We start from the raw sequence: 57671 nt of genomic DNA on the forward strand, positions 1-57671 counted from the left end.
CGCATGGTGTGTTCCTTCGTCCGGGTCGTTCGGCTTGTTCGGCCTCTTCGACGCGTTGTTTCCGATGAAGGAAAAGCTACGTTGCGTTCGCGGGTCTGGCAACGTGTTCGTTGCGCAGAAATGCCGTAACTGCAGGTGGGTGCGGGAAAGTTGTTGCAATGGGGCTGACGGGTAACGCAACGTCAGGGATGCGATCGTTGCAATGGGTTGAGCGTGAACGCTATGCTGGAGGCGTCGGGCCCGGTCGCGCGGCGGTCGCCTCAGGTCACTCAGGTCACCTCAGGTCACGCCTGGCGCGCCACGCGGTAGCGGAGGTACACGGTCCCGGAGCCGAAGGTGCGCGTCTCGACGAGTTCCAGATCCACCCGGCGTTCCTCACGGGCGAAGTACGGGACACCGCCGCCGACCAGGACCGGGTAGACCATGACCTGGTACTCGTCGATGAGCCCCAGCGCGGCCGCCTCGGCGGCGAGCGTCGCGCCCCCGATCGCGATGTCGCCCTCGCCGGGCTCGGCGCGCAACCGCTCGATCTCCTCCGCCAGGCCGCCGGAGGCCAGGCGGGCACGGCCCCGCACCTCCGACAGCGTGGACGAGAACACCACCTTGGGGAGCGGCTTCCACAGCGCGGTCCACTCCTGCGTGGCCTCGTCGAGCGAGGGATCCTGGTCGGCGGTCTCCCAGTACAGCATCGTCTCGTACAGCCGCCGCCCCAGCAGGTGGACGCCGACCCGGCGGATCTCGTCGATCCAGAAGCGGAAGACTTCCCCGTCGGGCGCCGCCCAGTCGAACGCGCCGTCCGGCCCGATGATGTAGCCGTCGAGTGAGACGCTCATCGAATAGGTCACGCCGCGCATCGGAAGTCCTCCTCGGTGACGGACTCGACCGTACGGCTGCCGGGCGCCGGGGACCGTCACGACCCGCCAGGCCGGGGTGGGTCCGTCAGGCGGCGAAGGGGCCGCAGAGCCAGTTGCCCGGCTCGGTCGGGTCGTCGCTGATCCAGAACTGGCGCCACAGCGTCGCGAACTCCTCGCGGCTGAGGTGCCCGTCCCCGTTGAGGTCAAGCAACTCGAAGATCCCGTCGAGCGGGACCGGCCGGCCTGTCCAGGTCTCGACGAGCCGCCGGTGTTCGGAGGGGGAGATCACCCCGTCACCGTTCTCGTCCACCGCCTCGAAGACGGTCTCGGCGGTGGCCGTGACGGTCGCGACCATGGCGGGCAGCTCGTCCACGAGCGCGAGCAGCTCGCCCATGTCCACCGCCCCGTCGCCGTTCGTGTCGCCCCGCTCCAGCAAGGCCGCCCACCACCCCATGAGCAGCGACTCCACCCGCGCCCGCAGCTCCGTTCCGGCCGCCACCCTCGGCAGCCGGTTCCAGCGCACGACGAGCGCGCGGAAGTCCGCCTCGCGCAGGAATCCGTCCCCGTCCGCGTCGAACGCGGCGAACATCCCCTTGAGCTTCTGCTCCTGGAACCGACTGGCCACAGCAGCCTCCCTCACACCCCGGAACGAGCCCTGACGGCCTGTCACTCTAGGCCGCACCGCCCTCCGGCCCCCACCGGCACATGCGCCCGAACCCTCACCCGTACGGTCCAGTCCCGCTGCCGCGACCCGGCGCGGGGCGGGGGCGCGCGGGTACGAGGGTTACGAGGGTTACGAGGGTTACGAGGGTCGCGCGGGTTACGAGGGTCGCGCGGGTACGGGGGTTACGAGGGTCCCGACGTGTTCGTGCCGGTGAGGACGGTGAGGAGCAGCCGGAGTTCGGTCTCGCCGATGTCGCCGATGTCGCCGGTGTCGGCGGGCGGGGCCTTGTCGGCCGTCAGGGCTTTGTCGGTGTCCGGTGCGAGGAAGACCGATCGGGCCAGGGCGGTTCCGATCAGGACCAGCGTCAGGACGTCGGTCTGCGCGGGGTCGACGGCCGTGGCCAGTTCCCCGCGGCGGACGGCCCGGGCGGTGAGGGTGTCGAGCTGTTGACGGACCGCCAGGTAGACGTCGTCGTGGAGGATCCTCCGCAGCTCCGGGTCGTGCGCGGCCTGGCCCATCAGCGACAGGAGCGCGGGGCCGGTGGCCGTCTCCAGGATCCGCCGCTTGCGTGCGAGGAGCTCCCGTACGTCGCCTTCGAGGGAGCCGGTGTCGATGCCGCCCAGTTCGTCCAGGGTGATGTGCCGGGCCACGGCTCCGGCGAGGGCCTGCTTGGAGGGCCAGCGGCGGTAGAGGGACGCGGTGGACGCGCCGGCCCGCCGGGCGACGGCCGTGGTGGTGAACGCGGCCCATCCCGATTCGTTGAGGACCTCGATCGCCGCTCCGATCAGGGCCTCGTCCACACGCGGGTCCTTCGGTCGTCCCTGCGTCGCGGTGTCGGCCTTCTTCGTCATACCCGGGTTCTCTCGCGTCTTCTTCTCGCGTCGCGGACGTGGACGCGGCCAGTCTACCCATGGGGAAACGAAAAGGATTCGTTTCGTATTGAGGTACGGTGGTTCCATGCCCACGACGACGCCCGAGACCATGCACCGGATCCCTGCGGCCGTGTCCGACGCGCGCAGGCTCTACGACTCCGGTGCGACCCGCCCCCTGGCCGCCCGCGTGGCCCGCCTCAAGGCGCTGCGCGCGATGCTCACCGAGAACCAGAGCGCCTTCGAGGCCGCCTTGTGGAGCGACCTGCACAAGGGCGCTGCCGAGGCGCAGCTGACCGAGATCGACGTGGTCCTGGCGGAGATCAACCACACGCTGCGCCACCTGCGCCGCTGGGCGCGGCCCAGGCGCGGTCCGGTACCGGCCGCGCTGTGGCCGGCGCGCGCCCGGCTGGTGTCGGAGCCGCTCGGCGTGGTGCTGGTGATCGCCCCGTGGAACTATCCGGTGCAGCTCCTGCTCGACCCGCTGGCCGGTGTGCTGGCCACGGGAAACACCGCCGTCCTCAAGCCCAGCGAGCTCGCGCCGGCGACCTCGGAGCTGATCGCGCGGCTCGTGCCCGCGTACTTTCCCGACGGCGCCGTGCGCACCGTTCAGGGCGGTGTCCCGGAGACCACCGAGCTGCTGGCCCAGCGGTTCGACCACATCGTCTTCACCGGCAGCGGAGCGGTCGGCCGCGTCGTGATGCGGGCCGCGGCCGAGCACCTGACCCCGGTCACGCTGGAGCTGGGGGGCAAGTCGCCCGTCTGGTTCGACGACGACGCCCGTCTGCACCGGGCGGCGCGGCGCCTGGCCTGGGCGAAGTTCACCAACGCCGGTCAGACGTGTGTCGCCCCCGACTACGTGATGACCACCCCCGACCGCGTCCCGGCGCTCGTGGACGCGCTCAGGACGGCGATCGCGGACCTGTGGGGCTCCGATCCCCGGGCAGGCCAGGACTACGGGCGCATCGTCAACGAGCGTCAGTTCGACCGTCTCGTCCCCTTGCTGGAGGGCACGGACGTCGTCGTCGGCGGCGACCACGACCGTGCGGAACGCTACTTCGCGCCCACGGTCGTGACCGTCCCGGGAGTCGGAGCCGGAGCCGGAGTCGCTCTCGGAGCCGGAGCCGGAGCCGGAGCCGGTGGTCGTGCGGTCGTCGGGCCGGACGCGGTGCACCCCGTACTCAGGGAGGAGATCTTCGGCCCGATCCTGCCCATCGTCCCGGTCGAGTCGGCCGAGCAGGCCGTCGAGGTCGTCAACGGCTGGGACAAGCCCCTCGCCCTGTACGTCTTCACCTCATCGGCCCGTACCCGCCGCCTGTTCGAGCGGAGTACGTCGTCCGGGGCGGTGGTCCACGACGCGGGTCTGGTCCACGTCGCCGCGACCGGGCTGCCGTTCGGCGGCGTCGGGGCCAGCGGGATCGGCTCGTACCACGGCTCCCATTCCTGGCGCGCCTTCTCCCACCTCAAGCCCGTCCTGCACAAGCCGCTCGCCCCGGACACGCTGCGCCTGGCGCAGCCGCCGTTCACCGGCCCCGGGCTGAGCCTCGTCAGGCGTCTGATGCGGCACGGGTAGCCCCGGGTAGCCACGTGCCCGACGCGGTCGGCAGCGGACGTACCCGTCACGTGACGGACCCGTCACCCGACGCGCCGGTCGGGGACGGCCCGCACGGCCGCCCCCGTACCGCGCGAGGTGGTCAGGCCGTGGTGACCGGGGCCGTCGCCTCGAAGGCGTCCGCGTGTGCCGTGGCCCAGTGGGCGAACCTGCGGGCGGGCCGGCCGGTGACCCTCTCGACCGTGTCGACGACCGTACGACCCACCTCCGGCGTGTTCCCGTACGCCTCCACCAGGAAGCCGATCACGTCCTCCGGGTGGCCCTCCGCCCGCCAGCGCGCGACGGCCTGCTCCTCGGTCAGCTCGACCAGGGCGATCTCCCGGCCCCGGGCGGCGGCGATGGCCGCCACCTTGTCCCCGACGGACAGCAGCTCGGGGCCGGTCAGCACGTACTCCTGGCGCCCGTGGCCCTCCTCGGTGAGCGCGACCGCCGCCACGGCGCCGATGTCGCCCTCGTGGACCATCGCGCTCAGCCGCGAGACGAACGGTTCGTGGACCTCGCCCGAGGCCGCGATCCCGTCGGCCCACTCCAGGGCGTTGCCCATGAACTCGACCGGCATGAGGACGGTCCACTCCACGCCGTCGTCGGCACGCACGGCGTCCTCCAGCAGGGACGGCCCGCCGCCGTGCAGCACCGTCACCCGGCGCACACCGGCAGCGCGCGCCAGCTCCAGGATCCTCGGACCGGTCTCCAACGGGGCGAAGAAGGCCCCGCCGAAGGTGATCAGGTGGAGGCCGGTCACGCCGTCCAGGGCCGGGATCAGGCTGTCGGGCTCGGTCAGATCGCCCTGGAACACCTCGACACCGGCCGGAAACGCGGCGCCGGCCGCATCCCTCGTGAGGGCGCGGACCGCGTGGCCGCGGGCGAGGAGCTCGGCGACGACCTGGCGGCCGACGGTTCCGGTGGCACCGGTGACGAGAACCCTCTGTGCCTGAGCCTGCTGTGCCTGTGCCTGCGATGCGGGTGTCTGCGCTTGCTGCGCCTGTGTCTGCGTCATGCCATCAACGTAGGAGCCCTTGCGGTCAGCTTCCGTCCTCAAGGTGCGGGGAGAAGCCGGCCGAGGGGACGAACGCCCCTCCTTCACCGTGAAGGGTGATAGGCACCGTGCGGGCGCTACCTCGCGCACCGGTGGGGCGTTGGGGCCCGTGACGCCTTTGCAGTGACGGTTCTGCAACCAGGACCTGCGGGATTCGGGACGGGGGCCGTGCCGGATCGGGCCTTGGCGTCACGCCGTTAAGGTGATCCAGCCGAGGGGAGTGGCGAACGTGAGGGCTGCAGGCCAGGAGGACGACGTCCGGCTCACGGACCATCCCCGCAGGTGTCCCGGACTGATCGGCCGGGACACCGAACTCGCGGCGCTGAGGGCGGCGCTCGCCGAACACCGGCTCGTCACCGTGACGGGCGCGGCCGGGGTCGGCAAGAGCGGCCTGGCCCTGGCGGCCGTGGCCCGTCCGCAGGACGGTCCCTGGCAGGCCGTGGTCCGCGTCCGCTGGCACGACGGCGTTCCCGCCGGCCCCTGGGCCCTGGCCGCGCGCATCGCCCGGGCCCTGGATCCGGCGACGGGCGGGTACGGCCGGTCCGGGACCCCGGATCTCGCCGCCGCGATGCGGTCCCTGACCGGCGGCGAGCTGCTCCTGCTCCTGGACGACGTCGATCCGGTGCACGGCGACTGCACCAGGCTGGCGCAGTCGCTGCTGACGAGTCTGCCGACCCTGCGGATCCTGGTCACGGCGCGCCGCGCCCTGGGGCTCGGCAGCGAGCACGTACTGCGGCTCGCCCCCCTGGCGACCGACACTCCGCCGGAAGGCCTCTCACCGGCGGCCGAACTGCTCCAGGCCCTCGCGGTCGGGCGCGGGCGCGCCGTGACGGCGGACCGGAGGGCGGTCGACCGGGTGTGCGCGCTGGTGGAGGGCGTGCCCCTGGCGCTCGAACTGGCCGCGGCCCAGCTGGAGGACTCCACGCCGAGCCGGCTCGTCGCCCGGCTGGAGGGCGGACAGTGCTGGCTCACCGACCCGGGTCCCCGCACCATCCGACGCCACCGGTCGGTCCGCGCGTCGCTCGGCTCCGTACACGCCCTGTGCGAACCCGCCGTACGCAAGGTCTGGCGACGTCTCGGCGTGTTCGCGGGGACCTTCACCGAGCGGGCGGCGGCCTTCGTGTGCGAGAGCGCCGATCTCGCACCCGACGACGTTCCTCCCGCGCTCGCCGAGCTGACGTCGATCGGCGTGCTCGAACGGCAGGGGGAGGCCGGTGCCGTACGCGAGCCCCGCTACCGGTTGTCCCGGGCCGCCCGCGACTTCGGCACCGAACGCCTCGAAGCGGCGGGCGAGTCCGTCGCGGCGCGGGACCGGCACGCCCGCCACTGCCGGAGTGTGGCGGCGGTGGCCGAGACGTTGTGGAACACCGGACTGCAGCAGCAGGCCGTACAGCTCGTCCACGACGAACACGCCGACCTGACCGGCCTCGTCGACCGCGCCGCCCGGCACCGGGACCACCCGGAGACCGCCCTGGAGACGGTTCTCCACCTGTGGTTCTGGTGGGCCGCCCACAACCGTGGTGAGGAGGGCGCCGGCCGGCTCCTCGCGCTGCTGCCCCTCCTGCCCGCGGACAGTCCCCTGGCCGCCCGGGGGCAGTGGCTCGCCGGGTGGCTCGCCGCGGGCCGGGACCCCGCCACGGCCCGCCGCCTCCTCGACCTCGCCTGGCCCGCGGCCGTCCTCGCCGGCGACGACGCCCTCGTCGGCCGCATCGCCCACGCCCACGGCACGCTCGCCTGGCGGCGGCGGGACCTCACCGCGGCCGCCGAGTACTTCCGGCAGGCCGCGGACACCATCCCCGCCCACGCCCCCGGCGGCCCCGGCCCCATGGTCAGCCTCGCCGCCCTGGCCGTCGTCCAGACCCGGACCGCCCCCGCCCTGGCCGCCCGCACCGCACGCCGTGCCCTCGGCCAGCAGACCGGCGGCCACGACACCTGGGGCACGGCCCTCGCCCACTACGCGCGCGCCCTCGTCGACCACCGCGCCGGACACACGGCCCGCGCCCGCCAACGGGCCCGCCGCGCCCTCACGTTCCTCGACGCGCGGCTCGACGCCCCCCAGGCGAACGCCGCCCTGCGCGGCCTGCTCGTCCACCTCGACCAGAACGCGCCGGGGCGCCCGGGGCGGCCCGTGTGCCTGCCGTCCCCCCGCGTGCAGGTACGCGGGGAGGAGGATGGTGCCCCACGCGGGGAGGAGCGGGGGGAGGGACAGGGGGCGCCACGGGGCGGCGCGCGGTGAACGTGACGCGCGCTGGGACCGGTGACAGCGATTCCCGGCCACGGCTACGCTTCTCGGCTACGCGACCAAGCCAGCCTTCCCTGTCCCACCTGCGGCGGAGCCGTTGACGCCCTTCTCGTCGCGAACCTGGTGCGGGAGTCGTAGTCCGCACAGGGTCCACTGGCTGCTGCCTGCTCGCTCCCAGGACGATCTGCTGATCCGTAGGATCGGGCGCCGCACCTGAAAGGCCCCAGGAGCTTCCAGCCTTGGCTGCTCACGCTAGTAGCCACGCGCGACCTTGCGCCGTCGCTGCCGTCAGCAACGGCACCCGGACTCACTAGCCATCAAGCAGCAACGCGGCGCTCCTCAGGGCGCCATCCTTCAGATCAAGGATGTCCTGCCGGCGTGAGACCAAGACGCGAATTGCACTGATCGCCACGTCCAGAGCTTCTTGACACTTAACCATGTCGGTGGCCTTCAGTTCCCCACTTCCATGAACGACCCTGCTCCGGAGAGCATAGATCTTCCCCAGCTCGGTGCGGAATTTAACCCTCTCCTCCAACCCCTCCTTCAACAACTTGGTAAGGCACATCGTAATTCTGAACGTGGGCTCGCCATCCTTGGTGCCAAACAAGTTTTCCCACGCGATGACGGAATCCACCAATACGTCGGACGGATCCCTACGCTCAGCCAGAGCTCGCAGGATCCTACTTAGGGCCAGTTCAATCTTATCGACCCTAGAGTCGTTCAAAATATCAAACCACTCGCACCATCGATCTACATCCTCAGATGTCAAACGAACTGGAGTGAATCCAGCTCCGTGCCTGGGGTCCGACCAAGAGATCGAGGATCCAGGTCTCGGTGGTTCGTCAAAAGCAACCCAGGTCTGAATCAACTGTGCCCGAGGGGTGCTATCCATAGAGAGCATCAACGCAAACCTGAGCCTCAGTGCAAGTCGGTTAATATCCGCTGGTGGCCGCATCTCGTCACTATCGACCCAAGACTCCGAAAGATCCCCACTCAGTCGCAGGCGATACGGGAATCGGTACTCCAGCAGCACATCGCCATCGTAGTTTATTGTGACGACTTCACCATCCCCTGAGTACCCCGAAATCTTGCCCTTCAGGCCCTCCGGGACTCGATCCCTCTCTGCCTGCGTGACAGTCCTGACTACGCCATCACCGAACGCCACCGCCCGCCCGTCCGGGAGGAGGACACCCGTAAAGGCAATTTTAGCGACGGCGTCTACAGAATTTCCCAGCAAGGCACTACGGAGCATGTCCCACCGGAACATGACTCGTTCAATGAATTTGCCTACTGGGCCCATCGTTTCGCGTACATCCCGCCAGGCCGAAAGCAGCAATTCGCTGGGAAGTGTCGCGAGCTGCAGCGCCCCACCGTGGCCGGTATTTGCTTGATAGTTGAACTGGGAGTGGATCGGATCTGAATCTTGAGTAAAGACAGACGACAATCCCGAATCTCGCGCGATGGCCCTTGTGAACACTCCGCCATTCTGATATGCAGCCGCATGGAAGGCTGTATCCACTTCAGGCTGGATGAGCGCCGGAAAGGGGAGCGGCTCTGCCGGAATAAGCAGTGCGGGATAGACGTTCTGTGCGACTTCAATCAACGCCGCAGTGACCGCATCATCACCACTTTCCACATCGTCAACACAAGTCCTTTCATGCACTATTCGTGCGACCGTCTTATCACCTTCCCCCTTCTGTAGCAGCCAGCTCCTAAAAGCTTGCTTCTGCGTCTGTTCATCCCAGTCCTCAGGAAGCTTCCGACGCAGCTCTGCTACCGCCGAGAAAAATTCGCCTTCAATAGGTCCTGCGGTCCCGCCTTCTTCGCTGGTTGCACCCTCAGGAAGCAAGTAATTCAGGAGCGGCTCGCCGATCGCCCCCAGAATCCAGGCGCGAGCCTCGCCCAACGCTTCGTGCTCCATCTGTCAACTCCAGTCGACGCAGTACTGATCGAGCGAGAGGCGTGAACACGGCACCGGCACCCGGCTTGCGTCCTGAGCCCCTGCTGCATGCACATCTCGTATGCGTCAGTATGACGCGAACTTGTCTGAATCGAGGTGGCTTTCTCAGTAACTCTGCGATGCTGGAGGTCGATCGAGAGGGGCCGCAGCGATGCAGTGGAAGATCCACGGTGAACGTCCGATCTACGAGAACAGCTGGGTGAACCTGTGGCTCACCGACGTCGAGACGCCGGACGGGAACCGCTGGGAGCACCACGTCGTCAAGCTCCGGCACCTGGCCGTGGCCGCGGTGGTCAATGACCGGCGCGAGGTTCTGATGATGTGGCGCCACCGCTTCATCACGGATGCCTGGGCGTGGGAGCTGCCCATGGGCCTGGTCGAGGAGGGCGAGACGCCGGCCGACGCGGCTGCCCGTGAGGTGCTGGAGGAGACCGGCTGGCGGCCCGGCCCGGTCAAGTCGCTGATCTACGCCGAGCCGGCCAACGGCATCACCGACTCCCAGCATCACGTCTTCCGGGCCGACGGGGCGATGTACGAAGGTCCGCCGATCGAGAAGAACGAGTCGGACCGGATCGAGTGGATCCCACTGGCCGACGTGCGGGGCATGATCGACCGCCGCGAGATCGTCAGCAGCGGCTCCCTGGTCGGGCTGCTCTACGTGCTCATGGACGAGGCGATCCGCTGACCTGGCGGGGCAGTACCTCCCGGAGCCGAGCCTCGAACGCCACCGCGGCGGGTTCCCGGCGGTAGGGCTCCAACTGTTCGTAGAACTCCCTGAGGTGGCCGGCGACTCGTTGTGAGCTGACGGCCACCGCTGGGGCCAATGCGTCCATGGCCGTATGGCACGCCTCGTCGACTTTGCCGCGTTGGAGCTGGGTGCGGGCGAGCCAGAAGGCGTGGAAGGCGCGGCCCCGGTGGTTCGTCTCATGTTCTCGGCGTAGGGCGTCTGCGATCAGGGGTTCGGCGAGGGCGGCTTCGCCCAGGCGGCCGTGCGCGATGCCGGTGTCCACGATCAGCTTCGGCTCGTCGAAGTAGGCGACCCAGGCCGGGTCCGGATCACTGGTGCTGATCCTTCCGAAGTGGGTGTGGGCTTCCGAGATCGCGGTGTGGGTCGTGCCGTGGTTGCCGAGGGTGGCGTGGGCGAAGGCTTCGCGCATCGCGAGCATGGCCAGCACGCGCGGTGTCGTCCCCGCGGCCGTTCGGGCCTGGTCCTGGGCGGCTGTGACGAGTGCGAGGGCGTCGCCGGGCTTGTCCTGGTAGGTGGCCTGGAGGCTCATGCAGGCGAGGACGTTGGCCATGAACTGGCGGTCGTCGATGGCCTTGGCCAGGCCGAGGGATTCGGTGAAGTAGGCGCGTGCCTGGTTGTACTGGCGGGCATCGAAATAGGTCCATCCGGTGAGCCGGGCCAGTTCGGCCGCGATGCTGTGCAGGCCGTACCGCAGCGGAGCTGGACGCTGCTCCTTGAGGAGATCGACGACGTAGCGGAGCTGTCCGACGACCGCCGGCCGTAAGGTCTCGCCGCCGTGCTCATCGTCCCGGCGCCAGTAGTCCGCGATCGACGAGTGCAAAGCGTCCAGCGTCGACGCGCTGAGATCCCGCTCGGCCGCCAGGGCGAGGATGCTGTCGACGTCCGCCCCTGGCAGTCCGGCGGCAAGCGGTTCGACGACTGAGGCCGGTACCTCGGCCGCTTCGCGGGGTGTGACCGTCAGGCTGGGCGGCGTCTCCCAGGAACGGCGGGCAAGGCCGAGCATGTGTCCGGGGATGCGTAATCCGTCCGAGATCCGCTCGATCACGTCCATGTGCAGCAACTGCCTCCGCCCGGCGATCACCTCCCCCACCCGGCTCGGGGTCAGGTCGCAGCGGCGCGCGATCATTGACGGGTAGATGCCTGCTCGCGCCTTCACCAGCTGGAAGACGCGGCCGAAGTCTCTGGCCTGGCATGCCTCGATCATCACTGGGTCCGTGAGCAGGCTGACCGGGAGTTCCTTCGAGCGGGATAGCTCGGGCATCGGGCACGCTCCGGCATAAGGACTACGGATCGCCGCACATGGTTAACCGAGGGTGATGTTACCCAAGTTGGCTAATCCGCTTGGCCTTTCTGGCCGGGCCGGCGGAGGGCGATGCTCCTGACCATGACGAACGGACAGGACGACGTACGGATGACGTTGCGGGTTTCCCGCGACTCCGGCCAGACGTGGGGGCCTCTTGCCGAGGTGCGCGTGGGCAAGGACCCGGTGGTCCCGGAGAACCCGGGCCGCTACCCGCCGTGCTTCTGCCCCCGGTGCCCGCAGGAGGAGCAGAACGCCGTCGCGTCCTTCCGGATGGTGTCGTGATGCGGTGCGCGCACTGGCGCCGGGTGCCCCTCGACCTGGCGCGGGAAGCGCGGGAGAAGTCGGCCGCCACGTACATCGACAGGGCCGTGCAGTGTCAACTGTCCGCGCACGGCGAGGGTGAGCACTTCGGTCTCCTCACCGACGCCGGCGCGTACGGGACCGCGCTATGGCTCCGCTGGCACGGGGCGGACCAGGCGCAACTGTTCCTACTCCACGACTGCCCGGTGGCCGCCCCGGGACCCGAGGGTGAGGGCTGCTGTCTGTTCGCCGACCATGCCGAGCAACACACCTGGGAGGGTGACCTGGAGGAGGTCTCGTGTACCGGCTGATCGCGAGCGCGCACAAGACCCGGCGCCCTCGCCCGCCTCGCAGCGAACAGTGCAGGGATTGCGGTGGCAGCGGCACGCCTCGGGCAAGACCTGGCACCTGCAACGGGCGGGGCGATCCGGAAGGCTGGCCACTGATGGCCCAGCACGTTGTCTGACCTACTGCGGTGGGTGTGGGATTTGAAACCACGGTGACATCGCTGCCACGATGGTTCCATGGACCGTCACTTCGATCTCGTCGTCATCGGATCCGGTTCCGGAAACTCGATCGTCGACGAGCGGTTCGCCGACCGGAGCGTCGCCATCGTCGAGAAGGGCGTCAGCCCGCTCGACAGCTTCGGCGGCACCTGCCTCAACGTCGGCTGCATTCCGACCAAGATGTTCGTGCACACCGCCGACACCGCCCGCGCGCCGGAACACGGCGCGGAGCTGGGCGTCGACCTGGCGCTGCGCGGCGTCGACTGGCCCGCCGTGCGCGACCGGGTCTTCGGGCGCATCGACCCCATCGCGGCCGACGGCGAGCGCTACCGCGCGAGCGGACGGGACAACGTCACCCTCTACCGCGGCACGGCCCGCTTCACCGGCGAGCGCCGGCTGACCGTGGAGACCGCGGACGGGCCCGTCACGATCACCGCCGACCAGGTCGTCGTGGCCGTCGGCAGCCGCCCGGTCGTCCCCGACGTCCCCGGCCTGGACGAGGAGCTCGGTCACCACACGAGCGACACCGTCATGCGCATGGAACGGCTTCCCCGCCGCATGGCCGTCCTGGGCTCGGGCTTCGTCGCCGCCGAGCTGGCCCACGTCTTCTCCTCCCTGGGCGTCGAGACCACCGTCGTCGCACGCGGCGGAGTCCTCCTGCGGCACGAGGACGCGGATGTCGCGGACCGCTTCACCGAGCTCGCGCGGCGGCAGTGGGACGTCCGGCTGAACCGCAAACTGGCGCGCGCCCGCAGGGAGGGGGACACTCTGGTCCTCGATCTCGAGGGCCCGGACGGCGCGGAGACGCTGGAGGTCGACGAGCTGCTGGTGGCCACCGGTCGCCGCCCCAACTCCGATCTCGTGGACGCGGCCGCGGGAGGGCTCGCGCTGCACCCGGACGGCCGGATCGTCGTGGACGCCCGGCAGGCGACCTCGGTGCCCGGCGTGTGGGCGCTCGGAGACGTCTCCTCGCCGTGGCAGCTCAAGCACGTCGCCAACCACGAGGCCCGCACCGTCCGGCACAACCTGCTGCACCCGGACGCTCCCCGCGCCTCGGACCACCGTTACGTCCCGCACGCGGTGTTCTCCTCTCCCAAGATCGCCTCGGTGGGCCTGACGGAGCGGGAGGCGCGGGCCGCCGGCCGTCCCTACGTGACCTCGACGCGGGAGTACAGCGGCATGGCGTACGGCTGGGCCATGGAGGACACCACCAGCTTCGCGAAGCTCCTGGCGGACCCCGCCACCGGCGAACTGATCGGCGCGCACATCATCGGGCCGGAGGCGCCGACGCTGATCCAGCCCCTGGTGCAGGCCATGTCCTTCGGCCTGCCCGCGCGCGCGATGGCGACGGGCCAGTACTGGATCCACCCGGCGATGCCCGAGGTGATCGAGAACGCCCTGCTCGACCTCGCCCTCGACGACCAGGAGATCCCCGGATGACGGCCGGGCCCGAGGGGGCGCGCCACGCCGCCGTCGAGCTCCCGGACGGCTCGTGGTGGGACTGGGACGTCGTCTCCTGGAACGGCGGCGAACTCCGTCTCGGGGCCGGGCCCGACATCACCTACCACCACGGCCTCGAACTGGTCTTCAGCGACCCTCTCTTCGTCGTCTGCCCGACGGCGTTCATGGACCCCGTCTTCCGTGCGCCGACACCCGACGAAACGCTGATGATCACCCGTCAGATTGGTGGTACGCCACCGGTGCTGGTCGCGTTCGAGGCCGATGCCCACGGTCCTGAGCCGGCCTCCTGCCTGATCGCCGCGGAGGGCCTGGACATCGCCGAGGGCGTCGTCGGACGGCACTGGCGCGCGGATCTGGAACCCGGCGCGCGCCTCGCGCCGTGGGTGCGGCCGCCCGGGTAGCCGGTCCGGTTCCGGCGGTCGTGCGTACGCGGTGGGGGTGGCCCCGCCGGATGGCATCGGACGTCGACCGGCCGGACGGGCCCTGGCCACGGCCTCGCAGGACGTAGCGGTTCTCCTCGGCCCCGGAGTGCGGGCCGGGACTCCGGGGCCGAGGAGAACCGCCGGCGGCCGTCTCGGCTTCGTGACCCCGCTCCCGGGCATCACTCCCTCCTCCATTGTCGACTTATCGACACCTTCCTCGATGGCGTGCGTGCGGCCGGGTCGGGCTGCGGGCGGGAGGACTTCGCGCCGCGCCCTGCCACACAGTCGACGTAGAGAGCTATAGTGCTAGGCAACTAGATAAATGGAGGAACCGGTGATTGAGTTCCACCTGGACAGCCGGTCCGGCCTGTCCCCGTACCAGCAGCTGGTCCAACAGGTGAAGCACGCACTGCGCCTGGGCCTGCTGAACGAGGGGGACCGGCTGCCGACGGTCAAGGACGTGGCCAGGCAGATGGCGGTCAACCCGAACACGGTGCTCAAGGCGTACCGGGAGCTGGAGCACGAAGGCCTGGTGGCGGCCCGCCCCGGCGTCGGGACGTTCGTGACCCGGACGCTGGCCGGCGGCACGCTCGCCGCGCACGGCCCGCTGCGCAAGGACCTGCAGCGCTGGCTGACCAAGGCCCGCCTGGCCGGGCTCGACGACGAGAGCATCGAGGCGCTGTTCCTGAACACGTTCCGCAACGCCGCCGGGGAGGACGTGGCGTGAGCGCCGTCCTGCGAGCCCAGGGTCTGGGCAAGAGGTACAGGAAGCGCTGGGCGCTGCAGAACTGCGACCTGGACATCCCCGCCGGCCGGGTGGTCGGACTGGTCGGCCCCAACGGCGCCGGCAAGTCGACCCTGCTGAAACTGGCCTCCGGCATGCTGACCCCGACGGCCGGCACCATCGAGGTGTGCGGCGGACGTCCCGCCGCGGACGTGAACCGGCTGGCCAAGGTCGGCTTCGTCGCCCAGGACACCCCGACCTACTCCGCGCTGAGCATCGCCGACCACCTCGAACTCGGCCGACGCCTCAACCCGGACTGGGACGACGCCCTGGCGCGCGACCGGATCCGTCGCCTCGGTCTGGACCCCAAGCAGCGGGCCGGCAAGCTGTCCGGCGGCCAGCGCGCGCAGCTCGCCCTCACCCTGGGCATCGCCAAGCGCCCGGAACTGCTCATCCTGGACGAGCCGGTCGCGGCCCTGGACCCGCTCGCCCGGAGGGAGTTCATGCAGGACCTGATGGAGGCCGTCGCCGAGCACGAGCTGAGCGTGGTGCTCTCCTCCCACCTGGTCTCCGACGTGGAGCGGACCTGCGACTACGTCGTCGTCCTCGTCGACTCCCGGGTGCGGGTGGCCGGTGACATCGACGACCTGGTCGCCCGTCACCACCGGCTCACCGGACCGCGCCGGGACCCGGACACGCTCCCGGCCGGTCAGCGCGTCATCACCGCCAGCCACACCGACCGGCAGACCACCCTCCTGGTGCGCACCGACACGGCGGTCCACGACCCCTCCTGGACCGTCGGCCCCCTCGGTCTGGAAGACATCGTCCTCGCCTACATGACCAGCCCCGCCGATGCGGTACGCGACACCCGACCCGCACTGGAGGTACTCCGATGATCTGGCTGACCTGGCGCCAGTTCCGCACCCAGGCGGCCGTGGTGTTCGCCGCGGTCGCCGCCCTCGCCGCCGTCCTCGCGGTCACCGGCCCGCGGCTGGCCGACCTCTACCGGACGGCCGGCAGCAGCCTGGTGGACCAGGTCTCCAGCGCGGACCAGACCCTCTACTACACCGGGCTGCTGGTCGTGCTCGCCGTGCCGGCGGTCATCGGGATGTTCTGGGGCGCGCCGCTGATCTCCCGCGAACTGGAGACCGGCACCCACTACCTCGCGTGGAACCAGGGCGTCACCCGCACCCGCTGGCTGGCGACCAAGCTGGGCATCGGCGCGGCGGCCTCCATGGCCGCCGCCGGACTGGCCGTACTCGCGGTGAGCTGGTGGAGCGGCCCCATCGACCGGGCCGTCAACGCCGGCGGCGCGACGGACACGTACTTCCCGCGGCTCGACCCCGTGGCCTTCGCCGCACGGGGTGTCGTCCCCATGGCCCACGCCGCCTTCGCCTTCGTCCTGGGTGTCGCCCTCGGCCTCGTCATCCGCCGCACCCTGCCCGCGATGGCCACCACGTTCGCCCTCTACGCCGCCGTCCAGATCGTCGTACCGATGTGGATCCGGCCCCACCTGGCCACCGCGGACCGGACCACCGTGGCGATCGAGCCCGGCGGCGCCCCCATCAGCATCCAGGACGGTGCCCGGCAGATCATCGCGCATCCGGAGGAGGCGCCCGGGGCCTGGATCACCTCCCAGCAGACGCTGGACGCCGCCGGTCAGCCCGCCCCCGTGCCGTCCTCCTTCGCCGACTGCCTGCGCACCGAGTCGGGCCCGCCCGCCCTGGAGCAGGTCGAGCGCTGCGTCGCCGACCTCGGCGCCCTGGGCTACGAGCAGCAGGTGACCTACCAGCCCGCCGGCAACTTCTGGGCCCTTCAATGGGCCGAGACGGGGCTCCATCTCGGCCTCGCCCTGGCCCTGACCGGGTTCTGCGCCTGGTGGATCCGCCGTCGGGTGACCTGAGGACGCGGCTACCGCCCCCGCCGTCGGACCAGTTCCGGCGGCTTTCACGTATCCCCTTGCGCAATGGTCAAGAAACGTTGACCATTGCTCGCATGCCCACCGACGATCTTCCCGAGACGTTTCACGTCACCACCGACGAGCAGCTGCGCGCCGTCTCCAACCTCACCCGCCACCGGATCATGGCCGTGCTCCGCTTCGAGCCGGCGACGATCACGCAGATCGCCGAGCGGGTGGGCCTCGCGAAGGGGAGTTCCAGCTATCACGTGCGGCTGCTGGAGCGGGCCGGCCTGGTGAAGGTGGTGCGGACGCGGAAGGTCCGGGGCGTCACCGAGCGGTACTACGCCATGGCCGCCCGGGCCATCGCGCTGCCGGACCCGGGCGAGGGAGGGCCGGATGTGCTGATGCGGCATGCGGTGGCGGACCTGGAGGCGGCGCCGGCGGACGCCGAGCGGCACGTGCGGATGGCGCACCTGCGGCTCACCGAGGAGCAGTTCGCGGAGCTGGGGGCGCGGCTGGAGGCACTGGCGGACGAGTACCGCGAGCTGTCCGATCCTTCGCTGCCGGACGCGTCGCTCGTCTTCGCGCTGTTCCACCCGGCACCGCGCGGGAAGGTCGAGGGGGAGGCCAAGTGACCTCGGAGACAAGGAAGTTGCCGACCGGGTTCGGACGGCTGTGGACCGCGCAGACGGTGTCCTCGTTCGGTGACGGGGTGTCCCACGCCGCGCTGCCGCTGATCGCGCTGACGCTGACGCGCGATCCGATGGCACTCGCCGTCGTCGCGGCCGCCGGGACGCTGCCGTGGCTGCTCTTCGGGGTCCTCGGCGGTGCGCTGGTGGACCGCTGGGACCGTCGGCGCACGATGTGGGTCACGGACGTGGCGCGTGCGGCGCTGCTCGCGATCCCGGTGGCGGCGGCCGCGCTCGACGTCCTGAGCATTCCGCTGCTCGCGGCCGTCGCCTTCCTGCTCGGCCTCGGCGGGCTCTTCTTCGACACGGCCGCCACGGCCTATCTGCCGGATCTGCTCGGCCGCGACCCCGCCCTCCTGGAGCGAGCCAACTCGCGCCTGCGCGGTGCCCAGACCGCCATGTCCGGCTTCGCCGGGCCGCCTGCGGGCAGTGCGCTGCTCGCGCTCGGGCGGGCGGTTCCGCTGCTCGCCGACGCGGTGTCGTTCCTGCTCTCCGCACTGCTCGTACGGTCGCTCCCGGCCCTGCCCCGGCCCGTGCCGGAGGCCCGCGAGTCGCTGCTGCGGCAGGCGCGGGCCGGGGCCTCCTACGTCTTCAGGGACCGGCTGCTGCTCGGGCTCGCGCTCCGCCCGGCGGTCGGGAACGTCGCCTTCCTCGCGGTGGAGACCGTGCTGGCCCTCTTCGCGCACGACCGTCTCGGCATCGACACCTTCGGCTTCGGCCTGCTCCTCACGGCGGAGGCCACCGGCGGTCTGCTCGGTGCGGGCATCGCCTCGTACCTCGGCCGCAAGCTCGGCACCGGCACCGCGCTGACCTGCACGGCCGCCGTCGAAGGGCTCGCCATCCTGGGCCTGGCCGCCGCCCCGAACCCGTACGTGGCCGGGCTGGCGCTCGCCGTCTGCGGGGCCGGCATGGGCGCCACGATGGTGCTCGCGCCCTCCCTCCGGCAGGCGATCGTCCCCGCCCACCTGATGGGCCGGGTCGCCTCCACCTCCCGCATGCTGGCCATGTGCGCCGCCCCCTTCGGGGCCTTCCTCGGCGGCTGGCTGGCCACCGCCTACGACATCCGCACCCCGCTCTACGCCGCCGCCGGCCTCCTCCTGGCGATGACGGCCGTCACGGCGTCCATGACCGGCAACCGCCGGGTCGAAGCGGCGCTGCGGGCCGCCGCCGCGGCCGGCGGTCCGGATCGCCCGGCATCCGAGGACCCCGTCCGGGAGCGTGCGCCCGAGCTGTCCTGACGTCTGCCGCGCGACGGCGTCGCCGCATCCGGAACCGCGTCAGAACCTGTTCCCGAAGGTTCGCCCCGGGACGCTCCCGCGCGATCACTAGGCTGTCGTCATGGTCGAGGGGGAGAGCGCGGCGGTTGTCGAGACCGATGTCGAGGACCCGGGCTGGTCCCACACTCGTGCGTGGGTGGAGCGGAGCCTCCCTCCCGGGGCCCGGATTCGCGCGGTGGAGGCGCTGCGTGGGGGATGGACGTCGCGGATGCGCCGCCTCGACGTCGAGGGGGAGGGCGAGCCGTACTCCCTCGTGCTCCGTTCGTTCGTCAAACCGTTCTACGTGAAGCACTCGCCGGGGTTGCTCACGCGGGAGGCGGACGTCCTCCGGCTGCTCGCGGACACGGCCGTCCCGGCCGCGCGTCTCCATCGTGTCGACGCGGCGGCCGAGCACTGCGACCATCCGTCTCTGCTGATGTCGTTGCTGCCGGGGAGCCTCAGGCTCGACGGCGAGGACATCGAGCGGAAGACCGAGCTCCTTGCCCGGCAGCTCGTGACGATCCACGGGTTGCCCGTTCCGGAAGGGTCCCGGCCGCGCGCCTATCAGGCCTGGACCAGTCCGGAGCGGGTGCGGATTCCCGGGGCCCCGGAACGACCGGAGGTGTGGCGGCGCGCCGTGGACGTGATCCGCAGTCGGCCGCCGGCCCACCGGCCGTGCTTCCTCCACCGTGACTTCCACCCGGGGAACGTGCTCTTCACCGGAGCGGGAGCCGGCCTGGCGATCACCGGTGTCGTGGACTGGGTGGAGACGTCCTGGGGGCCCGCCGACCTGGACGTGGCCCACTGCTCCACCGCACTCGCTCTGCTGCACGGAGTGCCCGTCGGCATGCGGTTGGCGGATCACTACGTCGCAGCCGGTGGAACGCTCGACGACGACCCGGCTCACCACCTGTACTGGCGCGTTCTGGACGCGCTGGCCTTCGCCCCGGACGCGGAGAAGCTCGCCGAGCCCTGGTGCGAACTCGGGAGGGACGACCTGACGTCGTCCGTGCTGGCCCAGCGGCTGGAGGACTACCTCCGGGCACTCTTCGGCCGGTACGGCTGAGGACTCGCGTTCCGTGCCATCGGAGGCCTGCGGACGAGCCGTGCCGCGGCTGGATCAGTACGCCCCGATCGACCAGAAGACGCCCACCTCGTCGTCGTTGACCGCGATCAGGCCCAGGTCGTCGAAGAGGTCCAGGCCCCCGAGGTAGGCGGGGGTGAGGAAGCTGTGGGAGGCGGTGCCCTGGAGGCCCGCCGTGACGAAGTCCGGCGCCGGGTCGTGGGCGGCGGCGGTCGCGTTGGTCCAGTGGCGCGCCGTCGGTCCGTACCGGTCGAGCAGGGTCCGGGCGTCCGCCAGGACGGCGGCCCGGTCCGGGCGGGAGCGGACGGGGGCGGGTTCCGCCTGCCACTCCTCGGCCATGACGGCGAGCGCGGCGACCGCCGCCTCCGGCTCAAGGGGGTACAGGCGGTCGGTGAGTTCCGACGGGTCCGGGGGGTCGAAGGGGTACGCGGGCACCGTGTGGCGGTCGGTGCGGGTGCGGTCCCCGTCCAGCCGGAGCCAGCCCCGAGGGTCGGGGACCGACCGGTGCAGCACGGCGTGGACGTCGTACGCCCAGTCCTCGTGCCGCCTGGGGCCGGTGGCCACGAAGGTGTAGGGATCGTCGAGCAGCCTCAGCGCCGCCGCGTTCCAGGGACAGCGACGGCTGCGGAACTCCGCCAGGAGTCCGCCGACCTGGAGGGCGAAGGCGTTTCCCGGCTCGCGGGGGATGTGCCGGAGCCGGTCGAGGGTCCAGTGGACGAGCGTGTCCCCGTCCTGGCCCGCCGGGCGGGGCGGCGCCTGGGGGAGCGGGAGGTCAGCTCCGTCCCCCAGCGCCTCCAGCCGCGCGTCGAGCAGGTCGAGAGCGGTCCGGTCGTCGAGCAGGCCGAGGGCGGTCGGGTTGTCGAGCAGGTCGGGGGTGGTCGGGTTGTCAAGCAGATCGGGGGTGGTCCGGTCGTCGGCCGGGCGGGCCGGTTCCCGTCGGCGGCCGGTCAGGATCGTGCCTCCGGCTCGTCCCAGGTCCGGTGGTAGTCGGCCCAGTCGGGGCGTGGTCCCGGCAGGCCGGTGTGGGGGGCGCGCAGGCCGTCGAGGGTCAGGGCCAGCATCCTGCGGCGCGCGTGGTCGTCCTCCTCGGTGCGACGGGGGTACCGGCTGAACATCTCGATCACGTGGGTGACGTCGAGCGTCGTGACGTCCTCGCGTACGGTTCCGTCCTCGTGGCCCCGGCGCAGCACCCGCTCCGCCAGCTCCTTCGCCTGTTCGTTGGCGGCGGTGACCTCCTCCGGCAGGGTGAACGTCCCCGCGAGGGCGGCGAACGCGCCCGCCCGGGCGTCGACCGCCGCGGCCATGTAGTGCGCGAGCGTCTCCCAGCCGGTGCCCTCCGCGTCGAGGGCGGCGCGGAGCTCGGCGATCGTCCGGGCGATGCCGATGGCGCAGAGCCGCTGGAGGAGCTGTTCCTTGCTGCCGTACCGGCGGTAGAGGCTGCCGATGCCGACGCCCGCCCGGGCGGCGATCGCTGACACGGGGGCGTCGGCGCCCTGTTCCGCGAAGACGGCGCGGGCCGCGTACAGCACGCGGACGTCGTTGCGTTCGGCCTCGGCCTGGCGGCCGAAGCGGCTGCCCGCCCGTATCCCTCCCACATCGTGGTTCTTCATGCCGTCCAACCTATTGCCTATCGGAGCCAAGCACTCCGATACTCCTGTCGGAGCGAATCGCTCCGATAGGAGGCTCCGATGGAGAACACGTCCCTGCTGGCCCTGTCCGCACCCCTCTTCGTACTCCTCGTCGTCATCGAGATGGTCTACTACCGGCTCCACCCCGACGAGAACGCCAGTGGCTACGGGCTCCGCGACACCGCCGCCAGCTTCGCCGTGGGCGCGGGCGCCGCCGTCGTGGACGTCCTCTACAAGACGATCGCCGTCGCCGTCTTCGCCGTCCTGTACGAACTCACCCCGCTGCGGGTCGAGGTCACCTGGGTGACGTTCCCGCTGATCCTGCTGGCCCAGGACTTCTGTTACTACTGGATGCACCGCGAACACCATCTGGTGCGGGTGCTGTGGGCCAGCCACGTGGTGCACCACTCCAGCCGCAGATACAACTTCTCCACCTCGGTCCGCCAGCCGTGGACCGGCCTCACCTCGCAGCTCTTCTACCTGCCGCTGGCCCTCGCCGGTGTGCCTCCGTGGGCGATCCTCCTGTGCGGCGCGATCAACATGCTCACGCAGTTCTGGCTGCACACCGACCGCATCGGCCGACTGCCGCGCGTCATCGAGCGGGTCATCAACACGCCCTCCAGCCACCGGGTGCACCACGCCTCGCAAGGCGGCTACCTGGACCGGAACTTCGGCGGCATCCTGATGATCTGGGACCAGCTGTTCGGCACCTGGGCCGAGGAGACGGAGCGCCCCCGGTACGGACTCACCAAGAACATCGACACCCACAACCCGCTGCGCATCGTCTCGCACGAGTACGTCGCCATCGGCCGCGACCTGGCGCGCGCCACGCGCTGGCGGGACCGGGCGCGCCTCCTGCTGGGCCGTCCCGGGTGGCAGCCCGTACCCGGGGCGGAGGCCCTGGGGCCCCTGCCGTCCGAGGGGCCCGGGGCGCGGCGGGCGACGGCCCCCGGCGGCTGCCGCACCTGCGCCGCCGCCGGGGGGCCGTGCGCCTGTGCGCCCGCCGGCGTGGACAGCGGCCGCTGAGCGGGCGGGACGGAGGAGCATCGTGGGAGGCGACCCCTTGGACAGCCGGCACAGCACGCCCGCGCGGACCCGCGAACTTCGGGAATCCGTAGTCATCGCGGCTCCGCCCGAGGAGGTGTTCGCGGCGATCAGCGACGTACGCCTCATGCCCCGGTGGAGTCCGGAGTGCGTCGGCGTCCGCGTCCTCGCGGGGCGCGGCGGACCCCGTCCCGTCTTCGTCGGGTTCAACCGCAACGGGTTCCGCCGCTGGTTCACCCTCTGCCGGGTGACCAGGTCGGACGCGCCGAGGGAGTTCGCCTTCCGTGTCTCGATCGCCGGGCTTCCCCTCGCCGCCTGGGGCTTCCTGCTCCGCCCGGCCGACGGGGAGGGACCCGCCGGGGCCGCCGGCTCCACCGAGCTCGTCCAGTACTGGCACGACCTGCGCCGGGGCGGCCGGGGCAGGATCGCCGATCTCCTCGGCCGGGTGGCCGCCGGTACGTCGCCAGAGGCACGGGTGCGGACGAACCGCTCGGGCATGGCCACGACGCTGCGTCGCGTGAAGGAGGCCGTGGAGGGCGCCCCGGGGGAGAAGTTCATCCCTTCGCAAGCTCCTTCACCGCCCCCTCACACCATCCGGTAGGGGCCGGAGGGCCTCGGCGGCCCGGCGACCCGGCCGGCATGCGGCGACCCGGCCCGCGCGAGGGCGAACGGTCCCGCCCCGCACCCCCTCGAAGGGCCCCGTCCGACGGCGCAGTTCCGGCCGGGACGGGGCCCTTCGGAGTGTTCGGCTAGGCAGAATAAAGCCTTCCTTTACTGATGCTTTAACTCAGGCATATCTGAGAAAGGGCCACTTCGGGCCGCCTTCGCAGCTCGAAGATCTTTAGCGCGACTGTGTCAGATCAAGTCAGAAGGTTCAGGTGGCCTGTTGCGGGCGATCGATGGTCGGCTAGCGTGATCCGCGCACCATGAGAACAGACACTCGAAGAACAGGCATCGGCGTCTTGACAAGCCGTCGGCTGTTTGTTCCGGGTGGCACGGATGTGGAACCAGACTCGGAATCTTCACGTTTTCACAGCACTCGGAATCAGTTGGTCCGCTTTGTTTGTGACGCGCGTAGGTCGAGAGCCGGGCACCTCCGCCTACGGGGTTCTTCGGCTTTTCCGGCACAGTTCGGCGAAGGGTCTTTTTTCATGTCCGGCGACCCAGGAGAGTTCTCGGTCTCGGCTCGGAAGTCTTAATCGCCATAAACAGACGGGAGATACCGGTAATGGAGCACAAGATCGCCGGGTTCATGAACGCGCAGGACCTCGGCTCGCTGGAGCAGGGCTACCAGGACGACGCCGCCGGCCCGGTCCTGGCCACCCCGGCCGCCGTGGCCACCTGCTGGTACGTGGGCGGTGCCGTCGTCGGCGCCGGCGCCGTGGTCGGCGCTTACGTCACCGGCCGCGTCAACGGCTGACCCAGCCAACCCCCCGCACGACCAACTCTCAGGAGGAAACCGGAATGAGCAGGATCGTGGACAGCGTCGTCGCCGTCACCCCGCAGAAGCTGTCGGACGAGGCGCACGGCGAGTTCGGCGCGATGATGCCCGTGCAGGCCACGCCGGCGCTGATCGCTTTCGGTGTGGGATTCGCCGGCGGCGCGGGTGCGGCGTGGGTCACCGTCCAGGCGTACGAGGCCGGGGCGAACGACTGAGTGCTCGCGTCTGACTGAGCACGGCACAGGAAGCCTGGTCGGCTTCCAGGGAACATCTTCCGGGAGCTGAGTCCGGAGGCGGAGAGACCTGCCGGGCCACGCTGGAATCGTGGCCCGGCAGGCACCCGATCCTACCGTTCGGTAGCCCCGCAGCCGATTCGACGCGGAGTAAAACTTCGGTATGAATGTGATAAAGCGGCTTTCCCGTTCGATTTTTTCCCCGGTTCCGATTTCAAGAACTCGCGCGATCGGCATATCGGAACGCCTCGCGGCTCTCTCCAGCCTTTCCTCGTCCCTTGAATACCTGCACCAACACCGGAACTTGAGGCCCGGCGGCCTCAACGACTGGGACATCATGAGGCAGACGCCGGAGAGCAAGAACCCGGCCATCCAGAAGATCACCGACGTGGTGAGCGGACGGCGCACCACGATGGCCCTCCACGCCTCGCGCGTCGCGTGCAGCCTGGCGATGCTCGCCCCGGGCAACAGCAAGTGGCGCGCCGCGGGCGACCTCTACCTCGGCCTCACCACCACCGTCCTCCAGGCCCGCCACCGTTACGGCACCGACGGCTCGGACCAGGTGGCCACCCAGGTGCAGGCGGTCACCGGCCTCGCGCGGCTGGCCGGCAGCACGGAGGTCAAGGACGCCCTCATGTGGTACCTGGCGATCCAGGCCAACATGTCGTACGCGCTCTCCGGTGTGGCGAAGCTGGCCGGGACGAAGTGGCGTGACGGCTCCGCCCTGCCCGGCGTCCTGCGGACCCGCACGTACGGCTTCGAGCGCGCCTACCGCCTGACGCAGCGCTACCCCCGCGCGGCCAAGGTCACGCAGCACTCGGTCCTCGCGATGGAATGCCTCTTCCCCGTCGTCTACCTCGCCGGGGGCCGGATGACCCGGCCGATGATCGGCGCGGTCGGCAGCTTCCACGTGGCCAACGCCTTCGTGATGGGACTGGGCCGGTTCATGACGGCGTTCCCGGCGATGCACCCCATGGTCGCCTACACGTCCGCCCCCAAGACGTTCCCGGTGGTCGCCGACCGCGACGACCGGATGGTCAAGACCGCGCTCGCCCTGCTGGCGGCGGGAGTCACCGTCGCGGGCGTCGTGGCGACGCAGCGCCGCGCCCACGCGGTGGCCGGATGGCCGAACTCCCGGACCGTCACCACCCGGTACGGCAACGAGCTGTCGTACGACGTCGGCGGCCAGGACATCACCGACCGTCCCGTCCTCGTCTTCAACCACGGGCTCGCCTCCACCACCGAGCACTTCTCGTGGATCATCGAGCGGCTGGCCTTCGACATCGGCCAGCCCGTGCTCAGCTTCGCGCGCGCGGGCTACGGGCCCAGCCGGCGGCTGAGGGACGCCCCCTACTCCGTACAGGAGTCCGTGGACGACCTGGAGGACCTGATCCGCAAGGCCCTGCCGGACGACCGCAAGGTGGTGCTCGTCGGGCACTCCCTCGGCGCCGAGCTCAACCGCAGGGTGGCCCAGCAGCTCGGTGACCGGGTGGCCGGTGTCGTCTACCTGGACCCGACGCACCCGGCGCAGCTGGTGCGCTCGGAGCGCCAGCAGCGGGGCAGCGAGCTGTTCACCAAGTCGCTCGCCGAGCTGGCGCGCTGGACGAAGCTGGGCACCGGGGCCCTGATGTCCCGTCCCCGCTGGGTGGACCACCTGCCGTACGCCTACCGGGACAAGGCCTTCGCACTGTACGCCGACTCCCGGCTCTGGACGGCGGCCGCCCGCGAATGGGAGTCGGTCCGCGCCGAGCTGGAGGGCTTCGAGGGCGAGCTGGCCCCCGTGCCGGCCCCGGGCCTCGTCGTCGCCGCGCAGGTCACGGTCGACATGGACCCCGACCAGCTGCTGATGTACCACGACATCGTCCGCTCCCACCAGGAGACCGGCAGCCACGGCGACGTCACGGTCGTCGAGCGGGGCGGGCACGACACGATCCTGACCGACGCGCGGCACGCGCGGACGGTGGCCGACCTGATCGTGGGCTTCGTGGAGGAGCACTGCTCGACGCCGGCCGCCCCCGCCGCCGGCGAGCCCGCCGGGAGCCTCCCGGAGAAGGTGGAGGAGTCGAAGTGAAGCCCGCCGCATTCCTCAAGGACGCCTTCACGGGACCGGGCGCCGTCACCCGCCTGATCGGAGCCGGGGTGCTCCTGACGACGATGGCGGCGCAGCACCCCCATCCGGCGTTCGAGCGCGCGCGGGAGAAGGACCTGTTCTCCCTCGTGCCGAACTGGAAGTTCTTCGCGCCGAATCCCGCGACGCACGACTACCACTACCTGTACCGCACCCTCGACGAGAATCGTGAGACCTCGCCCTGGGTGGAGCTGGACCTGATCGAGAACCGCCGGATGATCCAGGCGTTCTGGTTCTCGTCCCGGCGGACGGAAAAAGCGGTCTTCGACGTCTGCAGCGCGATCATCAAGAACATCGCGAAGGGTGAGGACCCGACGGGTTCCCCGTCGTTCCGGGTCCTGGCGGAATTCATCAGGAAGCAGATCAGGGACGCCCAGGACGTTTCCGTCGCACGCGGGTTCCAGTTCTCCGTGGTGCGCGCCAGCGGTCACGACGACAGCGAGGATCCCGAGGTTCTCTACGTCTCCACCTACCAGCCGATGGTGGCCGCCCCGCCCGGATTCCTGAAGGCCGCCTGAGGGCTCGGCTTTCCGCGCGGCGGTATCACTCACACAGGAACGGAGAATCCATGACCATCGCGGACATCGGGTACGGCAAGCAGTTCGACGGCTGGTACGACCGCATCTTCCAGGACGACGCCTCCACCGGGGCCACCGTCGACGGACTCGTCGCCCTCCACCCGGACCCCGCCACGGGGACGCTGGAGCTCGGCGTCGGCACCGGCCGGATCGCCCTGCCCCTGTCGCGCCGCGTCGGTCCGGTCCTCGGCGTCGACTCCTCGCCGGAGATGCTGACGGCTCTGGAGAAGAAGGCCGACCGGGGCGAGGTGACCGGCGAGCTCGCGGACATCCGGACCTTCCGCGCCGACCGCGAGTTCGGCCTGGTCTACTGCGTCTGCTCGACGCTCTCGCTCGTCCTCGACCCCGAGGGACAGCGGGAGGCCATCGCCCGCGCCGCCGAGCAGCTGCGGCCGGGCGGCCGTCTGGTGGTCGAGGCGCACAACCGGCCGGGCATCGTCGCCCAGCACGAGGGGCTGACCCGCGCGTCGATCTTCCTGCCCTATCCCGAGCCGAACACGGCCATCCATCTGCACGCCACGCTCGTGGCGGACCAGCGGATCTGGCAGGTGTCCACGGTCTGGTACGAGGCGGACGGCACCCACCGCATCGGCACCGAGACGGTACGGCTGCTCACGCCGGACGAGGTGGACGGGTACGCGCGCGACGCCGGTCTGGTGCCCGAGGGGCACTACAGCGACTGGGAGCGCCACCCGTACGTCCCCGCCGCCGGCCTGTTCATCGCCTCGTACACCAAGCCCGCATGAACCTCCGGGAGATAGTCCGCGGCCACCGGGTCCTGCTGATCGCCGGCATCGGCATGGGCCTGGTGGGCGCGGCCGCCACGCTCGCCCAGCCCTGGATGCTGGGCAGGCTGATCGAGGCCGTGGCGTCGGGCAGGCCGATCGCCGGGACCATCACGCTCATCGCGGTCTTCTTCGTCGCGGACGCGGCGCTCAGCGCCGGGCACGCGTACGCGATCGGCAGGGCCGGCGAGAACATCACGTTCGACGTGCGGCGCATCCTCGGCGGCCGGCTGCTGCGCAGCCAGTTCCCGCACTTCTCGCGCCTCGAACACGGCGACGTCTTCTCGCGGACCGTGTCCGACACCTCCATCGCCTGCCTGGTCATCACCCAGGCCCTGGCGCAGGTCGTCTCCTCCGTGTTCATGGTGGTCGGCGCCGTCGTCCTGATGGCCCGGCTCGACTGGAAGCTGCTGCTGGCGACGGTCGCCTGTCTGGGCCTCGCGAGCGGGATCGCGCTGCTCCTCGCCCGCCAGGTGCGGGTGTCCGCCCTCCAGGCACGGCAGAACGTGGGCGCGTTCGGTTCCGGTCTCCAGCGGGTGCTGGGCGCGATCACCACGGTCAAGGCCTCGCGCGCGGAGGAGCGGGAGACCGAGGAGCTCGGCCGGCTGGCCGGTCAGGTCCGGGTGAGCGGGATCAGGGTGAGCGGGTTCAGCGCCCTGCTCACCCCGATGATGAACGTGGGCACGCAGCTCTCCCTCGCCGTGGTCATCGCCTGGGGCATGGCGCGGGTCGCGACCGGGTCGCTGTCGCCCGCCGACCTCACCGCGTTCGTGATGTACCTCTTCTACGTGGTCGCCCCGCTGGTGATGCTCTTCATGTCGATCGGCCAGATCCAGCAGGGCCGCGCCGCGGTCCAGCGGGTCAAGGAGCTGGGCGGCATCCCGCAGGAGGAGGACGGCGGCCCCGGGGCCACCGGGGCGGAGCGGGAGCGCCGGCCCGTCGCGGACACGGCTCCGGCCGTCCAGTTCGAGGGCGTGGGCTTCTTCTACCGGGAGGACGCGCCGGTCCTGCGGGACGTCTCCTTCACCCTGCCGCGGCGTGGTCTGACCGCGATCGTCGGCCCCTCGGGTGCGGGGAAGACGACGATGTTCCAGCTCATCGAGCGCTTCTACCGGCCGGAGTCCGGCACGATCCGGGTCGGGGGCCACGACACGGCCGCCCTCGGGCTCGCCGAACTGCGGTCGATGGTCGGTTACGTGGAACAGGACGCGCCGCTGCTGCGCGGCACGATCCGCCAGAACCTCACGTACGCCAACCCCGGGGCGGACGACGAAGAGATCACCCGGGCGCTGCGGCTCGCCAGCCTGGAGGAGTTCGTGGCCGGGCTGCCCGACGGGCTCGACACGGAGCTCGGGGAGCGCGGTGCCGGGCTCTCCGGTGGCCAGCGGCAGCGGCTCGCCATCGCCCGCACGATGCTCCAGCGGCCCGCGGTGATCCTCCTCGACGAGGTCACGGCGCACCTGGACAGCGACACCGAGGCCGCGCTGCGGGACGCGATGACGGAGGCGGCCGGCGAGTGCGCGGTGCTCGCCATCGCGCACCGGTTGTCGACGGTGGTGCACGCGGACCGGATCCTCGTGATGGAGGAGGGACGGATCCGCACGATCGGCACGCACCACGAACTGATCGAGTCCGACGAGGTGTACCGGCGGCTGGCCGGCCAGCAGTTCGCCACCGAGGCGGCGCCCGCGTGACCCGTCCCGACGTCGCGGTGGTCGGCAGCGGCCCCAACGGTCTCGCCGCCGCCGTCACCATGGCCCGCGCCGGGCTGACGGTGCACGTCCACGAGCAGGCCGCCACCCCCGGTGGCGGCCTGCGCGGGGAGGCCCTGTTCGACTCCGGGGTGTGGCACGACGTGTGCGCCGCGGTCCACCCGATGGCGGCCGCGTCCGCCTTCTTCCGTGAGTTCGACCTGGCGGCCCGCGGGGTCGACCTGCTGCATCCGCCGGTCAGTTACGCGCATCCGCTGGAGGGCGGTGTCTCCGGGCTCGCCCACCGCGACCTCCGGGAGACCGCCGAAGGGCTGGGCCCGGACGGGCCACGATGGCAGCGGTTGATGGCCCCGCTGGTGAGGCACAGTAGGGGAGTGACCGACTTCGTGCTGTCCGGCCAGCGGTCCCTGCCGGGGGACCCCGCCGCACCCGCACTGCTCGGGCCACGCGTCCTCGACCACCTCCTGCGGGGCAGCGGACTGCGCACCGAGCCCGCCCGTGCCCTGCTCACCGGTGTGGCCGCGCACGCGGTGGGGCGGCTGCCGAGCTTCCCGGGCGCCGCGATCGCCCTGCTGCTCGGACACCTCGCCCACGCGACCGGCTGGCCCCTGCCCCGGGGCGGCAGCGTCCGGATCGCCGAGGCGCTCGTGGCGGACCTGAGGGCGCACGGCGGTGTGGTGCACACCGGTCACCGGGTCACGGACCTGGCCGAGCTGGACGCCCCCGTGGTCATGCTGGACACGACGCCGAAGGGGCTGCTCGCCCTGGCCGGTGACCGGCTTCCGCCGTCCTACCGGCGGGCGTTGGGCCGGTTCCGGTACGGCCCCGGCGCGGCCAAGGCGGACTTCCTCGTCAGCGGGCCCGTCCCCTGGACGGATCCCGCGGTGGGTCGGGCCGGCACCGTGCACCTGGGCGGCACCCGCGCGGAGACGCTCGCCGCGGAGAGCGCCGCCGCCCGGGGCGAGCCGACCGACGAGCCGTTCGTCCTCCTCGTCGACCCGGCGGTGGCCGATCCCGGCCGGGCCGTGGGCGGCCGGCGCCCCCTGTGGGCGTACGCGCACGTGCCGAACGGCGACGACCGGGACCCGGTGCCGCTGATCACCCGCCGCATCGAGAGGTACGCCCCGGGGTTCGCCGACACGGTCGTCGCGGCCCGGGGGATCTCGGCGGCCGCCTACGAGACGTACAACCCGAACTATCCCGGGGGCGACATCGGCGCGGGGGCCATCACGCTCACGCAGTCCGTGCTCCGGCCGACGCCCGCCTGGAATCCGTACCGGACGCCCTTGCCCGGCGTCTATCTCTGTTCCGCGTCCACCCCGCCCGGGCCCAGCGTGCACGGCATGTGCGGCTACCTCGCCGCCCGGACGGCCCTGCGGCGCGAGTTCCACCTGTCCACCCCGCCGCCCTTGGGGCCGGGGGGTGGTGCCACGTCCCGCCCGACAGCCAGGAGAACAGCATGAGTACCGCCCACCACACCCTTGCCGCCGAGGACTTCGCGGGATACCTGCGCACCTACCACGCCGACGCGCTCGACGGATCGGACCCGGTCGAGGAGGTCTGGGACCGCTACCACCTGCCCGAGGGCACCCACGAGGTCAACGGGAAGGTGTGGGACCGGAAGAAGCTCCTGCGGGACATCGAGTCCCGGCGCTCCCTGGGCGCTCCGTTCGAGCTGCACATCCACGAGGTGAACGTGGAGGGCCGTCTCGCCGCCGCGCGGTACACGGTCAGCACGCCCGTCCTCTGGAAGGTGCAGAGCGCCACGGAGACGGCCGTCTTCGCCGAGATCGCCGAGGACGGCCGGGTGGCCCGCACCACGACGTTCGCCACCACGGGAGCCGGCTGGTCCGGTGCCGGAGAGGCGTCCTTCGACAGCGCGTCCCGGCCCGCCCCGGGCACGGTCCCCGCGCCGCCGCCGGCGCCGGGTGTCGAGCCGACGCCGGCCCAGGACCCCGCGCACTTCCTCCACACCTACTACACGGCCGGATACGACAGCGCGGTCCCGGCCGCCGAGGTGCACGACCGGCTCTTCACCCCCGACGCGGTGCATCAGATCGGGGGGAAGACGATGCAGCGGTCAGGCGTGGTGAGGGCCCTGGAGGAGGGGCGTGCGCGGGGGCACAAGTACCCGGTGGAGGTGCACGAGGCGCTGCGTGACGGGAACCGTTTCGCGGCCCGGTACACCACCAGTCAGGGCGGCAAGCCGTCGCGTACCCAGGAGGTCTTCGTCTTCGGCGAGTTCGCCGAGGACGGCCGCGTCAGGCTGGCCCGCTTCCTGCTCGAGCCGAGTCACGGAGCGGTGTAGGGGTCCGGCGGCGGGGACTCGACCGGGACGAAGCAGGTGTTGTCGGCCGGGGCGCCCTCGTGCTCCACGCCCTCGTCGTCCCGGAACCGCCAGGTGAAGCGCAGGCCGCGGGCCGAGGTGATGTCGGGGCTGTCCATGAGCTGGAAGTGCAGGTGGGGTTCGGAGGAGTTCCCCGAGTTGCCGCACTCGGCCAGCTTCTGGCCCCGTGTCACCAGGTCGCCCGCGGCCACCGCGGCCGAGCGTCGCCTCAGGTGCGCGAAGACCGCGTACACACCGTCGCCGAGGTCGAGGACGACGTGGTTGCCCAGGAGGTGCCGGGGGCTGCCGAGGGAGCGTACGAAGGCCTCGACGAGGACGTAGAAGAGTCCGCCCAGCGAGGACCGCGTGAGGTGGTCCCGCTGGGTGTCCGAGACGGACACGACGCGGGCGTCCGAGGGGGCGAACAGCGGCTCGCCGAAGGACGGGTAGGACTCGGGGCGGCGGGCCACCGGCCACAGCCACACGGGGTCCGGCGCCGGGCGCCGGGCGAGGTCGATGGCGTAGGTCTGCGCCAGGTTGTGGGTGTGGCTGGGGACCTTGGTCGCGGGGCCGTTACGGGCCATCCAGCGGCCGGACACCGGGATCGCGAGCGCCAGGGGCGGGGCCTCGTCGCTCGGAGGCCGCTGACCGAGGGTCATGGCCCGGCGCATCAGCAGGCCGCCGACCAGCAGGGCGATCCCGGTGAACCATAACGGGCCCATGCCCTGGCGGTTGACGAGGATGCACACGGCACCCGCGGCGACCACGAGGCCGTGGCGTTTCCAAAGGGTCTGCACGAAGGGGCCTTTCACGGAAGGGACGTCGGGGAGGACCCCAGCATTCCAGATGCGGGTGACAGCTGGTTGAGTTATTACGTACTTGCGCAATTCCGTAGAACGACCTTAGTGTTCCGATGACGAAGCGTCGAACGCTGGGAGCGCACATGGGCGCCGAGGGAACGTTCCGCACCACCGCACCGAAGATCGCGATCGACGCCGTGGGCCGGTACCTCCCGGACCGCGCCCGGCCCGTCGCGGACCTCCCCGAACTCGCCGGACTCGACGAGGCCGAGCGCCTCACCTGCCTCGGACTCGGCATCGACACCGTGGCCGTCGACGACGGACTCACCGCCCACGACCTCGCCGAACGGGCCGCCCGCTCCGCCCTGGAGACCGCCGGGCTCCCGGCCGCCGCACTCGGCGCGCTGATCCTGGTCGAGCCCCGCGCACCGGAGACCCTGATCAGCTCGGACGCCACCCGGCTCCAGCACGCGCTGGGCGCCGAGGCGGCGCTCACCTTCTCGGTCGGCGGACTCGGCTGCGTCTCCTCCACCCCGGCCCTGCTCACGGCCCGCGGCCTGCTGGCCGCCGACCCCGGCCTCGGCCCCGTGCTCGTCGTCCACGGCAGCAAGCCCGCCGCCGAGCGGCGCTACCGCCACCCGGTGACCGTCAACGGCGACAGCGGCCTGGCGCTCCTGCTGGGCCACCCCCACGCCGAGGCGCCGTTCCACCTCCTCGACCTCGTCCAGCACACCAACGGCCGCTACTGGGACCTCTTCGGCCTGGAGTACCGCGACCGCCCCACCGCACAGTGGCGCGAGAAGTGCGCGGACCCGCCCGGCTACTCCTTCCGGCTGGCCATGGAGACCAGGAACCGCCTCGCCGAACTGGTCGCGGAGCTCCTCGCGCGCAACGGACTCACCCGCGCCGACATCGCCGGCTACGTCAGCCAGAACCTCTCGGCCGGCGGCCTGGCGTTCACCGAGGAGTCCCTGGACATCACGCTGCTGCCGTCCTGCCGGGACAACCTCCGCGGCCTCGGACACCTCGGCGCCAACGACACCTTCCTGAACCTCTCCACGGCCCTGGCCCGCAAGGAACTGGCCGAGGGCGACCTGGCCGTCCTCATCAACGTGAGCCCGGTGGCGGCGTGGAGCGTCCTGCTGGTCGAGATGGGTCCGCGGCGCGGACCGGGGAGCATCGCATGAGCCGTGAACCCGCCGGGACGACCGAGGAGATCACCCGGTTCCTGACCGAAGCGCTCCGCAGGGCCGTCGGACCCGACGACGACTACTTCGCCCTCGGGCTCGTCGACTCGCTGTTCGCCCTGGAGCTCGTCACCTACGTCGAGGACCGGTTCTCGCTGACCGTCGAGGTCGAGGACCTCGACCTCGACAGCTTCCGCACCGCGCGCCGCCTCACCGCCTTCGTCCACGCCAAGACGGGCAGCGCCGACCCGACCCCGGTCCATGCCGGCGACAGCTGAGGCGGCCGGCGCGACCGGGACCTCGCCCCTGGTCGCCGCCGCCGCCGAACTGGCCGCCACCGTGCGGGAAGCCGCGAGCCGCTGGGACACGGACGGCCGGGTCCCGCCGGACGTCCCGCGCACCCTCGCCGCCGCCGGTCTGCTCGCCGCGGACCTGCCCGCCCACCACGGCGGACGCGACCTGACACCGGGCGAACTCGGCGAGGTCGCCGCCCACCTCGGCGGGGTCTGCAGCGCCCTGCGCGGCCTGCTCACCGTCCAGTCGATGGTCGCCGCCGCGCTGCTGCGCTGGGGGACCCGCGCCCAACGCGCCGACTGGCTGCCGCTCCTGGCCGACGGCACCCTCACCGCGGGGTTCGCGGCCACCGAGGACGGCGCGGGCAGCGCGCTCGGCGAGGTGGCGACGGTGATCGAGGAGTCCGGCGACGGACTCCTCGTGACCGGCCGCAAGAAATGGGTCACGTTCGGGCAGTCCGCCGACCTCCTGCTCGTCCTCGGCCGCCACCGGGGCGGGCTCACCACCGTCCTCGTCGAGACCGACCGCCCCGGAGTACGCCGGGAGCCCGTCAGCGGCCAGCTCGGCATGCGCGCGGCCGGGATCGCCCACGTCACCCTCGACGCCGTCCGGGTCCCGGCCGGCCACCGGATCGCCCCGCCCGGCGCCGGTCTCTCGCACGTCGCCGCGACCGCCCTCGACCACGGCCGCTACACGGTCGCCTGGGGCTGCGTCGGCATGGCGGAGGCGTGTGTCGCCGACGCCGCCGCGCACGCCGCCGCCCGCGTCCAGGGCGGCGTGCCCCTCGGCCGCCACCAGTCCGTCGGCGCCCTCCTGGCCAGGACGGCGGTACGGACGGCCGCCGCGCGCGAACTCGCCGCACGCGCGGGCCGCGCGCGCACCCGCGGACCGGGGCACGGCGTCACCGAGACGATCGTGGCGAAGTACGCGGCCGCCGAAGCCTCTGCCAGGGCCGGCCGGGACGCCGTACAGATCCTCGGCTCCGCGGGCATCGCGCCGGACAGCCGCGCCGGACGGCACTACCGGGACGCCAAGGTCATGGAGATCATCGAAGGAGCCCAGGAAGTGGCCGAATCCCACATCGCCGAACAGCTCTTACGCCGGTTCGGAGCGGTCGTATGACGGCCCCCGAGGTGACGGCTTCCGAGGTGACGGCCCCCCAGGAGCTGCCCACCGTCAAATGCCTGGTCTGGGACCTGGACGACACGCTCTGGGACGGCGTCGTCCTGGAGGGCGACGACCCCCCGCTCTTCCCGCACACCGAGCGGACCCTCAAGACCCTCGACTCCCGCGGCATCCTGCACGCCGCCGTCAGCCGCGGCGACCACGACGTCGCCACCGCCCACCTCGACGCCACCGGGCTCGGTGAGTGGTTCTGCGCGGCGCGGATCGGCTGGGGCGACAAGTCGACCGCCGTACGGCGCATCGCCGAGACCCTCAACATCGGCCTCGACACCATCGCGTTCGTCGACAACGACCCCGTCGAACGGGCCGAGGTCGCCGCCGCGCTGCCGATGGTCCGCTGCTACCCCGCCGACCTCGCCGCGCACCTCCCCGCCCGCCCCGAGTTCCGTCCCGCGCACGTCACCGCCGAGGCGGCCGGCCGCCGCGAGCTCTACCGCACCGAGTGGCGCCGCCGGCAGGCCGAGGAGGAGGCCGGCGGCGACCGGCGGGCGTTCCTCGCCTCGCTCGGCCTCGTCATGGAGATCGCCCCGGCCACCGAGGACGACCTCGCGCGGGCCAGCGAACTGACCGTACGGACCCACCAGCTCAACAGCACCGGCCTGATCTACGGCGAGGAGGAACTGCGCCGCCTCAGCACCGCGCCCGACCACCAGGTCCGGCTGGCCCGGCTCAGGGACCGGTTCGGCGACTACGGCATCGTCGGCCTCTCCGTCACCGAACTCACCCCGACGGAATCGGTGCTGCGCCTGATGCTGATGTCCTGCCGGGTCGCCTCCCGGGGCGCCGGGGAACTGATGCTGGCCCACCTCGTCCGGCAGGCCCGCGCCGAAGGCCGCCGTCCCGTCACCCACTTCGTACCGACCGCCGTGAACCGCACCATGCTCGTCACCCTGCGGTTCGCCGGATACGCGCCCGTCACGGCGGAACCGGGCGACGCGGCGACGGTCGGGGCGGCGGAACCGGCCGACGCGGCGGCGGTCGGGGCAGGTCCGGGCGGGCGGGCGCCGATGGTCCTCGAAGTGCCGGCCGACCACCCGGTCCGCGAACCCGGCAGCCACGTCCGACTGCTCGTCCGCGACGCATGAGGGAGGCCGACGTGACCGCCGAGAAGGCCGGCACGGCCGCCGACCGGGCCGCGGTGGGCGGGGCCGCGCCCCAGACGCCGTCGCTGCTCGACGCGTTCCTCGCGCAGGCCGACCGCACCCCGCTCGCCACCGCCCTCGTCATCGGCGACACCTCGTTGGGCTACCGCGAACTCGCCGACGCCTCCGCCGGCCTCGCCGAACGGCTGCGCACCGCCGGCGCCCGCCCCGGGACCACGGTGTGCGTCCGGCTCGAACAGAGCGCCGTCGCCGTCGTCGCCGTCCTCGCGGCGCTCCGGGTCGGAGCGGCCTGGGCCGCGCTGGAGCCGGACCTCCCCGAGGCCCGGCTGCGCGCCCTCCTGAACGACACCGCGTGCGCCGTCGTCATCGGCGGCCGGGACGACCCGGGCCCGGCCCGCCTCGACGACGCACCGCCCCTCCTGGCCGTCGAGGACCTCGACCTCACCGCCCTGGCCGAGGCCGGAGCCCGCGCGGCCACGGGACCGGCGGCGCCCCCGATCCCGGAGAGCGCCCCCGCCTACCTCATCTACACCTCGGGATCCAGCGGCCCGCCCAAGGGCGTCGTGGTGAGCCGCGGCCAGCTCGCGGACTCCGTCCGCCCGCGCGGCGCCGTCTACGGCACCGGCCCCTCGGTGTTCCTGATGGCCATGCGCCTGTCCTTCGACGGCATGCTCGCCGGCATGTTCTGGTCGTTCTCCCACGGCCACACCCTGCTGCTGCCGACCGCCCGCGAACTCCGGCTCGCCCCCGAGTTCGCCCGGCTCGCCCACCGCCACCGGGCGACCCACCTCGTCGTCGTGCCGTCCTACTACCGGCTGCTGCTCTCCGGCCCCGGACGGCTCCCGGACAGCCTCCGGGTGGTCGTCGTCGCCGGCGAGGTCTGCACGCCCGAGCTGGTCGCGAGCCATCGCGCGCGGCTGCCCGACGCCCGGCTGGTCAACGAGTACGGGCCCACCGAGACCGTCGTCTCCTGCACCGTGGAGGACCGGCCCGACCCCGCGGCGGAGCGCGTACCCATCGGCCGGCCGTGGCCCGGCGCCACCGCCCACGTCCTGGACGACAGGCTGCGCGAGGTGGCCACCGGCGAGCAGGGCGAGCTGTACATCGGCGGAGCCTTCGTCGCCCTCGGCTACGCCCGCGCGCCCGGGACCACGGCGGAACGGTTCGTCGCCTCCCCGTTCGGCCCCGCCGGAGCCCGGATGTACCGCACCGGGGACCTCGCCCACCGGGACGCGAACGGCGCGCTGCACTACCGCGGCCGGACCGACCAGCAGGTGAAGATCCGGGGCGCCCGCGTCGAACTCGGGGACGTCGAAGCCGCCCTCGAAGCCCATCCGGCGGTCGACCAGGCCGTCGTGATCTGTACGCGGACCGAGGGCGGCGAACCGATGCTGACCGCGTTCGTCACCCCCGCGCCGGGGCACACCGCCCCCGAGCCCCGCGAACTGCGCCGGCACTGCCGCTTCCACCTCGTCGAACAGGCGCTCCCGACCCGGTTCGTCCCGCTGGACCGGATGTCGCTCACCTCCACCGGCAAGGCCGACCGCAGGTCGCTCGCCGCCCTCGTACCCCCCGTCACCGGGGAGCCGGCCCCCCGGCCGGAGGGCGAGGACGGCCCGGCGGGAGGAGCGGACGACCGGACCGTCCTGCGACGCGCCGTCCGGGACATCTGGGCCGATGTCCTGGGGCACGACGACGCGGGTCCCGAGGACAACTTCTTCGGGGCCGGCGGCAACTCGCTCAAGGTCATCGAGCTGTACAGCGCACTCGACGAACGGTGGCCCGGAGCGGTGCGCGTCGGAGAGCTCTTCGACCTCACCACCATCGCGGCCCAGGCCCGCGCCCTCGAAGAACGGACCGCCGCCGCCCCCGGCGCCGCCGGCCCGCCGTCCCCGCCGGCGGCCGCCCGCCCCGCCCCGGTCGCCTACGAGCTGTGACGAAGGAGAGTTCCGCGTGAAGGCGCAGACAACCGGTGCCGCCCCGGGCGGCATCGCGGTCATCGGCATCGCGACACGACTGCCCGAGGCGGCCGACCTCGCCACCCTGCGCGCGAACCTGCGCGCCGGGCGGGACTCCGTACGGCCGGTCCCCGCGGAGCGCATCGCCTCCACCGGCCTCGACCCGGAACCCGACTACCCGGACATGGGCTACCTGGACCGGATCGACCTCTTCGACCACGAGCGGTTCGGCCTCTCCCGGTACGAGGCGGAGGTCACCGACCCCCAGCACCGCCTGGCCCTGCACCTCACCCAGGAGGCGCTGGAGAACGCCGGATACACCCCCGCGGCCCTGCGCGACAGCCGGACGGCGGTGGTGTTCAGCTCGCCCGGCAACGGCTACCTGCCGTTCGTCAGCGAACCCGGCACCCTCAGCCTGATGGGCAACATGCCCTTCGCGCTGCCCGCCCGCGTCGCCCACCTCTTCGCCCTCACCGGCCCCTGCTACGGCGTCGACACCGGGTGCAACGGATCGCTCGTCGCCGTCCACCAGGGCTGCCGCGAACTCAGGGACGGGGAGGCGGACTACGCCGTCGTCGGCGGCGTCAGCCTGCGCCACGTCATCGCCCCGGCGTCAGCGGCCGTCGACTTCCCCGGCATCGCCTCGCCCACCGCCCGCTCCCGGGCCTTCGACGCGGCGGCGGACGGCGCGGGCGCCGGCGAGGGCGGCGCGGTCCTGCTGCTCACGACCCTCGAAAGGGCCCTGGACGAGGGCGCGTACGTCCACGCGGTGATCCGGGGCACCGCCACCGCGCACAACGGCCGCCACTCCGCCACCATCGCCACCCCCAGCGCCCGCGCCCAGGCCGACGTCATCACCCGGGCCTGGGACCGGGCCGGTCTCGACATCGGCACGGCCGGCTACCTGGAGGCGCACGGCTCGGGCACCCGGCTGGGCGACGCCGTCGAGGTGGAGGGGCTGGCCCTCGCCCGGCGGGGGACGGACGGGCCCCTCCCGATCGGCTCCCTGAAGACCAACCTCGGTCACCTCGACCACGCGGCCGGGATCGCCGGACTGGTCAAGGCGATCCTCAGCGTGCGGCACGCGGAGCTCTACCCCTCCCTGCACTTCCGGGAGGCCGCGCCGGAGGTGGACCTCACCGGGGCAGGGCTGGAGGTGGTGACCGCGCTGCGCCCGTGGCGGACCACCGGGCCGCGGCGGGCGGGCGTCAGCTCCTTCAGCCTCGGAGGGGTCAACGCGCACTGCGTGGTCGAGGAGCCGCCCGCGGTCCCCGCCGCCCCCTCGGCCGGAGCGGCCCGGGTGATCGGCGTGTCGGGCCGCACCGAGGCCGATCTGTACGAGGTGTGCGAGCGGCTCTCGGTCGCGCTCCGCTCCGGCGACCTCGCGCTCGACGACGTCGCCCACACGCTGAACTCGGGCCGGGAGCACCACCCCTTCCGGGTGGGCGTGGTGGCCGACCGCACCCGGCACCTGGCGGCCGAACTGGCGGCGGCGGTGACCTGGCGCGCGGGAGCCTCGGGGCCCGTCACGTCCACGGCGTCCGCGCGGCCCCGTGTCGTGCTTCTGCTGTCCGGTGACGCGCAACCGCCCGCCGGGATCACCGAGCCGTCCCCGCTCCCCGCCGCCCTGCGGGTGCCGGCCGCTCACGCCGACGCCGTACGGGGTCAGCTGGCCGCCCACGCCGCGCTCCTCCGGGCGGGGATCGCCCCGGACGGGCTGATCAGCTCCGGCCTCTCCCGCTACGCGGTCCGCCACCTCAACGGCACGTTCACCGACGAGGACGCCAGGGACCTCGCGAGCGGCGACGTCACCGCCCCGCCGCTGAGCCCGGACCGGCTGCGGGCCGCCGCCGACGAACAGCTCGCCCTCGGGCCGGTCGTGTTCGTGGAGCTGGGGGGCCGGGGCGAGCTGAGCGACCTGCTGACGGAGCACCTCGCCGACCGGCCCGGAGCCGAGGTGCTCACGGCGGGAGCCGCGACGGACGGCGTGCTCGGGGTCCTCGCCCGGCTGTACGAGCTGGGCCACGACCCCGACTGGGACGCACAGACCCCGGACGCCCGACGCGTTCCGCTGCCGGGCCAGCCGTTCCGCGGCGTGCCCTGCTGGGCGCGGCGGCCGGGGGAGACGTTCAGGGCCAGGACGGAGACCCTCGCGGAGGCGAGGACGGAGACGGTGACAGGGACGGAGGCCCGGTCCAAGGCCCAGACGGAGACACGGACCGAGGCCCGGCCCGAGGCGCGGACGACTGCCGCGATACCCGTCGCCGAGACACCTGCCGCGCCTCCGCCCGCGCCGCCCGCCGCGCCGACCCGACGGGCCGCACCCGTGTCCGCGCCGCCCGCGCCGTCGGCCGTACCTCCCGCGCCCACTCCGCCCGCCGCACCCGCCTCACCCCCCGTACCCACTCCACCCACTCCACCCGCCCCGCTCTCCCCGGTCGAAGCGTCCCCCGCCGCGGATTCCCCGCCCGACGTGCTGCCCTGGCTCCGGGAGACGCTGGCCGAGCTGCTCTACGCGGACGCCGTCGCTCCCGGCGACGACTACTTCGCCCTCGGCGGGAACTCGATCATCGCCCTGCTCCTCCTCAAGCGGGTCGAGCAGCGCTACGGAGTCGAGTTGCGCATGATCGACGTCTACGACCACCCGGCCGTCGCCGATCTGGCCGCCGCCGTGGAGGCCCGACGAGCGGCGCCCCCGGCCACGGACCGGGTCGCCACCACGGACCGGGTCCCCACCCCGGCCGAGGTCACGGCCTCCGAGCCGGTGCGGGCGGCCCCGCCCCGGCAGGGCGAGGACGTCCTCCCGCCGATCCGGCGCTCCGACGCCCGCGTGCTCTCGTACGGGCAGGAGCGCATGTGGTTCCACCACCAGCTCGACCCGGGCACCACGCTCTACAACCTCCCCGGCGCCTCCCGTCACCGCGGCCCGATCGACCCGAGGGCCATGCGTCTCGCCTGGGAGGACCTGGCCGAGCGCCACGAGGCGCTGAGGTCCAACTTCGTCTCCGTCGACGGCCGCGCGCGGCTCTCCGTCCGCCCCGAGCTGGGTGACTTCTTCCGCTACGAGGACCTGACGGGGCGGCCCGACGCGGAGCGGACGGCCCGCGAGATCATCCGTACCGAGTCCCAGCGCTCCCTCGACGTGGAACGCGACCCGCTGGTCCGGGTCACCCTGATCCGTCTCGCCCCCGACGACCACCTCTTCTGCTGGCTGACCCATCACGCGGTCAACGACGGCTGGGCGCCGCAGATCCTGATGCGCGAGCTGATGGAGTTCTACGAGGCCCGCCGCGAAGGCCGGGTGCACCGGTTCGAGCCGCTGCCCGTGCAGTACCGCGACTACGCCCACTGGCAGCGCGAGCTGATGGAGCGGGGGCTGCTCGACGGCCAGCTGCGGTACTGGAGGGAACGGCTCGCCGAGCCCCCGGTGCTGGCGCTGCCCACCGACCGCCCGCGCGCCGCCCGGATGGACTTCGCGGGCGCCGCCCACGGCCTGACCATTCCGCCCGCCCTGGTCGACCGGCTCCGCGCGGTCGGCGTGGAGGAGTCCGCCACGCTCTTCTCGGTGCTGCTCACCGGGCTCAGCATGACCCTGTCCCGGTGGTCGGGCCAGGACGACATCGTGGTCGGCACCCCCACCATCGGGCGCACCCGTCCCGAACTGTGGGGCCTGCTCGGCTTCTTCAACAACACGATCGCGCTGCGCTCGGACCTGTCGGGCGACCCGGAGTTCCGCACGCTGCTGCGGCGGGTACGCACCGACGTCATCGAGGGGCTGGAGAACCAGGAGATCCCCTTCGACGCCGTCGTCCGCGAAGTGGCCCCCGAGCGTGACCCGGCGCGCAACCCGATCTTCGACGTCATGTACGTCCACCAGACGCTGCCGCCGCACTTCGTCTTCGGCGAGAGCCTGTTCGGGCCGGCCGTGGACGAGGAGGGCGGGCCCCTGTTCCCGGGGCTTCCGCCGGGCACGTCCAAGTTCGACCTGTCGGTGGTCGTCGGGGAGCGGGCCGGCGCCGACGACCTGGACGTGGTGGTGGAGTACAGCACCCACCTGTTCGACCGGAGCACGATCGCGGCACTGACGCAGTCGTGGGTCGATCTGCTGTGGGCCGCGACGGAGGACCTGGACGCCCCGCTCTCCGTACTGCCGGGCCGTCCGGCCGCGCGCGGGTCCGACCTCCTGGCCGGGCTGCGCCCCTTCGAACCGCCGACCGACCGGCCGCGGCCCCAGGGGGGCGGCGCCGGTACGACGGCCCTGCACGAGGTCATCCTGCCGGGAGGCCCGGCACCGGGACTCGGCGCGGCCGGGCTGCTGGCCGCCCTCGTCACCCTGCTCACCGACCGTGCCGAGTCCGACGCGCTGCTCCTCGGGCTCGTGCGGCCCGCCGGGCCGCCGCTCGCCCTGCGGGTGGAGGTGGCGGACGAGCCGTCCCTGACGGAGCTGACCGCCCGGATCGCCCGGCTGTGCGCGGAGGCGGAGGCGACCCCGCCCGCCGGGGGGCCGCGGTCGTTCGACGTCACCGCCGATCCGTACGGCACCGGTGGCCGGGTCGACGGCCCCGCCCCCGACCTGCACTGGAGCCTCGGCGACGACGGGGTCACCGTCGAGTACCGCACCGAACTGTTCGACGAGGGGACGGTGGTGGCCCTCGCCGACGACCTCGTCGCCCTGGCGCGCGCCGTCGCCGCGTCCGCCGCATGACACCACGAGCGCGCACCGACCGGGAAGGAACCCCCCACGTGGGTGAGAGCAAGGACAGTGAGCCGTCGGACAGGGCCGGGACTCCGGTGGGCGTCGTCGGGGCCGGCACCATGGGCGTCGGCGTCGCCCAGTGCTTCGCCGCGGCCGGCCACCCCGTCGTCGTCGTGGACCCGGATCCGGCGGCGCGTGCGAGCGGTCCGGAGCGGGTGCGCGCCTGGACGCGCGCCGCACGGCTGCTGCGCGGCCAGGACTCCGGGCCGGTCGAGGAGCGGGTGGTGTGGGCGGCGGAGCCGGCCGCCCTGTCCGGCGCCCACTTCGTGGTGGACTGCGCTCCGGAGCGCGTCTCCCTCAAGGAGGAGATCCTCCGGACCCTGGACCGTGTCTGCCCCGCCGAGACGGTGTTCGCCTCGTGCACCTCGGCGATACCCATCGGCCATCTCGGCTCCGTCACCGGCCGCCCCGAACGCGTCGTCGGGACCCACTTCATGAACCCGGCGCCGCTGAAGGACACCGTCGAGGTCGCCATCTCCGCGGCCACCGGCGAGCAGACCGTCCGGCGGACCCTGGACCTCCTGGCCGGCCTCGGGAAGAAGGCGATCGTGGTCGGCGACGGCCCGGGGTTCGTCAGCAACCGGGTGCTGATGCTGACGGTCAACGAGGCGGCGGCCGTCGTGGACGCCGGCACCGCCGACGCGGCCACCGTGGACCGCGTCTTCCAGGAGTGCTTCGGGCACGCCACGGGGCCGCTGCGCACCGCCGATCTGATCGGCCTCGACACCGTGCTCGACACGCTGGCCGTACTGGGCCGGTTCACCGGCGACGCACGGTTCCGGCCCACCCCACTGCTGTCCCGGCTGGTCGCGGAGGGAAGCGTCGGCCGGAAGGCCGGCCGCGGTTTCCACCCGTACCCGTCGCACAGGTCCATCGTTCCCCCGCGGCCCGCAGGAGCTGACACCCATGTCTGAGCACGGCATCGCACGGACCACGTCCGGTGACCTCGTCGCGGAGGCCGTGGACATCGACGGCCCGGTGGACGTGGCCCTGTTGCAGCGCGCGATCCGGCAGGTGACCGGTGAGGCCGAGGCCGTCCGCCTGCGGGCGACCGGCGCCGCCTCCGACGGCACCACCGGTGGTACTTCCGGTGGTACGGGGTTCACCGACGGCGGCGCGGTGCCGCTGGCCATGGTGGACCTGGCCGACGAGGCGGACCCGGCCGCCGCCCTGGAGACCTGGCTGCGCGCGGAGCTGGCGTCGGGCGGAGGGGCGTCACGCTCCTCGCAGGCGCTGATCCGCCTCGCCGACGACCGCTTCACCTGGTTCCACCGGCACCCCCGGAGCGTCCTCGACAGCTGGGGGTGCGCGCTGGTCGGCCGCCGCGCCGCCGAGGTGTACACCTCGCTCGCGGCGGGCGGGTCCCCGTCCGACGGGGTGCTCCCCGCCCTCGCGCGGCTCACCGGGGCCGAGGCCGCCTACCGGGCCTCCTCGGCGCCCGAGGAGGACGCCGCCTTCTGGCGGGACCGCCTCGCGGGCCTGACCCCGACCGCGCCGGGCGATCCGACCGGACCCGCCGGAACACCGGGGGCCGCCCCGGCCTCGGCCGCCGTCCCGCTGTCGGTCGCGGACGCGGAGCGGGTGCGCGCCACCGCCCGCTACTGCGGCACCCGCCCGCGCGCCGTCCTGCTCGCCGCCGTCGCCGCCCACCTGCACCGGACCACCGGCACGACCGACGTGGTCCTCGGCCTGCCCGTGGACGGGCGCCACGAACGGGCCCTCCAGCGCGTGCCGGGCGCGGCCGGGGACATCGCCGCGCTGCGCCTCGACGTACGGCCCGCCGCGCCCTTCGCGGACCTCGTCCGGCAGGTCGGCCGCGAGGCGCGCCGGGTCCGGCGGCACCAGCGCTTCCGGCACGCCGAGGTCTGCGGCGCCCTGGGGGCGAAGGAGCCCGGATCCCGGCTGTACGGAGCGATCGCCGACGTACGGGAGGCGGCGCCGGTCCTGCGGTTCGGCGACCACCGGGCCACCGCCCGGGCCCTCGCCGTCGAGCCGTCCACCGCGCCGAGGTTCCTGCTGGAGGAGCGGCCGGACGGCCGGATCCTCCTCGTCGTCCTCGGACCGGCCGGCGACGACGCCGGGACGGAACTCGACGCCCACGCCCGGCAGCTCCGCACCCTGCTGACCGCGGCCGTCTCCGCCCCCGGCCACACCGTGGCCGCCCTCGCCGCGCGGCGCCCCGAGGAGACCACCGCCGAAGACGCCCCGGCGCCGCCCGTCCCCACCCGCCGGGCGGAGGGGGGCACGCTGACCTCGCTCCTCGACGCGGCCGCGCGACGCACCCCGGACGCCGTCGCCGTCCGCGACCGGACCGGCGAACTGACCTACCGTGAGCTGCACGCGCGCGCCAACGGGCTGGCCCGGCTGCTCATCGCGCGCGGAGCGGGCCCCGAACGGCTGGTCGGCCTGCTGCTGCCCCGCTCCGCCGACACGCTCGTGGCGATGCTCGCGGTCCTGAAGTCCGGCGCCGCGTACCTGCCGCTCGACCCGGCCTACCCCGACGAGCGGCTCCGCCTCATGGTCGAGGACGCCCGGCCCTCCTGCCTCCTCACCGACACCGAGCACGCCGGACGGGACCTCGGCGCGCCCGGCGGCTCCGTGATCGTCCTCGACGACCCGTCGGTGCGTACCGAACTGGCGTCGGCCGCGGCGCACGACATCACCGACGAGGAGCGGACCGCTCCGCTCGACCCCGGTCACCCCGCGTACGTCATCTACACCTCGGGGTCGACGGGCACGCCCAAGGGCGTCGTCGTGGCGCACCGGAGCGTGCTGCCGCTGCTCGCCTGGGCCGAGGAGGAGTTCGGCGCCGACGCGCTCCGCCACACGCTCGCCGCCACCTCTTTCAGCTTCGACGTCTCCGTCGCCGAGGTCTTCACGCCGCTGGTCGCCGGAGGCACGGTCGAAGTCGTCCGGAACCTGCTGTCCCTGCTGGACGCCGAACCGCCCCGCTGGTCCGGCGGCCTGGTCTGCGCCATCCCCTCGGTGCTCGGCAAGCTGCTCGAACGCACGGACCTCGACCTGTCGGCCAGGACCCTGGCCCTGGGCGGCGAGGCGCTCCCCGCCGCGCTGGCCGCCCGCGTGGCCGCGACGATGCCGGGCACCCGCCTGGTCAACGTCTACGGGCCGACCGAGGCCACCGTGTACGCCACCGCGTGGCGGGCCGACGGCCCACCGGACGGAGCGGCGCCGCCCATCGGCCGGCCGCTCGGCCACGTCCGCGCCCACGTCCTGGACGAGACGCTGGCGCGGGTCGGGCCCGGCGGGACGGGGGAGCTGTACCTCGCGGGCGACGGGCTGGCCCGCGGCTACCTCGGACGTCCGGGGCTGACCGCGGAGCGCTTCACGGCCGACCCCTTCGGTCCGCCGGGAGCACGGATGTACCGCACCGGTGACCTGGTCCGCCGCCGCGACGACGGGCAGTTCGACTTCCTCGGGCGGGTGGACGAGCAGATCAAGATCAACGGATTCCGCGTGGAGCCGGGCGAGGTGGAGGCGGCGCTGACCCGCCACCCCGGGGTCGCCGAGGCGATGGCCGTCGTCCGCGCCGACCACGTGCGGGACCCCCGGCTCGTCGCCCACCTGGTTCCCGCCGTCCCGGCCGCGCCGCCCGCGCCGGAGGAGCTGCGCGAGTGGCTCGCCGAGCGCCTCCCCGCGCACCTGGTGCCGGCCGAACTCCGGTTCACCGCCGCCCTCCCGCGTACCCCCAACGGCAAACTCGCCCGCGAGACCGACCCCGCGCCGCTCGCCGTGACGCCCCCGCCCGGGCCCGCTCCGGCGCCCGAGGCGCCGGCCTCCCGGGAGGACCTCGTCGCCGCCGCCTTCGCGGAGGTGCTGCGCGAGACCGAGGTCCCGCGCGACCGGAGCTTCTTCGACCTCGGTGGCGACAGCATCATGTCCATCCAGCTGGTCAGCCATCTGCGCCAGTCCGGGCTCGTCCTCATCCCGCAGGACATCTTCGAGTACAAGACCGTCCAGGCCCTCGCCCGCGTCGCCCGGGAGACCGGCCGGCGGAGCACCGGAGAGGACTCGGCGGCCGTCGGCGACGTCCCCCTCACCCCGATCATGCACTGGCTGCGCGACCAGGGCGGCCCCATCGACGGCTTCCACCAGGCCGTACTGCTCCGGGTCCCCGGCGGCCTGCGCACCGACCGGCTGACCACCGCCGTCCAGGCGCTGGTCGACCACCACGACGCCTTCCGGCTCCGCCTCGACCGCTCGGCACCGGGCTGGTCCCTGGAGGTCCGGCCGGTCGGCGGCGTCCTCGCCGCGGATCTCGTGCGCCGCGTCCCCGCCGAGGGTGTCTCGGGTGACGCGCTCCTGCGGCTCCTGTCGGAGGAGACGGCGCGGGCGCAGCGGGAGCTCGACGTGGCGGACGGGCGCATGGTCCGCGTCGTCTGGTTCGACGCCGGCCCCGACCGGCCCGGCCGGCTCCTGTTCATGGCCAACCACCTGGCCTGCGACGGTGTCTCCTGGCGGGTCGTGGTGCCCGATCTCGTCGGCGCCCACCAGGACGTCGAGGCCGGCCGTACGCCCGTCCTCCGTCCGGTCGAGACCTCCCTGCGGCACTGGAGCCGGGCCCTGACCGAGCAGGCCCGCACCCCCGAGCGGCTGGCCGAACTCCCCCTGTGGGAGCGGATGCTCGACGTCCCCGGCCCCCGGTTCGCCCGGCGCGCCCTGGACCCGTCCCGCGACACCACCGGCACCGCCCGCTCCCGTACCGTCGTCTACGGCGCGGAGCGGGCCCGGCACCTGTTCACCACCATCCCGCTGGCCTTCCACTGCGAGATCAACGACGTGCTGCTCACGGCGCTCTCGGTGGCCGTGCAGCGCTGCCTCGGCACCACCGAGGACGTGCTGATCGACATCGAGGGCCACGGCCGTGAGCCGGTGGTGCCCGGCGCCGACCTGTCCCGCACGATCGGCTGGTTCACCAGCATGTACCCGGTGCGCATGGCCCCCGGCGTCCCGTCGGCCGGCCGGGCGGTGCCCTCCGGGGCCGAACTCGGCGCCGCCCTGCGCCGGGTGAAGGAGCAGCTCCGTGCCATCCCGGACAAGGGCATCGGCTTCGGCATGCTCCGGCACCTCGGTCCCGAGGCCGGGCGCCGGCTGGGCGACGCGGCGCCCAGGGACATCGGCTTCAACTACTTCGGCCGTTTCCTCCTGCCCTCCGAGGGCGGCGAGGAGGACTGGTCGCCCGCTCCCGAGACGGGCATGACCGCGGGCGCCGACGCCGGCATGCCGCTCGACCACCCGCTGTCCGTCAACGCCCTCACCGAGGACACCGCGGAGGGCACCGCGCTGCGCATCGCCTTCTCCTGGGCGGACGGGATCGTGGACGACGACCGGGTCGACGAGCTGATCGACCACTGGTTCGAGGCGCTGGACGCGCTGGCCGCGCACGCGGCCGAACCGGGCGCGGGCGGCCGCACGCCGTCCGACTTCCCCCTGGTCGCGCTCGGCCAGCGGGAGATCGAGCTGCTGGAGCGCGAACACCCCGGTCTGGACGAGATCCTGCCGCTCTCCTCCCTCCAGCAGGGCATGCTCTACCACCTCCTCCTCGGCTCGCTGAACAGCCCCGAGGACGGTGACTCCGACGACTCGGCGCACGCGCTGTACACCGTCCAGTTCTGGCTGGAACTGGAGGGCGACCTGGACACCGCCGCCCTGCGGGCGGCCTTCCGCACCCTCCTGGACCGCCACCGCAACCTCGGCGCCGCCTTCGTGCACACCGGGGTTCCCCAGCCCGTCCAGATCTTCCGCCCGGGCGTGGACGTGCCGTGGCAGGAGACGGACCTGAGCGGGCTGGGGGAGGAGGAGCAGGAGCGCGAGGCCGAACGGCTCCTGGTCAAGGAGCGCTCCCGGCCCTACGACCCGGCCCGGGCCCCGCTGCTGCGGGTGCTCCTCGTCGACCTGGGCGGCGGCCGCCGCCGGCTGGTGCTCTCGACCCACCACATCCTGCTCGACGGCTGGTCCCTTCCCGTCGTCGTCGGGGAGCTGTTCGCCCACTACCGGGCGCGGGTCACCGGGACGCCGCACGCGCTGCCCGCGGGCACGCCGTTCCGCGAGTACATGCGCTGGCTGTCCCACGTGGACGTCAGGGCCGCCGAGGACGCCTGGCGCACCGCGCTCGCGGACTTCACCCCCACCAGGATCGGAAACCGGCAGCCCGGCGAGCCGCTGCCCTCGCGGCACCTGCGGTTCTCCCTCGACGAGGACGTGACCGGCGCCCTGGTGGGCACCGCGCGGCGGCACGGACTCACGCTCGCGACCGTGCTGCAGACCTGCTGGGCGCTCGTGCTCGGTGAGGAGACCGGCCACCCGGACGTCGTGTTCGGTTCGGTGGTCTCCGGGCGCCCGGCCGAACTCCCGGGCGTGGAGAAGATGGTGGGTCTCTTCATCAACACCGTGCCGACCCGGGTGCGGATCGACCCCGCCGAGTCGCTCGGGGACCTCTTCGCGCGGATCCAGGACGAGCAGGCCAAGCTCCTGCCGTACCAGCACATCAGCCTCACCGACATCCGCCGCATCACCGACAGCGGCGACATGTTCGACACGATGATGTCCTTCGCCAACTACCCCTTCGACGGTGAGGCCCTGCGCCGCCCCGCGCCCGGTCTGGAACTCCTCCGCGCCTCCGGGGACGACCGGCAGCACTACCCGCTGGGCGTGGTCATCAGCCACCGCGACGACATCGTGACCGTGCAGGTCGAGTACCGCCCGCACCTCATCGACCCGGACCGGGCCGACGACCTGGCCCGGCGCTTCGTCGCCCTGCTGACCCGGAGCGCGCACGCTCCGCACACCACCGTGGGCTCCCTCGACTCCGCCGAACTCCTCGCCGGCGGCGGCACGGACCTCCCGGCCGAGGAGCACCGGACGGCGGACGCCTCGGCCCTCGACGGGGGCACCGGGGTGCTGCTGCCGCTGCGCGAGGAGGGCAGCCGCCCGCCGCTGTTCTGCGTGCACCCCGCGGCCGGGATCGCCTGGTCGTACGCCGGTCTCACCGGCCCGCTCGGCGCCGACCAGCCGCTGTACGGGCTGCAGGCGCGCGGCCTGGACGGATCACGCGTCCTGCCGGGGTCGATCGCCGAGATGGCGGCGGACTACGTGACCCAGATCCGTACCGTGCAGCCGGCCGGCCCGTACCACCTGCTGGGCTGGTCGTTCGGCGGCATCGTCGCGCACGAGATGGCCGTCCAGCTCCAGCGGGCGGGGGAGGAGGTCGGCCTGCTCGCCGTCCTCGACGCGATCCCCGCCGCCGCCGGCGAGGACGGCGACGGTGCCGGGGCCGGTGAAGGCGCCGGTGCCGATGGCGGAAGCCACCGCGAGAGCAGGGCCGGGAGCGGTGAGGCGGCGGACGGCGCGCCCCTCCGGTTCGGTCCCGACCACGTGATGCGGACGGTCCTGCAGTTCTTCGGGTACGACCCCACCCTCTGGGCCGACGAGGAGATGACCTACCCGCGGTTCCTGGAGATCGCCCGCGCCTACCCGGGACTCCTCGCGACGTTCGACGAGGCGATGATCGAGACGCTCTGCCGCGTCTACACGAACAACGCCGTCCTCTCCCACGACCACACCCCCTCCCGCTACACCGGTGACCTGCTGGTCTTCACCGCCCTCGAAACCTCCGCCGACGCGGCCGCGCGCCAGTGGCAGCCGTACGTCGACGGCGGGAAGCCCGACGTGCGTCCCGTCGACTGCCCGCACGCGGAGATGGGACGGCCCGGACCGCTGGCGGAGATCGCCGAGACGCTCGTCCTGCCGCTGCGGGGCCGGGGCACGGAGTCGGACGTGCCCCGGTGACCGGCCCCGGCCGGCCGTCGCTGCCGCTGACCACGGCTCAGCGCGGCATCTGGCTGGGCGACCGGCTCGCGGGCCCCGGGCGCTACCACGTGGGGGTGTCCCTCGACATCGCCGGACCCGTGGACCCCGGCCTCTTCGAGACGGCCTTCGCGGCGGCCGTGGCCGAGACGGCGCCGCTCCGGGCCCGTTTCACGGTCGCCGACGACGGCGAACCACGCCAGTGGGACGGGCCCGGCCCGCCGTGGAGCGTCACCCGGGTCGACCTGCGCGCCGCGCCGACCCCGGCCGCCGCCGCCATGGAGTGGATGCGGGCCGATGTGGCGCGGCCGTTCGACCTCGGCGCCGGGCCGCCGTTCCGCACGGCGCTGCTGCGCCTGGCCGACGAACGCTTCCGCTGGTACCTGGCCTGCCACCACCTGGTGCTCGACGGCCTGGGCAGCGCCCTGCTGGTCCGCCGGGTCGGCCGGCTCTACGCGGCGCTGGAGCGCGGCGAGCGCCCGCCGCCCGCCGTGCACCCGCTGGACGCCCTGCCCGCCGCCGAACGCGCCTACCGGGCCTCGGCCCAGGCCCCGGCCGACCGTGCCTTCTGGCAGGCCCGGCGGCCCGGGGCGGACGCGGTGCGCCCGGCCGCCACCGGAGGCGTGGCGGCGCGCGGCGGCGCCCGCCTGCCCTCCGGGGGGTTCGCCCGGCTGCGGGCGACCGCCCGGCAACTCGACGTGGACTGGCCGGTGCTGGCCACGGCCGCCGGGGCGGTGCTCGCGCACGTCCGGGCCGGGGCGGGCGCCCCCGGCGAGGTGGTGCTGGGGCTGCCGGTCCCGGCCCGCGACCGGGAGGTGTCGCTGCTGGCCGCCGGCACGGCGTCGAACGTCCTCCCGCTGCGCACCGCCGTCCACCCGCACCGCCCGGCCCGCGACCTGGTGCGCGCGGTGGCGGACGAGATGACGGCCGTCCTCCCGCACCGGCGCCACCGGTACGAGGACCAGCTGGGCGACCTCGGCCTGACCGGCTCGGGCGGCTCGCTGTACGGCCTGGCGGTGAACGTCCTGCCGTTCAGCTACGGCCGTGACTTCGCCGGCCGGCCGGCGGCGATGCGCAACGTCGCCATCGGCCCCGTCCAGGACCTGTCCGTCACCGTGTACCCGGACGACGGGCGCGGCGGCCTGCGCATCGACCTGGACGCCGACCCCACCCGCTACAGCCCTGCCGAGGCGGCCGCCGAGGCCCGCCGCTACGCCCGGCTGCTGCACCGGCTGACCACCGGTCAGGACGAGGCCCTCCGCGACCTCGACCCGCTCTCCGCGGCCGAACGCCGCCGCTCGGCGCCCCGGCCCGAGCACCGCGGGAGCGCCGCCCCGGGCACGCTGCCCCAGCTCTTCGAGCGGGCCGCGGCCCGCTTCCCCGACGCCGTGGCCGTCCAGGACGCCGACACCGCCCTGACCTACCGCGAACTCGGCGCGCGGGCCGACCGCCTGGCGCGGGCCCTGGTCCGGCGCGGGGCCGGGCCCGGCCGCACCGTCGCCGTGAAGCTCCCGCGCTCCGTGGACCTGGTGATCGCGATCGTCGCCGTGGCCCTGTCCGGAGCCGCCCTCGTCCCCCTCGACCCGGAGTGGCCGGCCGAACGGATCGACCTGGTCCTGGCCGACACCCGGCCGGTCTGCGTACTGACAGCCGACGAACTGACCGCCCTGGCCTCCGCGGCCCAGTCGTCGGACGCGGGCGCGACGCACCGCGACGACGCCGGCCGTGCGACCCCGCTGCTGCCCGCGCACCCCGCCTACGTGATCCACACCTCGGGATCGACGGGCCGGCCCAAGGGCGTCGTGGTCCCCCACGCGAGCCCGGTGGCCCTGCTGACCGACGCGGCCGCCTCCTTCGGCTTCGGCGCCAGCGACGTCTGGACCCTCTTCCACTCCTGCGCCTTCGACTTCTCCGTCTGGGAGCTGTGGGGCGCCCTGGCCCACGGCGGGCGGCTCGTGGTCGTCCCGCACGACGTGGCCCGCTCGCCCCGCGCCTTCCTCGACCTCCTCGTCCGCGAGCGGGTCACCGTACTGAGCCAGACCCCGTCCGCCTTCGCCGCCCTGGACCGCGCCGACGCCGAGGACCCGGCGCGCGGCCGCGGACTCGCCCTGCGGTGGGTGGTGTTCGGAGGAGAGGCGCTGCGGCCGCGGACCCTGCGCGACTGGTACCGGCGCCACGGCGGGAGCACCGCCCCCACGCTCGTCAACCTGTACGGGATCACCGAGACCACGGTCCACACCACGCGCCGCGACCTGACCCCCGCCGACGCCGGCCGCGACGGCAGCCCGATCGGCGCCCCGCTGCCCGGCGCCCGGCTCCACGTGCTGGACGACAGCCTGCGCCCGGTGCCCACGGGGACCCCCGGCGAGCTGTACGTCGGCGGCCCGGGCGTCGCCCACGGCTACCTCGGGCGGCCCGGCCTCACCGCGGGGCGCTTCGTCGCCGACCCCTTCGGCCCGCCCGGCTCCCGGCTCTACCGGTCCGGCGACCTGGCCCGGTGGACGGCGGACGGGGAACTCCAGTACCTGGCGCGCGCGGACGACCAGCTGAAGAGCCGGGGCCACCGCGTCGAACCCGCCGAGATCGAGGCGGCGCTCCTCGCGCTGGACGGCGTGACCGCCGCCGCCGTCGCCGCCGTACCGTCCCCGGACGGCGACCCCCGCCTGGTCGGCTACGTCGTCCCGGCCGACGACCACCGGGCGCGGACCCCCACCGACCGGAGCCCGGAGGCCGCCGCGCCGTCCCCGGCCGACGCCCCTCCGAGCGAGACCCACCCCGACCACCCCGCGCAGCCCCCCACCGACCGCGGCCGGCGGCTCGAACCCCTCGCGCACCGGCTGCGTCGAGCCCTGCGGACCCGGCTGCCCGCCCACCTCCTGCCGGCGGAACTGGTGCTCGTCGACGCGCTGCCGCTCACCCCGAACGGCAAGCTCGACCGTGCCGCCCTGCCCGCGCCGGGCGGCCGCGCGGCCCGCGACACCGAGCGCCCCACGCCGGACCCGGTGTTCGCCACCCCGCTCCAGCAGCACGTCGCCGACCTGTTCTCGCAGCTCCTCGGAGCGGCCCGGGTGCGCCCCGAGGACAACTTCTTCGACCTCGGGGGAGACAGCCTGCGGGCCGCCCGGCTGGCCGCCGCCCTCCGCGCCGCCCACCACGCCGACATCGACGTCCGCGACGTCTTCGACCACCCCACGGTCACCGCCCTCGCGGCCCGGCTGACCGCGCCCGCCGACGCCCCCGCGTCCGCCCCCGCCCAGGTGCCACCCGGCCGCCCCGAGCGCGTCCCGCTCTCCCACGGGCAGCGACGGCTGTGGTTCCTGCACCGCCACACCGGCGCCGACCGCGCCTACAACGTGCCCCTGACGGTCCGTCTGGCCGGCGCCCTGGACCGCGCGGCCCTCGCGGCCGCCCTCGGCGACGTGACCGACCGGCACGAGATCCTGCGGACCGTCATCGAGGAGGAGGACGGCCGCCCCCACCAGCGGATCCTGCCGCCCGAGGCGGGCCGCCCCCGCCTCGTCGAAACGGACACCACCCCGGACGAACTGCCCGCCCTGCTGGCCCGGGGCGCCCGGCACGCCTTCCGGCTCGACCGCGAGACCCCGCTGCGGGCGACCCTGTTCGGCACCGGCCCCGGCCGCCCCCACACCCTGCTGCTCCTCCTCCACCACATCGCCTGCGACCACGCCTCGCTCGGCACGCTCACCGCCGACCTGGAGACCGCCTACGCCGCGCGGCTGCGCGGAGCGCCGCCCACCGGCCTGCCGCCCCTGCCGTACCAGTACGCCGACTTCGCGCTCGACCGCGCCCCGGAGCCCGGACCCGGCGGCGGTTCCCCCGCCGAGGAGGACCGGCTCGCGTACTGGACGCGTGCGCTGGACGGCCTGCCGTCCCGTATCGCCCTGCCCGCCGACCGGGCGGCGCCGCCCACCGACGACGGGGCCACCGCCGCGTTCCGTGTCCCCGCCGCGCTGCACCGGCGGCTCGCCCGCCTCGCCGGCGCCGAACGCGCCAGCCTGTTCATGGTCGTCCACACCGCGCTCGCGGTGCTCCTCACCCGCCTCGGCGCCGGAACCGACATCCCGGTCGGCACCGCCGTCGCCGACCGGCCCGACCCCCGGCTCGACGCGTCGGTCGGCTTCTACGTCAACACGCTCGTCCTGCGCACCGACACCTCGGGGAACCCCACCTTCCGGGAGCTGCTCGGCCGGGTCCGTACGGGCGACCTGGACGCCTTCGCCCACCAGGACGTCCCCTTCGAGCGGGTCGTGGAGGCCCTGGGCCCGCACCGCCCCGAGACCGGCCCGCCGCTCTTCCAGGTGATGCTGGTCCTCACCCCGCCACCGCCCGAACGGCTCGACCTGCCCGGTCTGCGCGCCGAGGTCACGACGGTCGCCACCGGCACCGCCAAGTGCGACCTGGCGTTCAGCCTGTACGAGCGCCGCGGCCCCGGGGGCGACGGCGAGGGGCTCGACGGCGTACTCGAGTACCGCACGGGCCTGTTCACCCCGGAGACCGCCCGCACCCTGGGCGAACGGCTGGTCCGGCTGCTCGGCCGACTGGCCGACGCCCCCGACACCGCCGTCGGTACGGCCGACCTGCTCGCCCCGGAGGAACGCGCCGAACTCCTGCTCCGGTGGGGCGCCACCCCGGCCAGGCCCGGCCCGCCCGGCGACCCCGCCCGGAGCGTCGGGGAGCGGATCGCCGCCCACACCCGCCGCGCGCCGCACGCCGTGGCCCTGCGCTCGGACACGGAGACACTGACGTACGCGGAGCTGGAGGCCAGGTCCGACCGGCTCGCCGGTCACCTCGTCGCCGCCGGGGTGGGCCGGGAGACCCGCGTCGCCGTCCTCATGGAGCGCGGCGTGCTGTACGCCGTCACCGCCCTGGCGATCCTCAAGAGCGGCGGCGTCTACGTACCGCTCGACATCCGGGCGCCGCACGCGCGGCGGACCCGCGTCGTCGCCGAGGCCGGTGCCGCCGTCCTGGTCGTGGGCCCGGGCCTGCCGCCCGGGGAACCGCCCCCGGAGGCGCCGACGGTCCTCGACGCCGTCGAAGCCCTGGCCGCACCGCCCCCGCCGGGCTCCGCACCCCCGGACGCCGGTCCGGCCGTTCCCTCCTCTCCTGCCGTGCCCAGCGACCCCACCGACCTCACCGCTCCCGCCGGCACCGAGCGGCTGGCCTGCGTCATCTTCACCTCCGGGTCCACCGGCGTACCCAAGGGCGTCGCCATCACCCACGGCGGCATCCTCGCCCTCGCCGCCGACGCCTGCTACGAACCCACCACCGCCCGCCGCATGGTGATGCACTCCCCGCACTCCTTCGACGCCTCCACCATGGAGCTGTGGGTGCCCCTGCTCAACGGCGGCGAGGTCGTCGTCGCCCCGCCGGGCGACCTGGACCTGCGGACCCTGCGGCGGCTGATCACCGAGACCCGTCCCACCAGCCTGTGGCTGACCGCCGGACTCTTCCAGCTCGTCGCGGAGGAGGACCCGGCCTGTCTGAGCGGCCTCGACGTGGTGTGGACCGGCGGCGACGTCGTCTCCCCCCGGGCCGTCCGGGCCGTCCGGCGCCACTGCCCGGACACCGCGATCGTCAACGGCTACGGCCCGGCCGAGATGACGACCTGCGCCACCTGGCACCAGGTCACGGACGCCGACCTGGCCGACGGAGCGGGCCGCCGGGGCATCCCCGTCGGCCGCCCGCTGGACGGCGGCCGGAGCTACGTCCTGGACGCCGGGCTCCAGCCCGTGCCCGTCGGGGTGACGGGAGAGCTCTACCTCGCCGGGACCGGCATCGCGCGCGGCTACCTCGGCCGGCCCGGACCGACCGCCGAACGCTTCGTCGCCGACCCCTACGGCCCGCCCGGCGCCCGCATGTACCGGACCGGCGACCTGGCGCGCTGGCTGCCGGACGGCACCCTGGCGTTCGGCGGACGGGCCGACGGGCAGGTCAAACTGCGGGGCTTCCGCATCGAGACGGACGAGGTCGCGGCCGCGCTCATCGAGCACGACACCGTCGGCCAGGCCGTCGTGGCGGTCCGCGAGGACCGGCCGGGCACGAAGCGGCTGGCCGCCTGGGTGGTCCCCGCCGAGGGCGCGGAGGCCGACCCGGAGACACTGCGGCGGCACCTCGCCGAGACGCTCCCCGACTACATGGTCCCGGCGGTGTGGGCGGTCCTCGACGCGATGCCGCTCACCCGCAACGACAAGCTGGACCGCGCCGCCCTGCCCGAACCCGCCCCGGCGTCCCGCCCGCACACCCCGCCCGGCACCGTACGGCCCGGGGACGCCGCCGACCCCCGTACCGCACGCGAACGCGTCCTGCGGGACCTCTTCGCCGAACTGCTCCGGACCCCGGCGATCGGCGTCCACGACGGCTTCTTCGACTCGGGCGGCGACAGCATCGTCGCCATCCAGCTGGTCAGCCGCGCGTACGAGGCCGGTCTGGGGATCACCGTCAACGACATCTTCCGCGCGCCCACCGTCGCCGGACTCGCCGCACGCGCCCGGCCGGTGGGCGACCCGGCGCCCACCACCGCCACCGGCCCGGACGACGGCGCCGGACCGCTGCCGCCGACCCCCATCATCCGCTGGTGGCGCGAACAGGCCGGTGACCTCGACACCTTCAGCCAGCACATGGTCATCCGCACCCCGGCCGGACTGACCGCCGACCGGCTCACCGCCGTCCTCCAGACCGTCGTCGACCGGCACGCCGCCCTGCGGATGCGCCTCGACCCCACCGGCGAGGAGTGGCGGCTCGACGTCCTGCCCACCGGACGGATCCGCGTGGCCGACCGGGTGCGCCGGGTCCTCGCCCCGGCCGACGGACGGCCGCCCGTCCTGCGGGCCGGGGCGCTGGACGAGGCGCGCGGCCGGCTCGACCCGAGGTCCGGGCACCTGCTGGCCGCCGAGTTCCTCGACCGGGGCCCCGGTCTGACCGGCCGTCTGCTGCTCGTCGTCCACCACCTGGCGGTCGACGGCGTCTCCTGGCGGATCCTGCTGTCCGACCTCGCCGCCGCCGACCGGGCCCTCGCCGCCGGAACCACCCCCGGTCTCA

Annotated in this window: 41 protein-coding genes (1 of these 41 running past the window's edge); 32 read left to right on the forward strand and 9 right to left on the reverse strand. The window is 73.3% G+C overall.

From position 1 onward, the window contains the following. Positions 1 to 284: 284 nt before the first annotated feature. From ABT129_RS26760 to ABT129_RS26770, 3 genes are all read right to left on the reverse strand, one after another. Positions 285 to 854, reverse strand: a complete 570-nt coding sequence (locus ABT129_RS26760) for a dihydrofolate reductase family protein (RefSeq protein WP_351906639.1) — start codon at positions 852 to 854, stop codon at positions 285 to 287. Between the two features lie 85 nt (positions 855 to 939). Further along, positions 940 to 1479, reverse strand: coding sequence for an EF-hand domain-containing protein (locus ABT129_RS26765; protein ID WP_351906642.1), 540 nt, complete (start codon positions 1477 to 1479; stop codon positions 940 to 942). A gap of 221 nt (positions 1480 to 1700) precedes the next feature. Next, positions 1701 to 2369 carry a TetR/AcrR family transcriptional regulator gene (locus ABT129_RS26770; RefSeq protein WP_351906645.1) on the reverse strand — a complete coding sequence of 223 codons (669 nt, stop codon included), beginning with the start codon at positions 2367 to 2369 and terminating at the stop codon, positions 1701 to 1703. Between the two features lie 106 nt (positions 2370 to 2475). Here ABT129_RS26770 and ABT129_RS26775 point away from each other — a divergent pair, with 106 nt between their 5' ends. Continuing rightward, a complete protein-coding gene (locus tag ABT129_RS26775; RefSeq protein ID WP_351906648.1) occupies positions 2476 to 3960 on the forward strand; it encodes an aldehyde dehydrogenase family protein in 1485 nt (494 codons plus the stop codon). Between the two features lie 121 nt (positions 3961 to 4081). On the opposite strand, the gene ABT129_RS26780 is transcribed toward ABT129_RS26775, so the two are convergent. After that, the gene (locus tag ABT129_RS26780; protein WP_351906651.1) at positions 4082 to 4996 is read right to left on the reverse strand and encodes an NmrA family NAD(P)-binding protein; all 915 of its coding nucleotides are present in this window, start codon (positions 4994 to 4996) and stop codon (positions 4082 to 4084) included. A 268-nt stretch (positions 4997 to 5264) separates the two neighbouring features. Between ABT129_RS26780 and ABT129_RS26785 the strand changes: the two genes are divergently transcribed. Continuing rightward, a complete protein-coding gene (locus tag ABT129_RS26785; protein ID WP_351906654.1) occupies positions 5265 to 7271 on the forward strand; it encodes an ATP-binding protein in 2007 nt (668 codons plus the stop codon). Between the two features lie 316 nt (positions 7272 to 7587). Here the strand turns inward: ABT129_RS26785 and ABT129_RS26790 are convergent, their stop codons facing one another. Beyond that, positions 7588 to 9198 carry a hypothetical protein gene (locus tag ABT129_RS26790; protein WP_351906657.1) on the reverse strand — a complete coding sequence of 537 codons (1611 nt, stop codon included), beginning with the start codon at positions 9196 to 9198 and terminating at the stop codon, positions 7588 to 7590. Between the two features lie 190 nt (positions 9199 to 9388). Between ABT129_RS26790 and ABT129_RS26795 the strand changes: the two genes are divergently transcribed. Beyond that, positions 9389 to 9922 carry an NUDIX hydrolase gene (locus tag ABT129_RS26795; protein WP_351906660.1) on the forward strand — a complete coding sequence of 178 codons (534 nt, stop codon included), beginning with the start codon at positions 9389 to 9391 and terminating at the stop codon, positions 9920 to 9922. On the opposite strand, the gene ABT129_RS26800 is transcribed toward ABT129_RS26795, so the two are convergent. Then, positions 9900 to 11246, reverse strand: coding sequence for an NsdA family TPR-like regulatory protein (locus ABT129_RS26800; protein WP_351906663.1), 1347 nt, complete (start codon positions 11244 to 11246; stop codon positions 9900 to 9902). The two genes, ABT129_RS26795 and ABT129_RS26800, sit on opposite strands and share 23 nt — an antisense overlap. 123 nt (positions 11247 to 11369) lie before the next feature. On the opposite strand from ABT129_RS26800, the gene ABT129_RS26805 reads away from it, so the two are divergent. From ABT129_RS26805 to ABT129_RS26850, 10 genes are all read left to right on the forward strand, one after another. Then, positions 11370 to 11570, forward strand: a complete 201-nt coding sequence (locus ABT129_RS26805) for a hypothetical protein (protein ID WP_351906666.1) — start codon at positions 11370 to 11372, stop codon at positions 11568 to 11570. Next, positions 11570 to 11899 (forward strand): hypothetical protein, encoded by a 330-nt coding sequence (locus ABT129_RS26810; protein WP_351906669.1) that lies wholly within the window; start codon positions 11570 to 11572, stop codon positions 11897 to 11899. Before ABT129_RS26805 ends, ABT129_RS26810 begins: the two co-directional genes overlap by 1 nt. 213 nt (positions 11900 to 12112) lie before the next feature. Then, a complete protein-coding gene (locus tag ABT129_RS26815; protein WP_351906672.1) occupies positions 12113 to 13534 on the forward strand; it encodes a mycothione reductase in 1422 nt (473 codons plus the stop codon). Beyond that, a complete protein-coding gene (locus ABT129_RS26820) occupies positions 13531 to 13956 on the forward strand; it encodes a hypothetical protein (RefSeq protein ID WP_351906675.1) in 426 nt (141 codons plus the stop codon). The genes ABT129_RS26815 and ABT129_RS26820 overlap by 4 nt, the downstream gene beginning before the upstream one ends. Before the next feature lie 343 nt (positions 13957 to 14299). Then, positions 14300 to 14704 (forward strand): GntR family transcriptional regulator, encoded by a 405-nt coding sequence (locus ABT129_RS26825; protein WP_351906678.1) that lies wholly within the window; start codon positions 14300 to 14302, stop codon positions 14702 to 14704. Next, the gene (locus tag ABT129_RS26830) at positions 14701 to 15597 is read left to right on the forward strand and encodes an ABC transporter ATP-binding protein (protein WP_351906681.1); all 897 of its coding nucleotides are present in this window, start codon (positions 14701 to 14703) and stop codon (positions 15595 to 15597) included. The genes ABT129_RS26825 and ABT129_RS26830 overlap by 4 nt, the downstream gene beginning before the upstream one ends. Then, a complete protein-coding gene (locus ABT129_RS26835) occupies positions 15594 to 16604 on the forward strand; it encodes an ABC-2 membrane transporter-related protein (protein ID WP_351906684.1) in 1011 nt (336 codons plus the stop codon). The genes ABT129_RS26830 and ABT129_RS26835 overlap by 4 nt, the downstream gene beginning before the upstream one ends. Before the next feature lie 92 nt (positions 16605 to 16696). Beyond that, a complete protein-coding gene (locus ABT129_RS26840; RefSeq protein ID WP_351906687.1) occupies positions 16697 to 17236 on the forward strand; it encodes an ArsR/SmtB family transcription factor in 540 nt (179 codons plus the stop codon). Beyond that, positions 17233 to 18528, forward strand: a complete 1296-nt coding sequence (locus ABT129_RS26845; protein WP_351906690.1) for an MFS transporter — start codon at positions 17233 to 17235, stop codon at positions 18526 to 18528. Before ABT129_RS26840 ends, ABT129_RS26845 begins: the two co-directional genes overlap by 4 nt. Before the next feature lie 100 nt (positions 18529 to 18628). After that, positions 18629 to 19612 (forward strand): phosphotransferase family protein, encoded by a 984-nt coding sequence (locus ABT129_RS26850; protein ID WP_351906693.1) that lies wholly within the window; start codon positions 18629 to 18631, stop codon positions 19610 to 19612. A gap of 54 nt (positions 19613 to 19666) precedes the next feature. Here ABT129_RS26850 and ABT129_RS26855 read toward each other — a convergent pair whose 3' ends face one another. Beyond that, a complete protein-coding gene (locus tag ABT129_RS26855) occupies positions 19667 to 20194 on the reverse strand; it encodes a hypothetical protein (protein WP_351906696.1) in 528 nt (175 codons plus the stop codon). Positions 20195 to 20577: 383 nt separating this feature from the next. After that, complete coding sequence (locus ABT129_RS26860; protein ID WP_351906699.1) at positions 20578 to 21240, reverse strand: TetR/AcrR family transcriptional regulator; 663 nt, start codon at positions 21238 to 21240, stop codon at positions 20578 to 20580. Positions 21241 to 21318: 78 nt separating this feature from the next. On the opposite strand from ABT129_RS26860, the gene ABT129_RS26865 reads away from it, so the two are divergent. The 10 genes from ABT129_RS26865 (at position 21319) to ABT129_RS26910 (ending at position 31487) form a co-directional block, all read left to right on the forward strand. Further along, the gene (locus ABT129_RS26865; RefSeq protein WP_351906702.1) at positions 21319 to 22284 is read left to right on the forward strand and encodes a sterol desaturase family protein; all 966 of its coding nucleotides are present in this window, start codon (positions 21319 to 21321) and stop codon (positions 22282 to 22284) included. A 37-nt stretch (positions 22285 to 22321) separates the two neighbouring features. Then, positions 22322 to 22903, forward strand: a complete 582-nt coding sequence (locus ABT129_RS26870; protein WP_351906707.1) for an SRPBCC family protein — start codon at positions 22322 to 22324, stop codon at positions 22901 to 22903. A gap of 627 nt (positions 22904 to 23530) precedes the next feature. Beyond that, the gene (locus ABT129_RS26875; RefSeq protein WP_351906710.1) at positions 23531 to 23722 is read left to right on the forward strand and encodes a hypothetical protein; all 192 of its coding nucleotides are present in this window, start codon (positions 23531 to 23533) and stop codon (positions 23720 to 23722) included. A 44-nt stretch (positions 23723 to 23766) separates the two neighbouring features. Beyond that, on the forward strand, positions 23767 to 23958 hold the full coding sequence (locus ABT129_RS26880) for a hypothetical protein (RefSeq protein WP_351906713.1): 192 nt from the start codon (positions 23767 to 23769) through the stop codon (positions 23956 to 23958). Between the two features lie 355 nt (positions 23959 to 24313). Further along, positions 24314 to 26047, forward strand: coding sequence for an alpha/beta fold hydrolase (locus ABT129_RS26885; RefSeq protein WP_351906716.1), 1734 nt, complete (start codon positions 24314 to 24316; stop codon positions 26045 to 26047). Beyond that, complete coding sequence (locus tag ABT129_RS26890; protein ID WP_351906719.1) at positions 26044 to 26622, forward strand: hypothetical protein; 579 nt, start codon at positions 26044 to 26046, stop codon at positions 26620 to 26622. Before ABT129_RS26885 ends, ABT129_RS26890 begins: the two co-directional genes overlap by 4 nt. Positions 26623 to 26672: 50 nt before the next feature. After that, positions 26673 to 27428 (forward strand): class I SAM-dependent methyltransferase, encoded by a 756-nt coding sequence (locus tag ABT129_RS26895; protein WP_351906722.1) that lies wholly within the window; start codon positions 26673 to 26675, stop codon positions 27426 to 27428. Then, positions 27425 to 29161 carry an ABC transporter ATP-binding protein gene (locus ABT129_RS26900; protein WP_351906725.1) on the forward strand — a complete coding sequence of 579 codons (1737 nt, stop codon included), beginning with the start codon at positions 27425 to 27427 and terminating at the stop codon, positions 29159 to 29161. Before ABT129_RS26895 ends, ABT129_RS26900 begins: the two co-directional genes overlap by 4 nt. Continuing rightward, a complete protein-coding gene (locus ABT129_RS26905) occupies positions 29158 to 30642 on the forward strand; it encodes a phytoene desaturase family protein (protein WP_351906728.1) in 1485 nt (494 codons plus the stop codon). The genes ABT129_RS26900 and ABT129_RS26905 overlap by 4 nt, the downstream gene beginning before the upstream one ends. Further along, entirely contained in the window at positions 30639 to 31487 is an 849-nt protein-coding gene (locus ABT129_RS26910) for a nuclear transport factor 2 family protein (RefSeq protein ID WP_351906731.1), read from the forward strand. Before ABT129_RS26905 ends, ABT129_RS26910 begins: the two co-directional genes overlap by 4 nt. Here the strand turns inward: ABT129_RS26910 and ABT129_RS26915 are convergent. Then, positions 31472 to 32302 (reverse strand): M23 family metallopeptidase, encoded by an 831-nt coding sequence (locus ABT129_RS26915; RefSeq protein ID WP_351906734.1) that lies wholly within the window; start codon positions 32300 to 32302, stop codon positions 31472 to 31474. The two genes, ABT129_RS26910 and ABT129_RS26915, sit on opposite strands and share 16 nt — an antisense overlap. A 146-nt stretch (positions 32303 to 32448) precedes the next feature. Between ABT129_RS26915 and ABT129_RS26920 the strand changes: the two genes are divergently transcribed. The 9 genes in view from ABT129_RS26920 to ABT129_RS26960 are tightly spaced (at most 38 nt apart) and all read left to right on the forward strand, a layout consistent with a single transcriptional unit that may run on beyond the window. After that, a complete protein-coding gene (locus tag ABT129_RS26920) occupies positions 32449 to 33492 on the forward strand; it encodes a beta-ketoacyl-[acyl-carrier-protein] synthase family protein (protein ID WP_502981923.1) in 1044 nt (347 codons plus the stop codon). Then, positions 33489 to 33770 carry an acyl carrier protein gene (locus ABT129_RS26925; protein WP_351906740.1) on the forward strand — a complete coding sequence of 94 codons (282 nt, stop codon included), beginning with the start codon at positions 33489 to 33491 and terminating at the stop codon, positions 33768 to 33770. Before ABT129_RS26920 ends, ABT129_RS26925 begins: the two co-directional genes overlap by 4 nt. Continuing rightward, on the forward strand, positions 33754 to 34908 hold the full coding sequence (locus ABT129_RS26930) for an acyl-CoA dehydrogenase family protein (protein ID WP_351906743.1): 1155 nt from the start codon (positions 33754 to 33756) through the stop codon (positions 34906 to 34908). The genes ABT129_RS26925 and ABT129_RS26930 overlap by 17 nt, the downstream gene beginning before the upstream one ends. Beyond that, positions 34905 to 36056 carry an HAD-IIIC family phosphatase gene (locus tag ABT129_RS26935; RefSeq protein WP_351906746.1) on the forward strand — a complete coding sequence of 384 codons (1152 nt, stop codon included), beginning with the start codon at positions 34905 to 34907 and terminating at the stop codon, positions 36054 to 36056. Before ABT129_RS26930 ends, ABT129_RS26935 begins: the two co-directional genes overlap by 4 nt. An 11-nt stretch (positions 36057 to 36067) precedes the next feature. Next, positions 36068 to 38011: a non-ribosomal peptide synthetase gene (locus tag ABT129_RS26940; protein ID WP_351906749.1), complete on the forward strand. Its 1944-nt coding sequence runs from the start codon at positions 36068 to 36070 to the stop codon at positions 38009 to 38011. A 16-nt stretch (positions 38012 to 38027) separates the two neighbouring features. Next, a complete protein-coding gene (locus ABT129_RS26945; RefSeq protein WP_351906752.1) occupies positions 38028 to 42737 on the forward strand; it encodes a condensation domain-containing protein in 4710 nt (1569 codons plus the stop codon). A gap of 38 nt (positions 42738 to 42775) precedes the next feature. Further along, complete coding sequence (locus tag ABT129_RS26950; protein ID WP_351906754.1) at positions 42776 to 43702, forward strand: 3-hydroxyacyl-CoA dehydrogenase family protein; 927 nt, start codon at positions 42776 to 42778, stop codon at positions 43700 to 43702. Continuing rightward, positions 43695 to 50594, forward strand: coding sequence for a non-ribosomal peptide synthetase (locus ABT129_RS26955; protein WP_351906756.1), 6900 nt, complete (start codon positions 43695 to 43697; stop codon positions 50592 to 50594). Before ABT129_RS26950 ends, ABT129_RS26955 begins: the two co-directional genes overlap by 8 nt. Continuing rightward, positions 50591 to 57671: the 5' portion of a non-ribosomal peptide synthetase gene (locus ABT129_RS26960; RefSeq protein ID WP_351906758.1), read on the forward strand. It continues 2291 nt past the right edge of the window; 7081 of the gene's 9372 nt are visible here — the first part of the coding sequence; it begins with the start codon at positions 50591 to 50593; the stop codon falls past the right edge of the window. The genes ABT129_RS26955 and ABT129_RS26960 overlap by 4 nt, the downstream gene beginning before the upstream one ends.

The organism is Streptomyces sp. NPDC002057 (assembly GCF_040296665.1).
GTDB lineage: Bacteria > Actinomycetota > Actinomycetes > Streptomycetales > Streptomycetaceae > Streptomyces.

Bases quoted from the DNA above. Each gene is read 5' to 3' on its own strand.
- ABT129_RS26880 (WP_351906713.1), top strand. From the start codon at position 23,767: ATGAGCAGGATCGTGGACAGCGTCGTCGCCGTCACCCCGCAGAAGCTG.
- ABT129_RS26780 (WP_351906651.1), bottom strand. From the start codon at position 4,996: ATGACGCAGACACAGGCGCAGCAAGCGCAGACACCCGCATCGCAGGCA.
- ABT129_RS26820 (WP_351906675.1), top strand. From the start codon at position 13,531: ATGACGGCCGGGCCCGAGGGGGCGCGCCACGCCGCCGTCGAGCTCCCG.
- ABT129_RS26760 (WP_351906639.1), bottom strand. From the start codon at position 854: ATGCGCGGCGTGACCTATTCGATGAGCGTCTCACTCGACGGCTACATC.
- ABT129_RS26850 (WP_351906693.1), top strand. From the start codon at position 18,629: ATGGTCGAGGGGGAGAGCGCGGCGGTTGTCGAGACCGATGTCGAGGAC.
- ABT129_RS26815 (WP_351906672.1), top strand. From the start codon at position 12,113: ATGGACCGTCACTTCGATCTCGTCGTCATCGGATCCGGTTCCGGAAAC.
- ABT129_RS26885 (WP_351906716.1), top strand. From the start codon at position 24,314: ATGAGGCAGACGCCGGAGAGCAAGAACCCGGCCATCCAGAAGATCACC.
- ABT129_RS26795 (WP_351906660.1), top strand. From the start codon at position 9,389: ATGCAGTGGAAGATCCACGGTGAACGTCCGATCTACGAGAACAGCTGG.
- ABT129_RS26770 (WP_351906645.1), bottom strand. From the start codon at position 2,369: ATGACGAAGAAGGCCGACACCGCGACGCAGGGACGACCGAAGGACCCG.
- ABT129_RS26935 (WP_351906746.1), top strand. From the start codon at position 34,905: ATGACGGCCCCCGAGGTGACGGCTTCCGAGGTGACGGCCCCCCAGGAG.
- ABT129_RS26865 (WP_351906702.1), top strand. From the start codon at position 21,319: ATGGAGAACACGTCCCTGCTGGCCCTGTCCGCACCCCTCTTCGTACTC.
- ABT129_RS26825 (WP_351906678.1), top strand. From the start codon at position 14,300: ATGGAGGAACCGGTGATTGAGTTCCACCTGGACAGCCGGTCCGGCCTG.
- ABT129_RS26875 (WP_351906710.1), top strand. From the start codon at position 23,531: ATGGAGCACAAGATCGCCGGGTTCATGAACGCGCAGGACCTCGGCTCG.
- ABT129_RS26860 (WP_351906699.1), bottom strand. From the start codon at position 21,240: ATGAAGAACCACGATGTGGGAGGGATACGGGCGGGCAGCCGCTTCGGC.
- ABT129_RS26805 (WP_351906666.1), top strand. From the start codon at position 11,370: ATGACGAACGGACAGGACGACGTACGGATGACGTTGCGGGTTTCCCGC.
- ABT129_RS26900 (WP_351906725.1), top strand. From the start codon at position 27,425: ATGAACCTCCGGGAGATAGTCCGCGGCCACCGGGTCCTGCTGATCGCC.
- ABT129_RS26775 (WP_351906648.1), top strand. From the start codon at position 2,476: ATGCCCACGACGACGCCCGAGACCATGCACCGGATCCCTGCGGCCGTG.
- ABT129_RS26840 (WP_351906687.1), top strand. From the start codon at position 16,697: ATGCCCACCGACGATCTTCCCGAGACGTTTCACGTCACCACCGACGAG.
- ABT129_RS26920 (WP_502981923.1), top strand. From the start codon at position 32,449: ATGGGCGCCGAGGGAACGTTCCGCACCACCGCACCGAAGATCGCGATC.
- ABT129_RS26925 (WP_351906740.1), top strand. From the start codon at position 33,489: ATGAGCCGTGAACCCGCCGGGACGACCGAGGAGATCACCCGGTTCCTG.
- ABT129_RS26895 (WP_351906722.1), top strand. From the start codon at position 26,673: ATGACCATCGCGGACATCGGGTACGGCAAGCAGTTCGACGGCTGGTAC.
- ABT129_RS26930 (WP_351906743.1), top strand. From the start codon at position 33,754: ATGCCGGCGACAGCTGAGGCGGCCGGCGCGACCGGGACCTCGCCCCTG.
- ABT129_RS26955 (WP_351906756.1), top strand. From the start codon at position 43,695: ATGTCTGAGCACGGCATCGCACGGACCACGTCCGGTGACCTCGTCGCG.
- ABT129_RS26800 (WP_351906663.1), bottom strand. From the start codon at position 11,246: ATGCCCGAGCTATCCCGCTCGAAGGAACTCCCGGTCAGCCTGCTCACG.
- ABT129_RS26835 (WP_351906684.1), top strand. From the start codon at position 15,594: ATGATCTGGCTGACCTGGCGCCAGTTCCGCACCCAGGCGGCCGTGGTG.
- ABT129_RS26910 (WP_351906731.1), top strand. From the start codon at position 30,639: ATGAGTACCGCCCACCACACCCTTGCCGCCGAGGACTTCGCGGGATAC.
- ABT129_RS26790 (WP_351906657.1), bottom strand. From the start codon at position 9,198: ATGGAGCACGAAGCGTTGGGCGAGGCTCGCGCCTGGATTCTGGGGGCG.
- ABT129_RS26810 (WP_351906669.1), top strand. From the start codon at position 11,570: ATGCGGTGCGCGCACTGGCGCCGGGTGCCCCTCGACCTGGCGCGGGAA.